The 56,722-nt window shown below is 70.3% G+C and carries 53 protein-coding genes and 2 pseudogenes (1 of these 55 cut by a window edge); 29 read left to right on the top strand and 26 right to left on the bottom strand.

Annotated features, from left to right (window positions below; translation table 11 throughout):
- The 5 genes from AB0B98_RS02930 to AB0B98_RS02910 all read left to right on the top strand — a co-directional run.
- On the top strand, nt 1-753 hold the 3' portion of the coding sequence (locus AB0B98_RS02930) for an IclR family transcriptional regulator (protein ID WP_357360406.1). The gene continues 9 nt to the left of window position 1, outside the view; only the last 753 of its 762 coding nucleotides appear in the window; its start codon lies beyond the left edge, outside the window; the stop codon is at nt 751-753.
- Between the two features lie 112 nt (nt 754-865).
- Entirely contained in the window at nt 866-1,792 is a 927-nt protein-coding gene (locus AB0B98_RS02925) for an SDR family NAD(P)-dependent oxidoreductase (RefSeq protein WP_357360404.1), read from the top strand.
- Nucleotides 1,793-1,843: 51 nt separating this feature from the next.
- Complete coding sequence (locus AB0B98_RS02920) at nt 1,844-2,725, top strand: amidohydrolase family protein (protein ID WP_357360402.1); 882 nt, start codon at nt 1,844-1,846, stop codon at nt 2,723-2,725.
- Between the two features lie 17 nt (nt 2,726-2,742).
- Nucleotides 2,743-3,195, top strand: a complete 453-nt coding sequence (locus tag AB0B98_RS02915; protein ID WP_357360400.1) for a MaoC family dehydratase — start codon at nt 2,743-2,745, stop codon at nt 3,193-3,195.
- Nucleotides 3,196-3,255: 60 nt separating this feature from the next.
- Nucleotides 3,256-4,782 carry a long-chain fatty acid--CoA ligase gene (locus AB0B98_RS02910; protein ID WP_357360398.1) on the top strand — a complete coding sequence of 509 codons (1,527 nt, stop codon included), beginning with the start codon at nt 3,256-3,258 and terminating at the stop codon, nt 4,780-4,782.
- Here AB0B98_RS02910 and AB0B98_RS02905 read toward each other — a convergent pair.
- The 7 genes from AB0B98_RS02905 to AB0B98_RS02875 form a co-directional block, all read right to left on the bottom strand.
- Nucleotides 4,706-5,593 carry a PaaX family transcriptional regulator C-terminal domain-containing protein gene (locus AB0B98_RS02905; RefSeq protein ID WP_357360395.1) on the bottom strand — a complete coding sequence of 296 codons (888 nt, stop codon included), beginning with the start codon at nt 5,591-5,593 and terminating at the stop codon, nt 4,706-4,708. The genes AB0B98_RS02910 and AB0B98_RS02905 overlap by 77 nt on opposite strands.
- A 39-nt stretch (nt 5,594-5,632) precedes the next feature.
- Entirely contained in the window at nt 5,633-6,445 is an 813-nt protein-coding gene (locus AB0B98_RS02900; protein ID WP_357360393.1) for an ABC transporter ATP-binding protein, read from the bottom strand.
- Entirely contained in the window at nt 6,438-7,262 is an 825-nt protein-coding gene (locus AB0B98_RS02895; protein ID WP_357360392.1) for an ABC transporter permease, read from the bottom strand. The genes AB0B98_RS02900 and AB0B98_RS02895 overlap by 8 nt, the downstream gene beginning before the upstream one ends.
- A complete protein-coding gene (locus tag AB0B98_RS02890) occupies nt 7,259-8,059 on the bottom strand; it encodes an ABC transporter permease (RefSeq protein ID WP_357360390.1) in 801 nt (266 codons plus the stop codon). The genes AB0B98_RS02895 and AB0B98_RS02890 overlap by 4 nt, the downstream gene beginning before the upstream one ends.
- A 72-nt stretch (nt 8,060-8,131) precedes the next feature.
- The gene (locus tag AB0B98_RS02885) at nt 8,132-9,106 is read right to left on the bottom strand and encodes an ABC transporter substrate-binding protein (RefSeq protein ID WP_357360388.1); all 975 of its coding nucleotides are present in this window, start codon (nt 9,104-9,106) and stop codon (nt 8,132-8,134) included.
- Nucleotides 9,107-9,313: 207 nt separating this feature from the next.
- Nucleotides 9,314-10,495, bottom strand: coding sequence for a 4-hydroxybenzoate 3-monooxygenase (locus AB0B98_RS02880; protein WP_357360386.1), 1,182 nt, complete (start codon nt 10,493-10,495; stop codon nt 9,314-9,316).
- 18 nt (nt 10,496-10,513) lie between these two features.
- Complete coding sequence (locus AB0B98_RS02875; protein WP_357360384.1) at nt 10,514-11,974, bottom strand: benzaldehyde dehydrogenase; 1,461 nt, start codon at nt 11,972-11,974, stop codon at nt 10,514-10,516.
- Nucleotides 11,975-12,270: 296 nt separating this feature from the next.
- Between AB0B98_RS02875 and AB0B98_RS02870 the strand changes: the two genes are divergently transcribed.
- The 8 genes from AB0B98_RS02870 to AB0B98_RS02835 are packed head-to-tail and all read left to right on the top strand — an operon-like array spanning nt 12,271 to nt 18,477.
- Nucleotides 12,271-13,089: a CoA transferase subunit A gene (locus AB0B98_RS02870; protein WP_357360382.1), complete on the top strand. Its 819-nt coding sequence runs from the start codon at nt 12,271-12,273 to the stop codon at nt 13,087-13,089.
- Between the two features lie 14 nt (nt 13,090-13,103).
- Complete coding sequence (locus AB0B98_RS02865) at nt 13,104-13,874, top strand: CoA-transferase (protein WP_357360577.1); 771 nt, start codon at nt 13,104-13,106, stop codon at nt 13,872-13,874.
- Nucleotides 13,871-14,620: a protocatechuate 3,4-dioxygenase subunit beta gene (gene pcaH, locus AB0B98_RS02860; RefSeq protein WP_238667900.1), complete on the top strand. Its 750-nt coding sequence runs from the start codon at nt 13,871-13,873 to the stop codon at nt 14,618-14,620. The genes AB0B98_RS02865 and pcaH overlap by 4 nt, the downstream gene beginning before the upstream one ends.
- Nucleotides 14,613-15,185, top strand: a complete 573-nt coding sequence (pcaG, locus tag AB0B98_RS02855) for a protocatechuate 3,4-dioxygenase subunit alpha (protein WP_357360379.1) — start codon at nt 14,613-14,615, stop codon at nt 15,183-15,185. Before pcaH ends, pcaG begins: the two co-directional genes overlap by 8 nt.
- The gene (gene pcaB / locus AB0B98_RS02850) at nt 15,160-16,500 is read left to right on the top strand and encodes a 3-carboxy-cis,cis-muconate cycloisomerase (protein WP_357360377.1); all 1,341 of its coding nucleotides are present in this window, start codon (nt 15,160-15,162) and stop codon (nt 16,498-16,500) included. Before pcaG ends, pcaB begins: the two co-directional genes overlap by 26 nt.
- On the top strand, nt 16,497-17,276 hold the full coding sequence (gene pcaD / locus AB0B98_RS02845) for a 3-oxoadipate enol-lactonase (protein WP_357360375.1): 780 nt from the start codon (nt 16,497-16,499) through the stop codon (nt 17,274-17,276). Before pcaB ends, pcaD begins: the two co-directional genes overlap by 4 nt.
- Complete coding sequence (gene pcaC / locus AB0B98_RS02840; protein WP_238667896.1) at nt 17,273-17,653, top strand: 4-carboxymuconolactone decarboxylase; 381 nt, start codon at nt 17,273-17,275, stop codon at nt 17,651-17,653. Before pcaD ends, pcaC begins: the two co-directional genes overlap by 4 nt.
- Complete coding sequence (locus AB0B98_RS02835; RefSeq protein WP_357360373.1) at nt 17,650-18,477, top strand: IclR family transcriptional regulator; 828 nt, start codon at nt 17,650-17,652, stop codon at nt 18,475-18,477. The genes pcaC and AB0B98_RS02835 overlap by 4 nt, the downstream gene beginning before the upstream one ends.
- Here the strand turns inward: AB0B98_RS02835 and AB0B98_RS02830 are convergent.
- From AB0B98_RS02830 to AB0B98_RS02820, 3 genes are all read right to left on the bottom strand, one after another.
- Nucleotides 18,464-19,108 (bottom strand): DUF2306 domain-containing protein, encoded by a 645-nt coding sequence (locus tag AB0B98_RS02830; RefSeq protein ID WP_238667894.1) that lies wholly within the window; start codon nt 19,106-19,108, stop codon nt 18,464-18,466. The two genes, AB0B98_RS02835 and AB0B98_RS02830, sit on opposite strands and share 14 nt — an antisense overlap.
- 98 nt (nt 19,109-19,206) lie before the next feature.
- The gene (locus tag AB0B98_RS02825; RefSeq protein WP_357360370.1) at nt 19,207-19,869 is read right to left on the bottom strand and encodes a response regulator transcription factor; all 663 of its coding nucleotides are present in this window, start codon (nt 19,867-19,869) and stop codon (nt 19,207-19,209) included.
- Complete coding sequence (locus tag AB0B98_RS02820; protein WP_357360368.1) at nt 19,866-21,005, bottom strand: sensor histidine kinase; 1,140 nt, start codon at nt 21,003-21,005, stop codon at nt 19,866-19,868. The genes AB0B98_RS02825 and AB0B98_RS02820 overlap by 4 nt, the downstream gene beginning before the upstream one ends.
- A 159-nt stretch (nt 21,006-21,164) precedes the next feature.
- Here AB0B98_RS02820 and AB0B98_RS02815 point away from each other — a divergent pair, with 159 nt between their 5' ends.
- Nucleotides 21,165-22,430 carry a PHB depolymerase family esterase gene (locus AB0B98_RS02815; RefSeq protein ID WP_357360366.1) on the top strand — a complete coding sequence of 422 codons (1,266 nt, stop codon included), beginning with the start codon at nt 21,165-21,167 and terminating at the stop codon, nt 22,428-22,430.
- 69 nt (nt 22,431-22,499) lie between these two features.
- On the opposite strand, the pseudogene AB0B98_RS02810 reads toward AB0B98_RS02815, so the two are convergent.
- The 6 genes and pseudogenes from AB0B98_RS02810 to AB0B98_RS02785 all read right to left on the bottom strand — a co-directional run.
- Nucleotides 22,500-22,916, bottom strand: a pseudogene (locus AB0B98_RS02810) (RICIN domain-containing protein); the annotation flags it as partial.
- A gap of 93 nt (nt 22,917-23,009) precedes the next feature.
- Nucleotides 23,010-23,246 (bottom strand): annotated as a pseudogene (locus AB0B98_RS02805) (cellulose-binding protein); the annotation flags it as partial.
- A gap of 1,174 nt (nt 23,247-24,420) precedes the next feature.
- Entirely contained in the window at nt 24,421-24,945 is a 525-nt protein-coding gene (locus AB0B98_RS02800) for a hypothetical protein (protein WP_357360364.1), read from the bottom strand.
- Between the two features lie 9 nt (nt 24,946-24,954).
- Nucleotides 24,955-25,464 carry a hypothetical protein gene (locus AB0B98_RS02795; protein WP_357360362.1) on the bottom strand — a complete coding sequence of 170 codons (510 nt, stop codon included), beginning with the start codon at nt 25,462-25,464 and terminating at the stop codon, nt 24,955-24,957.
- A gap of 55 nt (nt 25,465-25,519) precedes the next feature.
- Nucleotides 25,520-27,097: an RICIN domain-containing protein gene (locus AB0B98_RS02790; RefSeq protein WP_357360575.1), complete on the bottom strand. Its 1,578-nt coding sequence runs from the start codon at nt 27,095-27,097 to the stop codon at nt 25,520-25,522.
- 140 nt (nt 27,098-27,237) lie between these two features.
- On the bottom strand, nt 27,238-28,659 hold the full coding sequence (locus AB0B98_RS02785) for a family 43 glycosylhydrolase (protein ID WP_357360360.1): 1,422 nt from the start codon (nt 28,657-28,659) through the stop codon (nt 27,238-27,240).
- A 353-nt stretch (nt 28,660-29,012) separates the two neighbouring features.
- Here AB0B98_RS02785 and AB0B98_RS02780 point away from each other — a divergent pair, with 353 nt between their 5' ends.
- Nucleotides 29,013-29,447 (top strand): glutaredoxin domain-containing protein, encoded by a 435-nt coding sequence (locus AB0B98_RS02780; protein ID WP_357360358.1) that lies wholly within the window; start codon nt 29,013-29,015, stop codon nt 29,445-29,447.
- A gap of 13 nt (nt 29,448-29,460) precedes the next feature.
- Here AB0B98_RS02780 and AB0B98_RS02775 read toward each other — a convergent pair whose 3' ends face one another.
- Nucleotides 29,461-30,654 carry an amidohydrolase family protein gene (locus AB0B98_RS02775; protein WP_357360356.1) on the bottom strand — a complete coding sequence of 398 codons (1,194 nt, stop codon included), beginning with the start codon at nt 30,652-30,654 and terminating at the stop codon, nt 29,461-29,463.
- Nucleotides 30,655-30,925: 271 nt separating this feature from the next.
- Between AB0B98_RS02775 and AB0B98_RS02770 the strand changes: the two genes are divergently transcribed.
- The 4 genes from AB0B98_RS02770 (at nt 30,926) to AB0B98_RS02755 (ending at nt 34,976) form a co-directional block, all read left to right on the top strand.
- Nucleotides 30,926-31,345 carry a VOC family protein gene (locus AB0B98_RS02770; RefSeq protein ID WP_238667886.1) on the top strand — a complete coding sequence of 140 codons (420 nt, stop codon included), beginning with the start codon at nt 30,926-30,928 and terminating at the stop codon, nt 31,343-31,345.
- 87 nt (nt 31,346-31,432) lie between these two features.
- Nucleotides 31,433-32,320 carry a DUF1963 domain-containing protein gene (locus tag AB0B98_RS02765; protein WP_357360354.1) on the top strand — a complete coding sequence of 296 codons (888 nt, stop codon included), beginning with the start codon at nt 31,433-31,435 and terminating at the stop codon, nt 32,318-32,320.
- Between the two features lie 113 nt (nt 32,321-32,433).
- Nucleotides 32,434-33,387 carry a cyclase family protein gene (locus AB0B98_RS02760; protein WP_357360352.1) on the top strand — a complete coding sequence of 318 codons (954 nt, stop codon included), beginning with the start codon at nt 32,434-32,436 and terminating at the stop codon, nt 33,385-33,387.
- 233 nt (nt 33,388-33,620) lie between these two features.
- Nucleotides 33,621-34,976: a glycoside hydrolase family 6 protein gene (locus tag AB0B98_RS02755; protein WP_357360350.1), complete on the top strand. Its 1,356-nt coding sequence runs from the start codon at nt 33,621-33,623 to the stop codon at nt 34,974-34,976.
- A gap of 47 nt (nt 34,977-35,023) precedes the next feature.
- On the opposite strand, the gene AB0B98_RS02750 is transcribed toward AB0B98_RS02755, so the two are convergent.
- From AB0B98_RS02750 to AB0B98_RS02735, 4 genes are read right to left on the bottom strand one after another with little or no spacing between them, the layout of a single operon-like run.
- Nucleotides 35,024-35,971: a hypothetical protein gene (locus tag AB0B98_RS02750; protein WP_357360348.1), complete on the bottom strand. Its 948-nt coding sequence runs from the start codon at nt 35,969-35,971 to the stop codon at nt 35,024-35,026.
- Between the two features lie 47 nt (nt 35,972-36,018).
- The gene (locus AB0B98_RS02745) at nt 36,019-36,558 is read right to left on the bottom strand and encodes a hypothetical protein (protein ID WP_357360346.1); all 540 of its coding nucleotides are present in this window, start codon (nt 36,556-36,558) and stop codon (nt 36,019-36,021) included.
- Entirely contained in the window at nt 36,555-37,082 is a 528-nt protein-coding gene (locus AB0B98_RS02740) for a hypothetical protein (protein ID WP_357360345.1), read from the bottom strand. The genes AB0B98_RS02745 and AB0B98_RS02740 overlap by 4 nt, the downstream gene beginning before the upstream one ends.
- Nucleotides 37,069-38,088, bottom strand: coding sequence for a hypothetical protein (locus AB0B98_RS02735; protein ID WP_357360343.1), 1,020 nt, complete (start codon nt 38,086-38,088; stop codon nt 37,069-37,071). Before AB0B98_RS02735 ends, AB0B98_RS02740 begins: the two co-directional genes overlap by 14 nt.
- A gap of 233 nt (nt 38,089-38,321) precedes the next feature.
- Between AB0B98_RS02735 and AB0B98_RS02730 the strand changes: the two genes are divergently transcribed.
- Nucleotides 38,322-40,802: a M14 family metallopeptidase gene (locus AB0B98_RS02730; RefSeq protein ID WP_357360341.1), complete on the top strand. Its 2,481-nt coding sequence runs from the start codon at nt 38,322-38,324 to the stop codon at nt 40,800-40,802.
- 185 nt (nt 40,803-40,987) lie between these two features.
- Here the strand turns inward: AB0B98_RS02730 and AB0B98_RS02725 are convergent, their stop codons facing one another.
- The 4 genes from AB0B98_RS02725 to AB0B98_RS02710 all read right to left on the bottom strand — a co-directional run bounded on the left by AB0B98_RS02725 (nt 40,988) and on the right by AB0B98_RS02710 (nt 45,442).
- Complete coding sequence (locus AB0B98_RS02725; RefSeq protein ID WP_357360339.1) at nt 40,988-43,120, bottom strand: ThuA domain-containing protein; 2,133 nt, start codon at nt 43,118-43,120, stop codon at nt 40,988-40,990.
- A 223-nt stretch (nt 43,121-43,343) separates the two neighbouring features.
- A complete protein-coding gene (locus AB0B98_RS02720; protein WP_357360337.1) occupies nt 43,344-43,697 on the bottom strand; it encodes a VOC family protein in 354 nt (117 codons plus the stop codon).
- Between the two features lie 144 nt (nt 43,698-43,841).
- Nucleotides 43,842-45,056: a DUF6596 domain-containing protein gene (locus tag AB0B98_RS02715; RefSeq protein ID WP_357360335.1), complete on the bottom strand. Its 1,215-nt coding sequence runs from the start codon at nt 45,054-45,056 to the stop codon at nt 43,842-43,844.
- Complete coding sequence (locus tag AB0B98_RS02710; protein WP_357360333.1) at nt 45,056-45,442, bottom strand: YciI family protein; 387 nt, start codon at nt 45,440-45,442, stop codon at nt 45,056-45,058. Before AB0B98_RS02710 ends, AB0B98_RS02715 begins: the two co-directional genes overlap by 1 nt.
- Before the next feature lie 436 nt (nt 45,443-45,878).
- Here AB0B98_RS02710 and AB0B98_RS02705 point away from each other — a divergent pair, with 436 nt between their 5' ends.
- The 8 genes from AB0B98_RS02705 (at nt 45,879) to AB0B98_RS02670 (ending at nt 54,328) form a co-directional block, all read left to right on the top strand.
- Entirely contained in the window at nt 45,879-47,093 is a 1,215-nt protein-coding gene (locus AB0B98_RS02705; protein ID WP_357360331.1) for a cellulose-binding domain-containing protein, read from the top strand.
- A 203-nt stretch (nt 47,094-47,296) separates the two neighbouring features.
- Nucleotides 47,297-48,301, top strand: a complete 1,005-nt coding sequence (locus tag AB0B98_RS02700) for an ABC transporter substrate-binding protein (RefSeq protein WP_357360329.1) — start codon at nt 47,297-47,299, stop codon at nt 48,299-48,301.
- The gene (locus AB0B98_RS02695) at nt 48,298-49,086 is read left to right on the top strand and encodes a class I SAM-dependent methyltransferase (RefSeq protein WP_357360327.1); all 789 of its coding nucleotides are present in this window, start codon (nt 48,298-48,300) and stop codon (nt 49,084-49,086) included. The genes AB0B98_RS02700 and AB0B98_RS02695 overlap by 4 nt, the downstream gene beginning before the upstream one ends.
- Before the next feature lie 116 nt (nt 49,087-49,202).
- Nucleotides 49,203-50,186, top strand: a complete 984-nt coding sequence (locus AB0B98_RS02690; RefSeq protein WP_357360573.1) for an iron chelate uptake ABC transporter family permease subunit — start codon at nt 49,203-49,205, stop codon at nt 50,184-50,186.
- Nucleotides 50,183-51,037 (top strand): ABC transporter ATP-binding protein, encoded by an 855-nt coding sequence (locus tag AB0B98_RS02685; RefSeq protein ID WP_357360325.1) that lies wholly within the window; start codon nt 50,183-50,185, stop codon nt 51,035-51,037. The genes AB0B98_RS02690 and AB0B98_RS02685 overlap by 4 nt, the downstream gene beginning before the upstream one ends.
- Nucleotides 51,038-51,198: 161 nt before the next feature.
- The gene (locus tag AB0B98_RS02680; RefSeq protein ID WP_357360323.1) at nt 51,199-51,840 is read left to right on the top strand and encodes a GNAT family N-acetyltransferase; all 642 of its coding nucleotides are present in this window, start codon (nt 51,199-51,201) and stop codon (nt 51,838-51,840) included.
- Between the two features lie 132 nt (nt 51,841-51,972).
- The gene (locus AB0B98_RS02675) at nt 51,973-52,119 is read left to right on the top strand and encodes a hypothetical protein (protein ID WP_238667867.1); all 147 of its coding nucleotides are present in this window, start codon (nt 51,973-51,975) and stop codon (nt 52,117-52,119) included.
- A gap of 175 nt (nt 52,120-52,294) precedes the next feature.
- Nucleotides 52,295-54,328, top strand: a complete 2,034-nt coding sequence (locus tag AB0B98_RS02670) for a hypothetical protein (RefSeq protein ID WP_357360321.1) — start codon at nt 52,295-52,297, stop codon at nt 54,326-54,328.
- 43 nt (nt 54,329-54,371) lie between these two features.
- Here the strand turns inward: AB0B98_RS02670 and AB0B98_RS02665 are convergent, their stop codons facing one another.
- Complete coding sequence (locus AB0B98_RS02665; protein ID WP_357360319.1) at nt 54,372-54,953, bottom strand: TetR/AcrR family transcriptional regulator; 582 nt, start codon at nt 54,951-54,953, stop codon at nt 54,372-54,374.
- A gap of 199 nt (nt 54,954-55,152) precedes the next feature.
- On the opposite strand from AB0B98_RS02665, the gene AB0B98_RS02660 reads away from it, so the two are divergent.
- Nucleotides 55,153-56,601 (top strand): serine hydrolase domain-containing protein, encoded by a 1,449-nt coding sequence (locus tag AB0B98_RS02660; RefSeq protein ID WP_357360317.1) that lies wholly within the window; start codon nt 55,153-55,155, stop codon nt 56,599-56,601.
- Nucleotides 56,602-56,722 lie beyond the last annotated feature (121 nt).

Below are 56,722 nucleotides of genomic sequence, written 5' to 3'. Positions count from 1 at the left end.
GAGCCGGGACGGTCGGTGACGAGCAAGGTGCTGGCGTTGCTCGACGCGTTCAGCCCGGCCACCCCGGCGTTGACCCTGAGCGAGTTGGCGCGTCGCACCGGGATGCCACTGCCCACCGCGTACCGGCGGGCCGCGGAGCTGGTCGCGTGGGGGGCATTGGAGCGCGGTGACGACGGGCGGTACCGGATCGGTCTGCGGCTGTGGGAGGTGGGTTCGCTCGCCCCCAGGGGCCTGGGGCTGCGGGAGTTGGCCCTGCCGGTGATGGAGGACCTGTACGAGGTGACCCACGAGAACGTCCAGCTCGCCGTCCGACAGGATCTCGAACTCGTCTTCATCGAACGGATCGCCGGGCGACACGCGGTGCCCGTGCTCACCCGGGTGGGGGGTCGCTTCGCGCTGCACGCCACCGGCGTCGGGCTGGTCCTGCTCGCCCACGCGCCCGCCGAGGTCCAGGAGCAGGTGCTGGCCGCGCCGCTGGAGCGGTACACCGAACTGACCATCACCGACCCGAAGCGGCTGCGTCGCTGTCTCGCCGAGGTACGCCGGGTCGGGTACGCGGTCAGCGACCGTCAGGTCACGATGGACGCCCTCTCGGTGGCCGCGCCGATCCGCGTACCGGAGGGTGTGGTGGCGGCGATCTCGCTGGTGGTCGCCCACGACCGGGCGGACCCGGTGGCGTTGGCGCCGCTGGTCCAGGCCGCCGGTCGGGTGGTCTCCCGGGCGCTGAACAACCCCACCCGCCCTGCCGTCTGATGTAGACAGACTGCGAATCGTTGACGCCCGGTCAAATTCTGCATTACGTTGCCGGTGCGCGTGTTACTCCCCACCTTCGTGCGCAGATCGGCATCGACGAAAGGGAGCACCCATGTCACTGGACGGCAAAGTCGCCATCGTCACCGGCGCCGGGCGGGGTCTCGGCCTCGCCTACGCCCAGGAGTTGGCGCGGCGGGGCGCCTCGGTCGTGGTCAACGACGTCGACGCCGAGGCCACCGCCGACGCCGTGGCGACGATCGGGACGTCCGGCGGTCGGGCCGTCGCGGTGGTCGCACCGGTCGGCCCGACCGAGACCGCGAAGGAGCTCGTCAGCACGGCGGTCGAACACTTCGGCCGGCTGGACATCCTCGTCACCAACGCCGGCGTTCTGCGCGACACGGTGCTGTGGAAGATGAGCGACGACGACTTCGACACCGTCATCAACGTGCACCTGCGTGGCACGTTCACCACTGTGCGCGAGGCGGTGCAGCACATGCGGCAGGCTGGCGAGGGCGGACGGATCATCTGCGTCGGGTCACCCACTGGGCAGCGGGGCAACTTCGGCCAGACCAACTACGCGGCCGCCAAGGCGGGCATCGTCGGCATGGTCCGGACCTGGGCGCTGGAGCTGAAGCGGGCCGGCATCACCGCCAACACCGTCGTCCCGGTCGCCGCGACCGCGATGACCGCCACCGTTCCCTACTTCGCGGCGGCGGTGCGGGCCGAGGCGAACGGCGAGCCGATGCCCGCGTTCTTCCGACACGAACTGGGCTTCGGCACGGCGGACGACGTGGCCGGGCTTGTCGCGTTCCTCGGCTCCGACGCGGCGGCCTCGGTGACCGGGCAGGTGATCGGCGTCGGCGGGGACCGCCTGCAGATCTGGACCCACCCGGAGGCGGCGCTGACCGCGCACCGCGAGGGCGGCTGGACGTACGACGCGCTGGTGGAGGCATGGCCGACGATATTCGCCGGTGCGGCGCAGAGTGTCGGCGAACGCTTCCCGAAACTCCCCGAGGAGTTCGAGCCCGCGCCGTCCTGACCGGCCCGAGCGGACCTGCCCGCACCGACCCGCCCGACGAAGGTTGGCCCCATGTACCAGCCCGCGATCGACCTCGACGACGTCACGGCGATCGACATGCACGTGCACATCGAGGTCGACGACCACGGCCACACCTCACTGCCCGAACCGCTCGTGGCAGCGGCGTCGGCGTACTTCAGGACGGACGGCCCACGGCCGGCGGTCGAGGCGGTGGCGCGGTACTACCGCGAGCGGCACATGGCGGCTGTCGTCTTCACTGTCGACGCGCGTACCCAACTGGAGCACCAGCCACTGTCGAGCGTCGAGATCGCCCGCGCGGCGGCCGAGCACGCCGACGTGCTCATCCCGTTCGGGTCGGTCGATCCGCGCACCGGTGGAGCGGCAGTCGAACTCGCCGACCGGTTGATCCGGGAGGAGGGCGTTCGCGGCTTCAAGTTCCACCCCACCGTGCAGGGCTTCGACCCCAGCCACGACGAGTACGCGCCGCTGTGGGGCCTGCTGGAGCGGGCCGGCGTCCCGGCGCTCTTCCACACCGGGCAGACCGGCATCGGCGCGGGTACGCCGGGCGGCTACGGCCTGCGGCTCGGCCGGTCGAACCCGATCCTGCTCGACCCGATCGCTGCCGACTTCCCCGACCTCCAGATCATCATGGCCCACCCGTCGGTGCCCTGGCAGGACGAGGCGTTGTCGGTGGCCACGCACAAGCACAACACCTGGATCGACCTGTCCGGCTGGAGCCCGAAGTACTTCCCGGCCGAGCTGGTGCGCTACGCGAACTCGCTGCTGAAGCAACGGGTGCTCTTCGGCACCGACTACCCGATGCTCACCCCCGACCGGTGGCTTCGCGACGTGCAGACGACCGACCTCAAACCTGACGTGCTCCCGGGCATCCTGAAGGACAACGCGGCCCGACTGCTGGGCCTGGCCCGGTGACGACGAGAGGGAACGCCATGACGACGACCATCACCTACGACCGGCTCGGCGACCTCGCCGGCACCGAACTCGGCCACACCGGGTACCGCACTGTCACCCAGGACCAGGTGGACCTGTTCGCGGACGCCACGGACGACCACCAGTGGATCCACGTCGACCCGGAACGGGCGAAGACCGGCCCGTTCGGCGCACCGATCGCGCACGGCTTCCTCACCCTCTCCCTGGCGGTTCCCTTCTGGACCGAGCTGCTCGAGGTCAAGGGCGTGACCACGAAGGTGAACTACGGCCTCGACAAGGTGCGCTTCCCCGCGCCGGTGGTGGTCGGGGCGCGGGTGCGGATGCGGGCCACCGTCGTCGAGGTCGTCGAGGTGCGCGGCGGCTACCAGCTCGCTGTCGACCAGACGATCGAGATCGAGGGCGGGACCAAGCCGGCGGTCGTCGCGCGCGGGCTGTACCGCTTCTACGCCTGAGCCCGGGGGCATCCGTCGAGCCGGGCGAGCACACCACCTCCACCCCCCGGGAGAATGATGATGCACCAGCACGGAATTGGCGCCTGGCTGGCCAAGCGCCGGCTCAAGTCCCCGGACCAGATCGCGATCATCCACGGCGATCGGCCACCCATGACGTACCGCCAGTTCGCCGATGCCGCAGATCGGATCTCGGCGGTGCTGCGGGAGCGGGGCGTCGGCAAGGGCGACTCCGTCGCCTACCTGGGAGAGAACAGCCCCGAACTGCTCCAGGTGATGTTCGCTGCGGCGCAGGTCGGTGCGGTCTTCGTGCCGATCAACACCCGGCTCGCCGCACCCGAGATCGGCTACGTCCTCGCCGACTGTGCCGCGCGGGTGCTGGTCCACGACCCGGACTTCGCGGTGCCGGTGGCGTCCGCCGCGCCGGCCGCCCGGATCCCGTACGTCATCGTCAACGGCGAGGGCACCGCGGACCGACCCGGGCTGGCCCACCTGACCCGGGCCGCCGCCACCCCGTTCACCGACCACGTCGACACCGCCCACGAGGATCCGGCGGCGATCGTCTACACCTCGGGCACGACCGGCCGGGCCAAGGGCGCGGTGCTGACCCACGGCAACCTCACCTGGGTGGCGCTCAACTGTGTGGTCGACTATGACGTCGTCTCCACCGACGTCGCCCTCATGATCTCGCCGCTGTTCCACGTCGCCTCGCTCGGGATGGGCGCCCTGCCCGTCATCCTCAAGGGCGCCACGATGGTCATCGAGAGGGGCTTCGAGCCGGGACGCGCGCTCGCGCAGATCGAGCGGCACGGGGTCACCATGCTCAGCGGTGTGCCGACCACCTACCAGCTGCTGGCCGACCACCCCGCCTGGGCGTCGACCGACCTGTCGTCGTTGACGAAGCTCACCTGCGGAGGCTCGGCGGTGCCGGCCCGCATCCTCAACGCCTACGAGGCGCGGGGCCTGTCGTTCTCCCAGGGTTACGGCATGACCGAGGCCGCGCCGGGCGCCACCGCGCTGCCGCCGGCGATGACCCGGGTCAAGCAGGGCAGTGTCGGCCTGCCGCACTTCTTCACCGACGTGCGGATCACCGATGCGGCCGGTGCGGTGCTGCCCGCCGGTGCCGTCGGTGAGATCGAGGTGACCGGTCCCAACGTCTTCCCCGGCTACCACGGGTTGCCGGAGGCGACCGCCGAGGCGTTCACCACCGACGGGTGGTTCCGCTCCGGCGACCTCGGCCACCTGGACGCCGACGGCTACCTCTACATCTCCGGCCGCCTCAAGGACATGATCATTTCGGGGGGCGAGAACATCTACCCGCTCGAACTCGAGCAGCTGCTCACCGAGGTCGACGGGGTGACCTCGGCGGCGGTCATCGGCGTGCCGGACGAGCGTTGGGGGGAGGTGCCGTGGGCGATCGTGACCGTACGGGAGGGGGCGTCCGTGGACACCGCCACCGTCCGGGCCCGCCTGGATGGCAGGATCGCGCGCTACAAGCTCCCGAAGAACGTCGTCATCGTGGACGAGCTGCCGCGGACGGCGTCGGGGAAGGTGCGGAAGGCCGATCTGCGGAGCCGGTTCGGCGCCTAGGCGCGGGCCGGGCCGCGACGAGTTCGGCGAATTCCGCAGCGGACGCCTCGGCCAGCTTGCCGTGCATCCGGCGGTAGGTCCGCACCGATCTCGCAGCGGGCCATTCCGCGTCCATGAACTCGGCGGGCAGCCTCGGGTCGGCGCGCAGCAGCGCGAGCCAGTCGGCCACGAGCATGGTTCGTACGGTGAGGGCGCTCGGTGCCATCGTCAGCGCGGACGGGTCGTCCCACACCTCGATGAAGGCGAGGTGCGCGCGTCGGATCGCCTCGATGTCCCAGGCCGTGCGCACGCTCTCACCGATCGGGAAGCCGGCGAGTTCGCGGGCGTGGAAGGCGACCACGGTGTTGGGTGCGAGGTCCTGCCGCAGCCGCTCCAACGACCCGGCGAGGTCGACCTCGCCGGGCGCCAGCCACAGCCCGTCCCGGAGCGGCGCGAAGCCCTCCCAGGTGAGGGTCGAACGCAGGCGGTGCCGCAGCATCCGCTGGCCCTCCGGGATCGAGAAGGTGACAAGGGTCCATCCGCTGCCCTGTGGGTCGAACGGCCGCGGCCCGCGAACGCGGTACGTCGCCTCGCGCAGCACAGCGGCCCCGTGCTCGGTCAGTGAGAACAGCGTCTCCCGGCCGCTCCTGCTGCGGGCGAGGATGCCGCTGTGCACGAGACGGTCGAGGGTCGCGCGGGTGGCCGGCGCGGCGACGTCCGCGCCTTCGAGCACGTTGATCAGAGCGCTTGCCCGGATGGGTCCCGTGGCGGCGTCGACGACGTGTTCGCCGAAGAAGGCGAGCAACAACTGTTTCGGCTGACGACTACCCACAGCGCTTCCCTTCGGCGAACTCGTTGGCCTGGCCGCCGATCACCGCGCGGATCGCGGGGCCACAGCCTGCCCGCGCTTGGCCCGCTGGATCTGGTCGTAGACGTGCGTCCGCAATTCCGTGAAACGGGGCAGAGCGCGGGTCGTGATCTGATCGCGCTCCGGCGGCAGGTCGATCGCAAGGTCCTCCTGGACCCAGGTCGGCGACGTGGACAATACTAGAACCCGCTGACCGAGATACACCGACTCGTCGATGTCGTGGGTGACGAAGACAACCGAGATGGTGCGGCTGGCGTGCAGCTCGCGGACCAGGTCCTCCAGGTCGGCCCGGGTCTGCGCGTCGACGGCCGCGAACGGTTCGTCCATGATCAGGACGTCGGGCTGGTAGGCGATCGCCCGCGCGATCGCCACCCGCTGTTGCATCCCCCCGGAGAGCTGCCACGGGTGGCTTCGCGCGGCGTGCGCGAGGCCCACCGCCTCAAGAGCGTCGACGACCAGCTTGCCCCGGGCCGCGCGGGTGAGCTTCTTGTGCCGCAGTGGCAGCTCGACGTTCCCGCGCACCGTCAGCCAGGGGTAGAGGCTGCGACCGTACTCCTGGAACACGACGGCCATGGCCGGGCTGGGCCCGGTCACCGGTGAGCCGTCCATCTCGACCACGCCGCTGGTGGGCCGCAGCAGGCCGGCGAGGCACTTCAGCAGGGTGGTCTTGCCACACCCGGACGGCCCGACGATGCAGACGAGCTCACCGGCGTCCATGGTGAAGCTGATGTCCCCGATCGCCTCGACGGTGCCCGTCGCCGACTCGTAGACCTTCCGCAGGTGCTCCACCCGCAGCATAGTGCTCCGATCAGGCACGGTTGACCTCCCTGATTCCGTGGTACCAGCGCAGAACACGCCGTTCGACGAGACCGAAAGCTACGGCGAGGAAGATGCCGACGAGACCGAGGAGGAGGATGCCACTCCACATCTCGGCGATCAGATAGTTGCGCTGGAAGTAGGCGATCCGGTAGCCGAGGCCGGAGGAGGAGGCGAACATCTCGGAGATGACCATCAGGATCAGCGCCACCGAGAGGGCCTGCCGGACCCCGGCCATGATCCGTGGGCTGGCGGCGGGGAGCACGAGGAACCAGAGCCGCTCCCACCAGGTGACCTGAAACGATTCCGCGGTCTCCGTCATGACGCTGTCCGTTCCCCGGACACCCTCGATCGTGTTCAGCAGGATCGGCCAGATCGCGCCGGAGACGATCACGACGACCTTCATGGTGTCGGTGATCCCGAGCAGGAGCATCACCACCGGAATCAGCACCGGTGGCGGGATGGCCCGGAGGAACTCCAGCACCGGTTCGAGGAGTTCGCGCAACCAGCGGGTCAGGCCGATGACGGTGCCGGCGGCGATGCCGAGCACTATCGATCCGGCGACACCGAGGCCCAGGCGGGCGAGGCTGGGCAGCACGTCCTCGACGAACGCCGGGCCGATCCAGGTGTCCCGGAAAGCCTCGGCGATCGTCAACGGGTCGGGGAAGAACCGACTCGTCGTCCTCGTCGCCACCAAACCCCAGAGCACCAGCAGCAGCGTCGGCAACCCCAACGGGTAGAGCAGGCTCGCCGCGATCCGGGATCCGACCGTCCGGTTGCGTGCCGTGGTGGCGATCCGCCCGGTGTACGCGGTCACAACGGCTCCTCTCCTCGTACCGACTGGTGCCACGACAGCACCCGACGCTCGATGAACCGGAAGACGATGTTCACCGCGAGCCCGAGCAGGCCGGTGACCACTACCAGCGCGTACAGGCCGGGGGCGTCTCCGGCGGACCGGGACAGCTCGATCATGCGCCCGAGGCCGGGGTTACCGATCACCATCTCCGCGGTGATGGCGAGGATGAGCGCCACCGCCGCCGCGAGGCGCAGGCCCGTCATGAGGTACGGCAGGGTGGTGGGCAGGACGAGGTGCGACAACTGTTCCCGCCGGGTCAGACCGAAACTGCGGGCGGTGTCGCGAGCCACCGCGTCGACGTCGGCGACGCCGTAGATCACCTGCACGAACACCTGCCAGAACGACGCGTAGATGATGATGACGAGGGCGGCCTGCCGCTGGATGCCGAACATCAGCACGGCGAGCGGGATGAGGGCGACCGACGGGATCGGCCGCAGGAACTCGACCATCGTGTGCGTCGCGCGCCGCAGGAACGGCACCAACCCGACGACAGTGCCGAGGACGACGGCGGCAACCGTCGCCACCGTCAGGCCGATCGCCCAGGACGTCATGGTGCTGCCCAGCCGCCGCCAGAACGCGAGGTCGACGAACTGCTCGAACAGCCGCGCCAGCACGTCCGTCACGTACGGCAGATACAGCGGGTTGATCAGGCCCAGCGTCGGGATCAGCTGCCAGACGACGAGGAACCCGGTCAGGCCGACGACGCCCAGCATCGCTTTGCGTAACGCGCGCAGGCGTCGGGTGGGGAACACACGCATGTCACTCCCGTCGTCAGGCGGGCGGCGAGGCCCTTCCCGATCCCGGGGGTCGGAAGGGCCGGATCGCGCCAGCTACTGCTGCTGGATGAGACGGTCGAAGTTGGGTTGCTTGTCGAGAACCTTGTACTTCTGCGCGAGCTCGGCGAGCGTCTGCAGGCTCGACCGGTCGACCTGCCAACCGAAGGCCGGCAGCCGCACCGACTCGGCCACCGGTGGCGGCAGTTGCAGGTTGTCCTTGATGGCCTGCCGCAGTGACGTCTCGTTGGCGGGGTCCTTGGCCCACTCCAGCGTCTTCTTCATCGCCGCGGTGAAGTCCTCGACCAGCTTGGCGTCCTTCTCGGTGCGTTCCTTTGTGGTGATGGTGGTGAGCGTGGTCAGGCCGGGCACCACCGCCTGGTAGGGCGCGACGATGAAGGTGTCGCCGCGGGTCTTCAGTTGGGTGACGAACGGCTCCGGCACCCAGGCGGCGTCGATGTTGCCGGATTCGAGTTGGGCCGGGGCGTCCGGGAAGGCGACCTCGACGAACTTGATCGTCGACGGATCACCGCCGTCCTTCTCGACCGCCGCCATGATTGTCACGTCGCCGGCCGCGCCGAGGCTGTTGACCGAGACCCGTTTGCCGGCGAGATCGGCCGGTCGTTTGATGCCGGATTTCGCCGAGGCGACCACGGCGTTGATGTCGTCGCCGTCGGCGTACGAGGAGGCGTAGTTGCCGATGATGACGACGCCGAGATCCCGCAGGTCGGCCCGGAACGGGCCGAAGGGCTGGCCGATCGCGAAGTCGATGTCGCCGTTCAGGAGTGCCGGAATGGCCTGAGCGCCGCCCTGGGCGGGCAGCACCTCGACCTGGAGCCCGCGCTCGGCGAAGAGGCCCGCCTTGACGCCGGCCCAGAGCGCGGCGGTCTCGGTGATGGGCAGCGCCGCGACCCGGACCTTGCGCAGGTCGCCGGAGGGCTGGTCGGACGGTTTGGACGCGTCGGAGTCGGTACATCCGGTGAGGGCGATCGCGGTAGCGGCGATCAGCCCGAGAGCCATGACCTTCTTCATTGACGAGGCCCTTCCTGGGCGGGGTGGTGGGTGCGTCGGAAGTCGGCGGATGCCTCGGATCTGCAGGTGAACTACCGCTGCGTGGGGGCGCACGCCGCTGTGTTGGCCATGGTCAGTCACCCCGGCATCGAAAGTCAATAATTTCTGACGCCCGTCATGAATAAGTTGAACAACGCTCTGCTGTGGAGGCGTCGCACCGGTTCGCGCTCAGACCTCGGGCAGGCCCACATAGTTCTCGGACAGGCTCCTGGCGTACGCCTCCGAGGTGGCGACGTACCTCAGCGTGGCGTTCTGCAGCTTCGTCTCGTACGGGTCGTCGCGCTCCAGCCGGTGCAGCATCGAGGTCATCCACCAGGAGAAGTGCTGGGCTCGCCAGACCCGGCGCAACGCCGTAGCCGAGTAGGCATCCAGCAGATCGGTGCGACCCCCGTCGTACCACGCGGCGAACGCGTCCCCGAGCAGCGCGACGTCGGCGAGGGCAAGATTCATGCCCTTCGCGCCGGTGGGTGGGACGATGTGCACGGCGTCCCCGGCCAGGAACAACCGCTCCCACCGCATCGGCTCGACCACGAAGCTGCGCATTCCGGTAATGGATTTTTCCAGGATCGGCCCCTCGTTGAGCGACCATCCCGGCACCGTCTCCAACCGGGCCCGCAGCTCCGTCCAGATCCGCTTGTCCGGCCACGCGGCGATGTCCTCGTCCGGCGCGACCTGTAGGTACAGCCGGGAAATCTCGGGGGAGCGCATGCTGTAGAGGGCAAAGCCCCGTTCGTGGTTGGCGTAGATGAGTTCGTCCACCGCCGGCGCCGCGGCGGCGAGGACACCCAACCAGGCAAAGGGGTACGCACGCTCGTAGGTGGTCAGCACCCCCTCGGGCACCGCGCCCCGGCTCACCCCGTGGAAGCCGTCGCAGCCGGCCACGAAATCGCAGTGCAGCTCCTCGTCACGCCCGTCGCGTCGAAAGTGGACGACCGGCGAGTCCGAGTCGAGGCCGTCCAGGCGTACCGCGTCGGCCTCGAAGAGGATCGAACCGCCGGCCGCGAGTCGGGCGGCGATCAGGTCCTTGACCACCTCCTGCTGCCCGTAGACGGTGATCGCCCGCCCGGTCAGATCCGCCATCGGCACCCGGTGCGACTCCCCGGCGAAGCGCAGCTCGATGCCCTCGTGGCGCAGCCCCTCCCGTCGCAGCCGCTCACCCACACCGCTGCGGCAGAGCAGGTCGACCGAGCCCTGTTCGAGGACGCCCGCCCGCAGCCGGTGCTCGACGTGGTCGCGGCTGCGGCTCTCCAGCACCACCGACTCGATTCCGCGCAGGTGCAGCAGGTGCGACAACATGAGCCCGGCCGGCCCGGCACCGACGATGCCGACCTGGGTACGCATTCCCGGCATGCTCCTCTCCCCCCGGTGTCAGAACGGATACCGCGTGATGGCACCCTGCACGGTGAGCCACTGGGTCTCGGTGAACGCCTCGACGTTCGCGGCGGCCCCACCGAACCGGGAGCCGGTGCCGGACGCCCCCACCCCACCGAACGGCGCCACCGCCTCGTCGCTCACCGTCTGATCGTTGATGTGCACGATCCCGCTGGGGATCCGGTCGGCGAGGGCCATCGCCCTCATCACGTCGCGGCCCAGGATGCCCAGCGACAGGCCGTACTCGGTCTGCCGGGCCAACTGCACGGCCTCGTCCTGGTCGGCGAAGGTGATCACCGGCGCGACCGGGCCGAAGACCTCCTGGGCGTACGCCGGGGTCGCGGGGGTGACGTCGGTGAGCACCGTCGGCCGGTAGAACAGCCCCTCGTACGTGCCCCCGGCGGCCAGTCGGGCACCCGCGTCGACGCTCGCCGTGACGAGTGCGTGGATCTTGTCGCGCTGGCGCTCGTCGATGATCGGCCCGAGCGCCACCTGCTCCTTCGCCGGGTCGCCGACCGGCAGGTGGTTCGCCTTCTCCGCCAGCCGCTCGACGTACCGCTCGGACAGGCTCTCGTGCACCAGGTGTCGGCCGGTGGTCATGCAGATCTGACCCTGGTGCAGGAACGACCCCCAGGCGCCGGCGGAGACCGCGAGGTCCAGATCGGCGTCGTCGAGCACGATCAGCGCCGAGTTGCCACCGAGTTCGAGGTGTGCGCGTTTGAGGTGGCGTGCCGCCGCCTCGCCGACCTTGCGGCCGGCAGCGGTCGACCCGGTGAAGCTGATCACCCGTATGTTCGGGTCGGCCACCAGCGCCTCCCCGACCTCGACCCCGCCGGGAAGGACGTGCAGCAGCCCGTCGGGCAGGCCGGCCTCCTCGAAGACCCGGGCGATCGAGACACCGCCGCAGACCGCGGTGCGCGGGTCGGGCTTGAGCACGACGGCGTTGCCCAGCGCCAGGGCTGGGGCGACGGATCGGGTGGCCAGGATGAGTGGGAAGTTGAACGGCGCGATGACTCCGACGACGCCGACGGGCAGCCGGCGAGCCAGGCTGAGCCGCGGTTGCGCGCTCGGGATGATCTCGCCGAGCGGGTGCGAGGCCAGCGCCGCCGCCTCGTAGCATTCCTGCGCCGCGGTGTCGGTCTCGACGCCGGCCTTGGGTGGGATGGATCCAGCCTCCCGCACGATCCAGTCACCGATCTCGGCGGCGTGCCGCTCGAACAGCTGCCCGGCCCGGCGTAGCACCGCTGCCCGCTCGGCGTAGCCGGTGGCGGCCCAGGCGCGCTGGGCGACGGCGGCGCGAGCGCAGGCGCGCGTCACGTCCTCGGCGTTCGCCACGCCGACCTGGCCGATCTCCTCGCCGGTGGCGGGGGATCGCACTGGTGCCGTGCCGCCGGCCGGTTCCACCCAGCCGTCGCTGTGCAGGGTGCCCTGCCAGGTCGTGACGTCCAGCAGTGTCATGGCGGTCCTCCTCGGAGCGTGGGGCCGGTGGGCTGGTCCCGGGGTGACCGGGCGGACTTCCGCTCACGAAGGGCCCAGAGGTGTTCGCTTGCCGAACGGCCGTTCTCTTCCTGAACGTTGGCACGTGGTGCGGCTCGCGTCAACGCATCGCCCGGCGTGATTGTCGAGCACTGTGGACGGCGATCCGGCCTGTCGTTGACGGATGTCGTTCCCCGTCGTACGTTCGAGATGAGTACGGCAGTCCGCATAGCGAACGGCCGGCGGCAGCACGGTTCGCGCAGGAGGCGGGGAGGCCCATGGCGAAGCTCGTCTCGTTGACCGACGGCGTGGCGCACCTGGTCCGCGACGGCGACGTGGTGGCCCTGGAAGGGTTCACGCACCTCATTCCGTTCGCCGCCGGTCACGAGATCATCCGCCAGGGGCGGCAGGATCTGACCCTCGTGCGGATGACCCCCGACGTCATCTACGACCAGCTGATCGGGGCGGGCTGCGCCAGTCGCCTGGTCTTCTCCTGGGGTGGCAACCCGGGCGTCGGGTCGCTGCACCGCTTCCGGGACGCCGTGCAGCATGCCTGGCCACGTCCACTCGAACTGGAGGAGCACAGTCACGCGGGCATGGCCAACCGGTACGTCGCCGGGGCGTCCGGGCTGCCGTTCGCCGTCCTGCGCGGCTACACCGGCACCGACCTGCCTAGGCACACCACCAACATCCGGCCCATCACCTGCCCGTTCACCGGCGAGACGCTGACCGCCGTCCCCGCCCTGCGTCCGGACGTGACGGTGGTGCACGCCCAGCGCGCCGACCGGAACGGCAACGTGCAGATGTGGGGCATCACCGGTGTGCAGAAGGAGGCGGTGCTCGCCGCCCACCGGTCACTGGTCACCGTCGAGGAGATCGTGGACGAGTTGGAACCCGTACCCGGACAGGTGGTCCTGCCCGGATGGGCGGTCACCGCGGTGGCCGAGGTGCCCGGAGGCGCGCACCCCTCCTACGCCCACGGCTACTCGGTGCGGGACAACGACTTCTACCGGGACTGGGACGCCGTCAGCCGGCACCGCGACACCTTCCGCGCCTGGCTCGACGAGCACGTGCACAAGGCCGGGGCTGCGGCGTGACCGACGAGACCGCGATGACCAGCTGGACCGCTGACGAGATGATGACAGTCGCCGCCGCGCGGCAACTGCGTGACGGCACCGCCTGCTTCGTCGGGATCGGGTTGCCCAGCACCGCGGCGAATCTCGCGCGGGCGACCCACGCCCCGAACCTGGTGCTGATCTACGAATCCGGGTGCCTCGGCGCGAAGCCGGATCGGCTTCCGCTCTCCATCGGAGACGGGATTCTCGCCGACACCGCTGACGCGGTCGTCTCGGTGCCCGAGGTGTTCAACTACTGGCTCCAGCCCGGCCGGATCGACGTGGGCTTCCTCGGCGCCGCGCAGCTCGACCGCTACGGCAACATCAACACCACTGTCGTCGGCGGCGACTACGACGCCCCGACGGTCCGGCTGCCTGGCGCCGGTGGCGCCCCGGAGATCGCCGCCTCCTGCGGCGAGGTCGTGGTGATCGTCCGGCAGGATCTGCGGACGTTCACCGAACGGGTCGACTTCGTCACCTCGGTCGGCTACGGAACGGGCTCGGGCGACCGGGAGCGACTCGGCCTGCGCGGCGGAGGCCCGCGGGTCGTGATCACCGATCTCGGCGTCCTCGAACCCGACCCGCTCACCTGCGAACTCACACTGACCCACCTGCACCCCGGCGTGACCAGGGAGCAGGCGCGGGCGGCCACCGGCTGGGACCTCGCCGTCGCCGAGGGACTGGCCACCGGTGCGCCGCCGACGGCACGCGAACTCGCGGTGCTGCGGGCGCTGGAGGCGACGAAGGCCGACGGGAGACGAGAATGACCACTCAGGACAGCCAGCCCGGCAGCGGACTGGTGCTACCGCGCTACCGGCGCGACGACGTCGACGCCCACCCACCCCTGCTCAGCCCCGGTTACAAGTCCACGGTGGCGCGGGCGCCGAGACACCCACTGGTCCACCTGCCGCAGCGGCTGACCGAGGTCACCGGGCCGTTGCTGGGGGAGGGGCGGCTCGGTGCGCTCGACCACGACCTGACCCGCCAGCACGACGGTGAGCCGCAGGGACAGCGGATCATCGTGCACGGGCGGGTCCGCGACGGTGACGGCCGACCGGTGCCCCACACGCTGGTCGAGATCTGGCAGGCCAACGCCGCCGGTCGGTACCGCGACGCACGGGACACCTGGCCGGCGCCGCTCGACCCCCACTTCGAGGGGGTGGGCCGGGCGCTCACCGACGACCAGGGGCGCTACCGGTTCATCACAGTTCAGCCCGGCGCCTACCCCTGGCGTAACCACGACAACGCCTGGCGGCCGGCGCACATCCACTTCTCCCTCTTCGGTCGGGCGTTCACCCAGCGGCTGGTGACGCAGATGTACTTCCCGGGCGACCCGCTCTTCTTCCAGGACCCGATCTTCAACTCGGTCCGCGACCCGAAGGCCCGGGAACGGATGATCGCCCGGTACGACCACGCCAGCACCGCACCGGAGTGGGCGCTGGCGTACGAGTTCGACATCGTGCTGCGCGGCCGGGAGAGCACCCCTTTCGAGGACGGGGACGACGATGAGTGAGCAGTTGGGCGTCATGCCCGCGCAGACCGTCGGGCCGTACCTGCACATCGGCCTGCGCTGGCCCGACGGTCCGTACGTGGTGCCCGAGGGCACGCCGGGCGCGTTCTGGATCAGCGGTCGGATCGTCGACGGCACCGGGACACCGGTGGTCGACGCGATGGTGGAGAGCTGGCAGGCCGACCCGGACGGCCGGTTCGACCATCCGGACGACCCTCGGGGCGCTCGGCCGCCCGCGCTCGCGGGCTTTCGCGGATTCGGGCGGAGCGAGACCGACGGTCAGGGGTGGTACCGGCTGTTGACCGTCAAGCCCGGTGCGCTGCCCGAGCCGGACGGCGGCACCGAAGCCCCCCACCTGACCCTGTCGGTCTTCGGGCGCGGGCTGCTGCACCGCCTCGTCACCCGGCTCTACTTCCCCGACGAGTCGACGGCGAACGCCGCCGACCCCGTGCTGAGCAACGTCGACACCGACCGCCGTGGCACCCTGCTGGCGAGTCCCGCCGCAGACGGGTTCCGGTTCGACATCCACCTTCAGGGCGACCATGAGACCGTCTTCTTCGCCCTCTGAGGGACTGCTCGGCGGCCTCTCCGGCACCCCGGACGTCGACGCGGAACTCAGCGACCCGGCACTGCTCCAGGCGATGCTCGACGTGGAGGCCGCGCTCGCCCGGGCCGCGGCGGACGCCGGCATCGTGCCCGTACCGGCGGCCGAGGCGATCGCCGAGCAGTGCCGCGCCGAGCGGTACGACCCGGCCGCACTGGGCCGGGCCGCCGACGCCACCGGCAACCCGGTCGTCCCGCTCGTGGGAGAGCTGACCGCCGCCGTGCCGGAGCACGCCCGAGCCTGGGTGCATTCCGGAGCGACCAGCCAGGATGTGCTGGACACCGCGCTGGTCCTGGTGGCCGTGCGGGCGCTCGGGCCGCTGCTGGCTCACCTCGACGTCGCCGTGGGCGCCGCCGCCCGGCTGGCCGACGCCCACCGGGACACCGTGATGGTCGCCCGGACACTCGGGCAGCAGGCGGCACCCAGCACCTTCGGGCTCAAGGCCGCCGGCTGGTTGACCGGTCTCGTCCAAGCCCGGGACCGACTGCGTCAGGTCCGCGCCGCACAGCCCGCGCAACTGGGTGGCGCGGTCGGCACCCTGGCGGCGTTCGGCCCGACCGGCGTCGAGATCACCGAGCGGTTCGCGGCGCACCTGGGCCTCCCGCCCAGCCCGCTGCCCTGGCACACCCGCCGTCAACCCTGGCTCGATCTGGCCGCCGCCCTCGGTGGGCTCCTGGTGGCCGCCGGCAAGATCGCGCTCGACGTCGGGTTGCTCGCCCAGAACGAGGTGGGTGAGGTCGCCGAGTGCGGCGCCGGACGGGGCGGCTCGTCCGCCATGCCGCACAAGCGCAACCCGGTGGACTCGATCCTCGTCACCGCCGCGGCGCGACGCGGTCCGGGTCTCGTCGCCACACTGTTCGCCACGGCGGTGCAGGAGCACGAGCGGGCCGCAGGCGGCTGGCACGCCGAGTGGGAGCCGCTCCTCGATCTGCTGCACTTGACCGGTGGCGCCACCGCCCGGTGCTCCCGAATGCTGACCGGGCTCCAGGTCCGCCCGGAGCGGATGCGGGAGAACCTCGACGCGACCGGCGGCCTCCTGCTCGCCGAGGCGGTCGCCGCACGCCTGGCGCCCGCCGTCGGCCGCCGCGTCGCACACGATCTGGTGACCCGCGCCGCCGCCGAACCCTCGTTCCGCGCCGCGCTGCTCGCCGACCCCGAGGTCCGTGCCCACCTGTCCAACACGGAGCTGGCCGAGGCGCTCGACCCGTACCGCTGGCTCGGCTCGGCCGGCCGGTTCGTCGACAGTGCCCTCGCCGCCGTCCGGGGAGCGGGCGGATGACCACCCGGTTGCATCTCACCGTGGACGGCCCGGCCGCCGCGCCGGTGCTGCTGCTGGGCAGTTCTCTCGGCACCGCCGCCGCAATGTGGGAACCCCAGGTGTCGGCGCTCGCCCAACGGTTCCGGGTCATCCGATACGACCACCTGGGCCACGGCCGCTCGGCGGTGCCGCCCGGGCCGTACACGCTGGACCTGCTGGGCCGGGAGCTGCTGCGGACGCTGGACGACCTCGACGTGCCGTGGGTGCACTACGCGGGGTTGTCCCTCGGCGGCATGGTGGGCATGTGGCTCGCCACGTACGCGCCCGACCGGGTGCGGCGGCTGGCGCTGCTCTGCACGTCGGCGTCGCTCGGCCCACCCGAGCAGTGGCGGGCACGAGCCGCGACGGTACGGGCCGACGGTCTGTCGGCGATCGCCGACGCGGTGGTGGCCCGCTGGTTCACCACGGGATTCGCCGCCGCCCGGCCGGAGGTGGTCGCCACCCACCGCGCCATGCTGACCGAGACGCCGTCGGCCGGCTACGCCGCCTGCTGCGAGGCGATAGCCGCGATGGACCTCCGACCCGACCTCGGCCGGGTGGCCGCGCCGACGCTCGTCATCGCCGGCGCGGACGACCCGGCCACCCCGGTGGAGCACGCCCGCGAGATCGTGGGGCGTATCCCACGGGCCCGGCTGGCGGTGGTCGACGCGGCGGCGCACCTGGCCAACGTCGAGCAACCCGAGCAGGTGTGCCGACTCCTGTTGGAGCACTTCCACGAGGGACGAGGTGACGCGTGAACGACAGCGAGCGGCACGAGGCGGGCATGACGGTACGTCGACAGGTGCTGGGTGACGCGCACGTGGACCGCGCGGTCGCCGGCACTGACGAGTTCACCGCCGACTTCCAGGACTTCATCACCCGCTACGCCTGGGGGGAGGTGTGGAGCCGGCCGGGCCTCGACCGACGGACCCGTAGCTGCGTCACCCTCGCCGTGCTCGCCACCCTGCGCCACGACGAGGAGTTGGCAATGCATGTCCGGGCCGCGCTGCGCAATGGGCTCAGCCCGGAGGAGGTGGCGGAGGTCCTGCTCCAGGTCGGCGTCTACGCTGGTGTACCGGCGGCGAACCGGGCGTTCACTGTGGCCCGGGAGACCCTGCGGCAGGAGGGCGGGTGAGCGTGAGCGAGGAGGCGACGAGGTCGCCGGAGTTCGTTCAGTCGCTGGAGCGCGGCCTCGCGGTGATCCGGGCGTTCGACGGCGAACATCCGCAGCTCACGCTCAGCGAGGTGGCCAGGCGGACCGGGTTGACCCGGGCCGCGGCGCGCCGGTTCCTGCTCACCCTGGTCGAGTTGGGCTACGTGCACACCGACGGCCGGCTCTTCTCGCTGCGGGCCCGGATCCTCGAACTCGGGTACGCCTACCTGTCCAGCCTGAGCCTGCCCGAGGTCGCGCAGCGGCACATGGAGGCGCTGGTCGCGCAGGTGCACGAGTCCTGCTCGGTGTCGGTGCTCGACGGCGACGAGGTGGTCTACGTCGCCCGCGTGCCCACCAAGCGGATCATGACCGTGGGGATCAGCGTCGGCACCCGGTTCCCCGCGTACGCCACCTCCATGGGCCGGGTGCTGCTCGCCGCGCAACCGGTGGAGTGGCTGGACGACTACCTCGCCACCGCGCAACTGCGGCCGCTGACCCGGCGTACCGTCACCGACCCGGCCAAGCTGCGCGCCGTCCTGACGAAGATCGCCGCTCAGGGATACGCCATCGTGGACCAGGAGTTGGAGGAGGGGCTGCGTTCGGTGGCCGCGCCGATCCACGGCGAGAACGGGTCGGTGATCGCTGCGGTGAACGTCTCCGCGCACGCCAGCCGGGGGTCCTTCGAGATGATCCGTCGAGAGCTGCTCCCGCCGCTGCTGGCCGCCGCGAAGCGGATCGAGGAGGACATCCGGGGCGGCCTGAGCCGGTCACCGACTGCCGACGGGCTCGGGCTCAGCTCGGCTTGAGGGCCGGCGCGGTGACGACCCGCGCCGGACGGCGCAGGTACCACTCAGCCACCGCAAGGTTGATCAACCAGCCGGCGACCACCAGCCCGGCCCGGAGGTTCCCGTCGGGCTGCTCGCCGGTCGCGATGAGGTACGGCGCGTGGGTGAACGCCTGGGTGCCGGCGCCGAGGCCGATCGCGTAGCCGCGCACCATCCACCTGCGGTGCCGGGCGATGTCCCGGCGGAGCACGGCGGCGAGACCGACCAGGATCGAGCCGGCCATGGCCGAACCGAAGACGAGCCGCATACCGGCGAGCACGTCGTTGTCATGGGCCGGCAGGTCGTACGCGAAGGCCATCCACAGCCCGGTGAACGCGACAGTCAGCCCACAGGGGACGAGCACCCGGCCGGCCCGGCGGTGCCAGCCGTGCCGGCGCAGACGGGGTACGAACTGGAACGCGCCGAGGATCGTGTACACCACCGCGCCGACGATGTGCAGCACCACAGGCAGCGGATCGGCGACGAAGCGTGCGTTCGCCGCGGTGACCTCCGCTCCGCTGCCCAACTCGGTGAGCCGCCCCGCGCCGGCGAGCATCGGTATCAGGCCCAGCAGGATCAACGCGGCCGGTAGCCGCCACTCGCGCATCGTCATGCCATCGATGGTGGACGCCGCACCCGTCCCCGCTCATCGGCACATGGGCCGCGATCGGGTCGGCCCATGGTCGCACGCCGTCGTCGTACTTCCGGCGCTCACCAGTGCCGTCGGCGGCGGTTGGTCTCGTACGCCCACATCGCCACCTCGACCCGGTTACGCACCCCCAGCTTGGTCATCAGGCTGGTGACGTGCGACTTGACAGTGCTCAACGTGATGTAGAGCTCGTCGGCGATCTCCTGGTTGGTGCGTCCCCGCGCGACGGCGACCAGGACCTGTTCCTCCCGGTCGGTGAGCGCTTCGACGGGCTGCTGGCGCGGCGCGGCCGGATCGGCGTCGGCGAACGCCTTCAGCAGCCGGGTGGTGACGCTCGGCGCGATCAGCGCGTCCCCGTTGGCGGCGGCGTGCACGGCCTGGCTGAGCAGGTCGGGACCGGCCTCCTTGAGCAGGAAGCCGCGGGCGCCGGCTCGCAGCGCCGCGTACACGTACTCGTCGAGGTCGAAGGTCGTGATGACGACCACCGCGAGCGGCTCCGCGACCGTCGGCCCGGCGAGCGCCCTGGTGGCTTCGATGCCGTCCATGCCCGGCATCCGGATGTCGAACAGACAGACGTCGGGGCGGAGCCGCCGGGCGAGCTCGACCGCCTGCCGGCCGTCGCCGGCCCCACCGACGACCTCGATGCCGGGCTGTGTGTTCAGGATGATGGTGAGGCCGGTGCGGACGATCTCCTGGTCGTCCGCCACCAGCACGCGAACCGTCACGCGCCGACCCCTTCGCGCGGAAGCACGGCCGTGACGGTCCATCCGCGGTCGGGGTTGGGGCCGGCCTCGCAGGTGCCGCCGAGCAGGTCGGCGCGCTCCATCATGCCCACCAGGCCGAAACCGGGGAAGCCGGTCGGGCGGGCGGCGCCGGTTTCGCCGTCGTCGCTGACCCGCAGCCGCACGGACGTGTCGTCGGCCGCGACGCTGACCTCGATGCGGGTGGCGTGGCGAGCGTGACGACGGGCGTTGGTGACCGACTCCTGCGCCAGCCGGTAGAGCGCGGAGCCGACAGGGGGCGGCAGGTCGCCGAGGTCGCCGCGCAGATCCACGTCGACGGCCGGCCCGGTGCGGAACTGGCCGGCGAGCCGCTCGATGTCGGCGACCTGCGGGTTGGGCCCCAGGTCGGCGGGCTGGTCGCGGCGCAGTACACGCACCATCGCGCGCATCTCGGCAAGCGCCCGGGACGCCTCGGCCTCGATGGTGTGCAGCGCCTCGACGGCGGCACCCGGCTGGCTCGTCGACGCGGCGATGCCGGCCTGGGCGCGGATCGCCATCGCCGACACGTGGTGGGCCACCGTGTCGTGCAGGTCACGGGCGAGCCGTTCCCGCTCCAACAGCTTCACCTGGTCGAGTTCGCGCAGTCGGGCGGCGGCGCGGAAGCGGATCGCGACACCCAGCGTGGCGGCGGCGAACATCACCGCGAAGCCGGCGACCAGTTCGCCACCGTCGATCGAGCCGACCAGGCCGGCGGCGGTCACCTTGGCCACCACGAAGAAGGAACCGAGCACGGCGTCCCGGCCGGAACCCCAGCGGAACAGCGCGTTGGCCAGCAGGACCAGGAAGCTCGCCGTGAACAGCTGGCAGGGATCACCGGGCAGCACGTACGGGGCGACAGTCGTGCAGCCGAACGCGATCGCCACCATCGCGAGCGGTTCGGTCCGCCGCCACAGGATCGTGGGCAGCAGCGCGAGCGCGACGACGACGCAGCCCACCCGCCAGGGCAGATCGGGTCGGAAGATTCCTTCCACCACGATCGCCGGCGCGAGGACCGCGATCACCGCCCAGTCGCGCCACACCCGGGTCGGGGTGGGGGAGACCCGCGGCTCGGCAAACACCGCGCGCAGGCGAGGGTGCATGGCATCCATCGTACGAACGGTGGTGCGACTCCAGATCCTCCCAAAGTACGACCGGTGACCACTGGGTGGCCGTGACGGCACCGGTTGCCAGCGGATCTCCGCGACGTTACGTTGAAATGCCATCGATGAGCTTCTACATCGCAAGGTATCGGGGGCCGCATGTCCACGTCCGTCACTCGTCGCACCGTCCTGGCCGGTGGAGCCGGTGCCGCCATCGGCCTGGCCCTGCCCGGCGTCGCCGCCCACGCCGGTGGAAACCATCCCACCAGCGTGAGCTTCACCCTCGACGCGACAACGCTCGACGGCGGTGAGCAGGTCACCTCGGTCACCCTCGACACCCGCCGGCTCGGGTCGATCGACCCGGCCGGGCTGACCCCCGGCACGTTCACGGTGCACGCCAAGGCCACCAGCCCGATCCCGATCGCTACCGGCGACCAGATCTTCAGCGAGTACGACCTGGACCGCACGGTGACCGCGGCCCGGCTCGACCGGCACGGCAACATCGTGCTGGAGTTGAGCCACGCCGAGGGCCAACCCGGCGGTGGGACCCTCGGCTACATCCTGAGCAGGGGCCGCAACGTCCGGCTGGACCTCGTCTACACCATCACCCAGAACACCCCGATCGTTCGACGTCACGGCTCGCCGGTGACCATCAGCCGCTTCGTGCAGGCGGGGCTGTCGAACCCGGAGGTGGACGCCTTCAGCTACCACGTCTCGGGCTCGGGTATGAAGTACCGGCTGTACTCGCCCGACCACTCGCCCCGACACGGCCGGCGGCCGCTGATCGTCTGGCTGCACGGTGGCGGCGAGGGCGCCTCGCTGGCGGACGACTACTACGACAACGAGACCACGCTGCGCGCCAACCGGGGAGCGCTCGGCTTCGCCACCCCACAGGCCCAGCGGATCTTCTCCGGCGCGTACGTCGTCGCTCCGCAGAGCACCTCCTACTGGATGGAGGACGGCCCCCGGTTCGCCCCGCTGATCCGCGAGATCATCCGGGACCTCGTACGCCGCGAGCGTGTCGACCCGGACCGGATCTACGTTGTCGGTTGCAGCAACGGCGGCTACATGTCCCTGGAGATGACCTCGACCTACCCCGACCTGTTCGCCGCCTCGGTGCCGATCTGCGGTGTCGTCGAGCCGCTCAGCGGGGAGGGCCCGCCGCTGATCACCGACGCGGAGTTGGCGCAGATTCGGACCCCGACCTGGTTGGTCACCTCGCGCGACGACGACACGGTGCCACCCGAGACCAACACGATCCACGCCCACGACCTCATCCCGGGATCACTGATCAGCCTGTACGACCACGTCGTCTGGGACGGCTACCAGTTCCCCGGTCACTGGTCCTGGATCTACGTTGCCCGCAACGACCCGAGTCTCAACGGCACCCACATCTGGCAGTGGATGGCCCGCCGCCGTCGGTGATCTGCTGGTCGGCGAGGCGGAAGCACGGCTCCGGGCCGGCCGTGGAGGTCGACCCGGAGCCGGTGACTGTCAGCCGACCGGGGTCAGGCGCCAGTTGTTCCTGGTGCTGCCGTTGTCGGCGTACTGGACGGCCTGGGCTCCCCAGGTGCTGGACCCGTTGAGGATGGCGAGCACCTTGCCGCTGTTGACGTTACGGATCCGGTAGGAACCGTCGCTGTTGGCCACCAGGGTCCAGCGGTGGTCGGCGGTGCCGTTGTCGCTCCACTGCAGGACGCGGGCGTTGTCGGCGGTCGACATGATCTCGACGCCGAGGACCTTGCCGCTGTTGACGTTGCGGAACCGGAACGCGCTGCCGTCGGTGATCCGGACCCAGTTGTGGTCGGCGGTGCCGCTGTCACCCCACACCACCGCCAGGCCGCCATCGGCGGTGGACATGTTCTGCACGCCAAGCACCAGGCCGGTGTCGACGTTCACCAACTTGTAGGTGTCGCCGGGGGTGGTGGCGCTCACGCTGGTCACGAAGGTCATCACGCTTCGGGCGGGCAGCGTGACGGTGAGCGAGCCGTTCGACATGCTGAGCGCGCCCTGGGGCGCGACGGTCCTGCTCCCGTCGGTCAGCCAGTTCGAGACACTGCCGGACGCTGTGGCGTTGGACAGTGTGAACTGCTGGCTCACCGACGAGGTGTTCTTGTTGATGGCGACGATGACGACTGTGTCGCCACCTCGGTACGCCGAGACGTAGACGTTCGACGCGGGGTTCGCCGTCGCGTCGATCCGTACGTACCCTGGGCGGACGAACCTGGCGAAGTGCGCCATCATGGCACCGCGCTTGCTGATCTGGCCGTCCTCGCGCATGGGGCCGTAACTGCGCCGGAGATACCACCAGACGTACGCCTGGAACTCCGCGTCCACCATGGCGCGGTGGACGTGTTCCCCCACGTCGAGCGCCTCGGGCCAGGCGTCACCCGAATTGGTGTTGCTGTTGGGGTAGTAGACCTCCGTCATCCAGAGTTCCTTGCCCGCGCCCTTCTGCTTGAAGAGTGGGTAGGGGAAGTTCGCGTACGACGTGCCGTAGAGGTGGGCACCGATGATGTCCACGTTGGCGAGTGCCGCGGAGTCGTTGAGGATCGGGTCCGACACTGACTTCACGTACTGGAAGGACTCCGGTGCGATGACCCTGGTGCTGATCGAGCCGGCGTTCTCCCGCAGGAACCGGAGCATTTCCGTGGACGTCCACCACGTCCACTCGGCCGCGTAGTCCGGCTCGTTCTGCACCGATATGCCGTACAGATTCACCCCGTTGTTGCGCATGTGGGTGGTGAAGTCGTTCAGGTGCGTGGCGTAGGCGCCGTACGAGCTGTATCGGAGCCGCCTCGCGTTGGTCTGGTTGCCGCGGGTGAAGGTCTCGATCATGCTGGCCGGCGGGTTCCACGGCGATGCGAAGACGGTGGCGCCGAGGGCGACAGCGCGCTGCGCGGTCGCCAGATCGCGGCTCCAGTCCGCCTGGTTCTCGTTGACGGGGATCCGCAGCAGGGAGAACCCGAGTCGACCCTCGCCGGTGCCGAACGCCGTGTCCCGTTGGGCAGCGGTCAGGTCGCCGATCCAGGCTGCGTGGGCCATGGCGCCGAAGCCTCGGATCGTCTGCCGCGTTGCCGACGGGTTGATGCTCGCCGGTGCGGCAACGGCTTCGGTGGCCCCCACGACCGTCGCTACCGCTGCGACCGGTACGGCCCCTATGGTCGTCAAAACGGTTCGCCGGGTCAGCGTTTTCCGTTCGCCGGTCACCTGCTCATTCTGATCTTGCGTCATTGTCGTGTCCTCCTGGGTGGTGGTGGTGCGCGCCTTCTCGGCGCCGTTGGCCCGGTCGGCACCGGTCTGCTGCGCTGGCACGGGGTTGACCGTGATCCCGACGACCACTCCGGCCCCGATTGATCGTCATAACTGTTAACGCTAACAGAATTGTTACGCCTCTGGCATCGGCGGGTGTGGATCACTGCTTGCGGCGTAGTTCTCGCAACACGCCGTGCCGGCGCACCGCCCACGCGAGACGCCGGACGCGCGGGTGCCACACGAACAGCACCGCCGCCCGGCGGATCAGGCCGAGCCGGTTGTCGCTCAGCTGGTTCTCGATCGCCTGCCAGATCAGCTCACGCACCTTGGCGCTGGCCAGCACCGCCCGCACCTCACGCCGCACCACAGGATCCTCCGCCGCGGACGCGATGGCGGCAGCCTGACCCGGTCGGTCCGCCAGCGGCTCCACCGCCGCCGCGACGAGCGGCCTGCGCACCTCGTCCTGCTCCAGCAGCAGCAAGACCGCTTCCCGAATTTCGACAGTGTCCAGGGCGGACCGCAGCAGGCTCAGCAGGCTGCGCTCCACCTCGTGGTCATGGTCCGGGACGGACAGTGTGGCCAGCAGCCCCGCGATCTCCTCGAGATCGACGACGTGTCGCACCCCGGAGCGGAACTCCGGCAACTCCCACGCGACCTGCAGAGCCTTGACGAGATTGCGGTTCATGCGCCATCGCTACCCGCAAGCGCCAGCCGACGAAACCCCGACCTGGCGCCGGACGACCTGGATACCGGCGGTCGTGGTGGTCACCAGCGCCGCAGCTGCGGCGACCAGTAGAAGAACGGTCTCGGCCAGGACACTGTGCATGTATTCGCCTCCGTTCGCGGTGGCCGACAGGTACTGCACGGCTGCGATCAGGTTGAGGGGTGCGGCGATGAGCGCGCTGACCCACCACCTCGTCCTTGGCGCTGTGGGTGCGCCCGCTGGTCGCGCGCGCCGGGCCTGGATGACCCAGTTGGCGACGCTGGCCCAGGCGGTGAGCAGCGTAAGGAGCAGCAGACAGAATGTCGCTGTGGACAACTCACGGAGCGGCACGACGCTGTCGAAGATCTCCACTATGGCGGATCCGTCGTGGGTCACCACGCCGACGCGGCGCTCGTATGCCCCAAGAGCGACGAGGGTGTGGGTGACGTCAACGACCGTGAGTGCGACCAGGGCGGCCACGACGGTGCGGGAGTTCGGCATCTGGCGACGATAGCCCTCGGGCGTGGCTTTCTTGAATCGCTCTGCCGATCGCCTCTCAGCACCACGTCAGGGTCGAGTTGACCCTCGTGACGTTGCTGATCGTGTTGTTCGCCCCACCGCAGGGGCTCTGGGTGATGTTGGTGCCGCTGACCGTCAGATTCTGGAACCGGATGCCAGAGGAGATCGGGAACTCGCTCCGGGCCGCGATCCGCACCTCACCGCCGCCGGTCACCGTCCCGGAGACCCCGGCGATGACGACGTTGTAGCAGTTCTCCACCAGGATCGAGTTGTTGCCCGTGTTCGAGATCGTCACCCGGTCGATGACCGCGCCACCGGACTCGGACACGCAGAAGATCCCCCGGCCACCGCCGGACGCGAGCACGGTGCCGACCCGGATGTTGGTCGGGTACGAGTTGCCCACCCGACCGTTGCGGTTGGCCATCCGGAACGCCGCGTACCCGGTGCCGGCCCCGGCGCCCTGCGCGTCGACGGTGCCGATCGTGGCGTTGATCGTGTCGTTGAGCAGCAGGCCGGAGTCCCGGGTGTTCCGGGCCGTGACAGTGCCGATCGTCAGACCGTCCACTCCGTACGTCTCCACCCCGTGGGTACCGGTCCCCGACACGTAGACGTTGTCGATACGGATGTTGCGTACCTTGACCGCCCGATCTCCACCGTGGTTGTCGATGCGCACGCCCAGGCCCGCGGAAAGCCGCATGTCGATCTGCCCGAGAGTCAGGTTGTTCACGTTGCGCATGAAGATCCCGTACAGCGGCGATCCGGTCAGCGTGAGGTTCTGCACCTCGACGTCGGTGGTTCCCCGCGAGTACACCGGCGCCTGGTCACCCGAGCCCGACCCGGTCACGTTGATCGTGCCGCACACGGCAAGTGTCGTGTACGACGGCAGCGACAACCGCGAGCCCGCGCTCATCGAGCCGGAGCCTCGAACGACCACCCGCTGCTTCGACGTACGACCCGCCGAGAGCGAGTTGACCGCCGCCTGCATCGCCGACAGCATGTCCGCGCCCGAGTAGACCGTCGACGAGCCGTTGCGGGCCGTCCAGGTGCCTCCGCTCAGTACGGCCTCGGCGTTGCTCGACCCGCTGCCACAGCCGGTGGTCGGTGGCGTGCCGCCGCCAACCGCCACCAGCTGCCACTGCTGGTTCGGGCCGTTGAGATCGGCGTACTGACTGATCCGGCCCCCGTCCGCGGTGGACCGCTCCCAGACCTCAAGCGCCTTGGCCGAGTGGCGGTTGATCAGCCGGACGTAACCGCTGTCGGAGTCGAGGACCTGGAACTGCTGGTTGGCGCCGTTGGCGTCGGAGAACTGGCGGTACTCGGCGCCGTCGGCGGTGTTCCACTCCCAGAGGTCGACGACCTTGCCGCTGTGCCGGGCCTTGAGGCGGTAGTAGCCGCTGCCGGAGGAGACGAACTGGAACTGTTGCCACGCGCCGTCGTTACGGGACCACTGCTGGATCACCGCGCCGTCTGCCGTCGAGGTGTCCCGGACGTCGAGGACCTTGCCGCTGTTCCGGTTGACCAGGACGTAGTAGGCGTTGGTGTCGATGGTCGCCGCCGCTGCCGGCGGCGCGCCGACCAGGGCGGCACCGGCCGCGCCGACCAGCATGGTGATCATGGCGAGCACCAGGCCCGTACGCCGGCCGCGACGCGTCGACCCACTGCCGGACGGTCTTCTCGTGCTGGTGAAGGGCATCGCTCCTCCTGGCTGGAATGGGCTGCGGGCGTACCTGGACGGGTGTCGACGACAGCGGGCGCCTACTCCAGGTGGAAGGTGGCCGAGGCGCGTTCGGCGCTCGAACTGACCGCCTCGATGTAGAGCAGTCCGTCGCGGTGGCGCACGTGGCGACCCGGGAAGTTCTGCGACTCCAGGGAGATCCCGGCGCTGTCGGCGAGGCCGGCTTGACGACGGAAGCTCGCGTCGCCGCCGAACAGCGCCGAACCGTCGTTCTTCTCCACGTACAGGGCGTAGCCCCGGTGGCGTAGGTAGTAACCGGGGAAGTTGGTCGACTCCAGCGACACCGATCCACCGCCGGCGAGGCCGGTGACGATGCGGAACTGGGAGTCGGCCAGGTTGGCCACGTTCGGCTCGATCCGGGCCCGGTAGTCGTAGTGCCGGATGTAGCTGTTGGCCTGGTCATGTGACCGCAGCCGCACCGGTGTGGCCCCGTCGGGCACCGGAATGCCGAAGTTCGGGGTGCCGTCGGCGTTCCAGTACACCTTCTGTAGCCGGGTGCGTCGGTTCGGGTCGTTGAGCGGGTCGCCGGAGATGTCGCGGTAGTTCCGGTCGTGGTAGACGAGGATGTCGCTCTGCCCGTCCTCGGAGACGGTGAACGAGTTGTGGCCGGGGCCGTACTGGCTGGTGGCCGCGTTGCTGGCGAACACCGGGCTGGGGCTCTTGCTCCAGGAGGCCGCGTCGAGCAGGTTCGCGCTGGCCGAGGCGCTCAGCATCCCGAGGCAGTAGTTGGCGTCCGTCGCGCTGGCCGAGTAGGTCAGGAAGATCCGGCCGTTTCGTTGGATCACGGCCGGTCCCTCGGCGACCCGGTAGCCGCGGGTCTCCCAGTCGTACGTCGGCACGACGAGCCGGGTCACGGTGCCGGTGATCTGCCACGGGTTGGCACCCATCCGGGCGAGGTAGACGTTGGAGTTGTTTCCGATCGCCGGCTCCTGCTGTGCCCAGGTCAGATAGCGCACCCCGTTGGCGACGAAGGTCGAGGCGTCCAGGCTGAAGGTGTCCCAGGGTGTCGTGATCCGGCCGCGTTCCGTCCACGAGCCGGTCAGCGGATTCGCGTTGGCGTTCTCCAACACGTACATCCGGATCCGCCACACGTCGTCGGTGCGGCCCGCGGCGAAGTAGACGTACCACCGGTTGTTGATGAAGTGGATCTCCGGGGCCCAGATGTGGGCGCCCATCTCTCCGCTGGTGTGGCGGCTCCAGATCGTCGTCTCCGCGGCAGTCGCCAGCCCCTGCAGGGTGGTCGCCCGGCGCAGCACGATCCGGTCGTACTGCGGCACCGTCGCGGTCATGTAGTAGTAGCCGTCGGTGTGCCGGAAGATGTGCGGATCGGCCCGCTGGTTCACCAACGGGTTGGTGTAGTTGACGGCCGGCGCGGCGTGCGCCGGTGCGGCCATGGGCAGGCCGGCCGACACGGCCAGCAGCACCAACACCGCGGCCAGCATCGACCGCAGGCGCCGAGGGACGCCGTGGCCGGCAGGCCCCCGGTGGACGGCCCGACGGGTGTTCGGGTCGGTTCGAGGGGATGGCAGCGGCATCTGTCCTCCGCGAGCTTGGGAACGGCCATTGACCAGCACCCATAGCACCGCGGCGATGCCGTAGCCGATCCGGTCGACGCCGAGCGGCGACGTCGGGCCGGACCGGGGGGAGAGGCGCGAAGGGCTGGGAATGTGACTGTGGCGTTGCCACCAGGTGGCGGGGTTCATGTTGGCGTTAACATCGATACCTGTCAAGGTGCGACGGTTCCTCGCCTTGCCGGAACAGCGGCCGTCGCGTACGTGGAGGTAGTGTCCTCGGCGTGCTGCGACGGTGGATGCTGGCGATCCTGATGGTGGTGTGCGGCGTGCTGGTGGCGGTGACCCAACTGACCGCCGGTCTGCCCATCGTCGGCGTCGTCGAGTTGCTGGTCTTCCTGGTGTTGGCGCTGCTGCTGTCACCGTGGGCCTTTCCCCGCCCGGTGAACGCCGCCGAAGCGCAGCGGGCCAGCGCGGTGGACGGCCGGCCGATCGTCTACTGGCGTCCCGGCTGTCACTACTGCCTGCGGCTGCGGTTCTCCCTCGGCCGGCTCGCCCGGCGGGCGCACTGGGTGGACATCTGGCGCGACCCGGCCGCTGCCGCAGCCGTCCGGGCGGTGGCCGGCGGCAACGAGACGGTGCCCACCGTCGTGCTCGGCGATCGGGCCGTCGTGAACCCCGACCGGGCCTGGTTCCGCGAGCAGCTCCGCTCATCCTGAACAGGCGATCCCCTCACCTGACGAGGTCACCGGCGAGGTACACGGCCAGCGGACGGCGCAGCACCGTGATGTCGCTCGTCGGATCGCCGTCCACGATCAGCAGGTCGGCGTCGAACCCGGGGCGGACCCGGCCCTTGCGTCGCCCCAGACCACACACCTCGGCGCCGACCGAGGTGGCCGAGGCGAGGGCGACGGTGGCGGCAATGTCGCAGCCCACGTACTCGACGAGCGTCTCCGGCAGGATCCCGTGCGGCTTCGCGGGGCCGAGGCCCGCATCCGAACCGGCCACCAGGCGGACCCCGGCCCGGTGCAGTGTGGCAACGCCGTCGCGCAGCGCGGCTTCACTGAGCCCGGCCCGCGCCGCCATCGCCACCACCTCGGGCGGCGTGACCACGGCCGGGTCGGTGCCGAGCGTGGCGCAGACCGCCACCCCGGACGCAGCCAGTCGGTCCGCGAGCTCAGCGGGGACACGGGCGCCGGCCGCCGTGACGCAGGTGCAGTGTTCGATGCCGTCCACGCCGACGCGCAGCGCCTGCTCGACAGCGCTGAGCGCGTGCGCGTGCGCGGTCACCGGCAGGCCCAGATCGTGGGCCTGCGTCAGTGCGGCGGTCAGTTCCTCGTCGGTGAACTGCGGTCTCGTGGTGTCGGTGCCCGGGGTGAACACCCCGCCGCTGGCCATCACCTTCACCAGATCGGCACCGGCCGCCGCCCGCAGACGCACGGCCTCACGAAGCCCGTCGACACCGCTCGCCTCACCCCCCAACGACCAGCAGTGCCCGCCGACGCTGGTGAGCGGTGCGCCCGACCCCACCACCGTCGGAAGGTCGTCCCGCACCCGCCGGTCCCGCCAACGCAGCACCGCGTCACGCCGGTCGCCCAGGTCCCGGACCGTCGTGACGCCGGCCGCCAGGTGCGTACGTAGCGACGCCTCGACGACCGCGTCGAGGTCCGACTCGCGACGATCGGCGAGCCGGCCGAGCGCGTCGGGCCCGGCGTCGGCGGACAGGTGCACGTGCGCGTCGACCAGACCGGGCAGCAGAGTGCCGCTCGGCTCCTCACGTACCGACCAGCCCTCCGGCGCCTCGGCGCTACCCCGGTGCACCCCGGCGATGCGTCCCTCGTCGAGCAGGACCAGGACTCCGCCGTCGACGAGCCGTTCGCCGTCGAACATCCGGGTCACCCGGACAGCATGCTTCGTCATCGTCATCGTCATCGTCACCTCACCTCATCCCGCCTGGCCACAGCCGCCACCACCGACGCCCCCGTCCCTCGGCGGCCACCGCTCATGGCCTGACGATCGCATCGCCGTAGGCGGCCCGGCCTCCCTCGCCAGAGCGATACGCCATCCCCCAGCCGGGTCGGCACCTGGTGGGTGGGTCGGCACATCACCCGCCGCAGTGGCGTTTTCACCACCCTCTGCGGGGGATACGACGCCGCCCGACTTCCCGTGCTGAACGGGCGACGACAGGAGGACGGTCATGGCACTGGCCAACCCGGCACCCGACTACTTCGAGCCCGAGGACGGCATGTTCCTCGCCACCCTGCTGATCGTTCGCGATCTGGCGCGGTCCCGGGAGTACTACGAGCGGGTGTTCGGGGCGACCTGCGTCCACGAGAGCAGCCCGCTGATCATGAAGTTCTTCAACAGTTACATCATCATCAACGTCGAGGGCGGTCCGACGGACGACAAGCCGACGGTGCAGGCCAAGGCGCCGTCCGACTCCAACACCCTGAGCTGCGCGATGAACCTCCGGGTCCGGGACATTCGGAAACTCTACGAGGAGTGGAAATCCCGGGGCGCGGACTTTCTCACCGAGCCGAAGGACCACGGAACGGAGATCCGCTGCTACCTGCGCGACCCGGACGGCTACCTGGTCGAGGTGGGGCAGGGCCTCTGACCGTCGGGCGGCGGCGGGGCGCCGACAGGGCGAGCCACAGGCTCACCTGGCGTCCTCTCGTCGTACCCGCCTGGCATCATGCTGATCATGGATCATCAAGGGGAGCTCCGCCGTGCCGCGACCGACGTGGGCATTCCGGATGACGAGATCGGGAAGTTCACCGAACACCTGCGTCTGGCGATCCGGTTGAGCGGGGGTTCCGGCGATGCCCCGGTCGGGCAGTTCGGTGGGTTGCCCCGACTGCCGGTGGGCACCGACTGGCCGACCGCCGGAGCCAATCCGTTGCCCTTCATCTTCTCCGTCGACTGTGCGGCGCTGCCGAGAGTCGACGGCTTCGGCCTGCCGTCAGCTGGCTCGCTGCTCTTCTTCCTGGCCCACCAGGAGGACCACCTGGCCGGCGCCAGCGGCGACCGGAGGTACGCGCGGGTCGTGTATGTACCGGCCGACACCGATACCGAGGTAGCGGAAGAACCCCACATCCCCACCTTCGTCGGCGAGCAGTACGACGTCTTCGCCACGTTGGTCGCGCGACTGCCCCCTTGGATGGCGACGCAGGACGACGACGACGAGGAGGACGAGGACGACCTGTCGCCGTTTCAGCAGCAGTTGACCCGCGACCTGGAGCGCGATCTGCCGCATCTGGAGGAGCTTCGTGCGCTGGCCGACGACCTGTGGCCGCCGGATGAAGGGCTTGCCAGCGCCGATATCGGCGGGTATCTCGACGACGAGGTGATCAGGAGTATCGCGGAGCAGACCCTGGCCGGTCGGGAGAAGGCCGGCGAGATCGCCGTCCCGGTGGCGCAGTGGTACACCCAACTGGAGAAGGAGCAGCATCGGCTGACGAGCGAGTGGGTGTCGCTCGCCCGTTTTTCCCTCGCCGAGGAGTTCTACTACGGCAGCTTCGTCATCCGCCACGACGACCTCGCCGCCGGTCGGCTGGGCGAGGCGCTCTCCGTGACCGAGTTCAGTGAGTAGAACGGCCGCGGCGGTGCACCCGCGTTGCCTGAGGTCATCGTCCGTCGATCAAGCGGCGGGCTACCCTGACCTGCGGTGCCTCGATACCGCGTGACCAGAGGAGTCGATCTGACATGACGGCAGGACGACCGTTGCCGACCCAGGACGAGGTGCTCGGGTACTTCGACACGCTGTCGAACTGGGGACGGTGGGGCGACGACGACGAACTCGGCACGCTGAACCACATCACCGACGACGTCCGGCTGGCGGCGGCGCGGGCCGTACGGCACGGCAGGAGTGTGTCCTGCGCGTGGGAGGTCTCCGCACCGGGAGACATGGAGCGGTCGACGACGACGTGCCCGTGCACCGCCGACATGCCGGGTGCCGAGAACATGCCGCCCGCCTTCCACGCCGACCGGCGCTGGGGTTTCTCGTCCGAGCGGCTCGGCATCTCGTTCCACGGCAACACCCTCACCCACCTCGACTCGCCGTGCCACATCTTCTGGGACGGCGCCATGTACAACGGACGGTCGCACTCGTTTGTCGACGCCGAGACGGGCTCGGCGTGGGCGGCCGTCACAGCGGCCGCGAACGGGATCGTCACGCGTGGTGTCCTGCTGGACGTCGCGGCGGCCCGCGATGTGCAGTGGCTGGAGCCGGGGGAGGGCGTCCATCCCGCCGATCTTGTGGAGGCCGAGCGTCGCCAGGGGGTGCAGGTGCGACCCGGCGACGCGGTACTCCTGCGGACCGGTTACGGGCGCTTCCGGCACGAGAACGGCGCGGCCAGCGGGTTCACGCAGGCCGGCTGGCACGCGTCCTGCCTGCCGTGGCTGCATGAGCGGGGGGTGGCGCTGATCGGCGCCGACACCCCGCAGGACGTTCAGCCGTCGGGGTACGACGACGTGTTGATGCCGGTCCACGCCGTGAGCCTCGTCGCGATGGGCCTGTGGATGCTCGACAACTGCGACCTGGAGGCGTGCGCGACGACGGCTACCGAGCTCGGCCAGTGGGATTTTCAGCTGGCGGTCGCACCGGTCCGCTTCGCCGGCACGTCCGGCAGCCCGGTCAACCCGATCGCCACGTTCTGACCACGCGCGCGGCGTCTGCCGCCGCATCTGTGGCCGGCCACAGAACAGCAATGGGCGCCATCGCGCACCGCGTAGTGCCCCCGGTCCGGAGCCCGTACTGCATAATGCTGTTACGCATAGAAGAATGTGGATATTTGGCAGGGCTGTGGCCGCGCTGTGACGCGGTCGGAGCGACCGGGCTGGGCCGGTAGCCGCGGGGCGGTGCCGGATCAGGTTTTGAGAGGGCTACCACCATGACCGTGCCACGCCGGGAACACGTACCCGTCTGGGTTCGGCCGGTCCTCGCCGCCGCCGTTTCCGTCCTCGTCGTGGGGGTGCTCGCCGCAGCCGGTCCGGCCAATGCCGCCGATCCGCCGCACCGCGCGGCCAACCCCTATGTCGGAGCCCAGGTCTACGTCAATCCCGAGTGGGTCGACCACGCCACCGCGGAGCCCGGCGGCGACGCTGTCGCCGGACAGCCGACAGCGGTCTGGCTGGACCGCATCGCCAGGATCGAGGGAGACGACGGGAGGATGGGCCTGCGCGAGCACCTGGACGCCGCCGTGGCACAGCACGCCGACCTCGTCCAGCTGACCCTGTACAACCTGCCGGGACGCGACTGCGGCCGGCAGGCCCCGCAGGGTGAGCTGTCAATCGGCGACCTCGCCCGGTACCGGGCGGAGTTCGTCGACCCGATCGTCGAGATCCTCGCGACGCCCGAGTACGTCGACCTGCGGATCGTCGTCTTCGTCGAGCCGAACTCGCCGCCGGACCTTGTCGTCAACACCGGCAACCGGTACGCGGCCACAGCGGCCTGTGAGGAGGCGCTGGCGCGCGGCACCTACCAGCACGGGATCGGTTACGCAGTGGCCCGGCTCGGCACCGTACCCAATGTCTACTCGTATCTCGACATCAGTCACCACGCCGAAGTCGGCTGGCCGGAGGACTCCGGTCCGCTGACGGCGCTGCTGTCGCAGGCCGCGACCACCGCCGGCAGCACGCTGGCAGACGTTCATGGTTTCGTCGCCAACACCGCCAACTACTCCGTTCTGCACGAGGAGTACTTCCGCTCCGACGATGTCATCAACGGCCAACCGGTGTACCTGTCCAGGTGGGTCGACTGGAACCCGTTCATCGACGAGGTGCCCTACGTGCGACACCTGCGGGGTCTGTTGACGGAGGCGGGCTTCAACCCGAACGCGGGCGTGGTCGTCGACACCTCACGCAACGGTTGGGGCGGCCCGAGCCGACCCACCGGCCCGGCGCCCTCGGGCGACGTGGACCGTTACGTCGACGGCAGCCGGATCGACCGGCGGGCAGCGATCGGGAACTGGTGCAACCAGAGGGGCGCCGGCCTCGGCCAGCGCCCAGTCGCCGAGCCGGAACCAGGCATCGACGCCTACGTCTGGGTCAAGCCGCCCGGCGAGTCCGATGGCGCCAGCGGCAGCCCGACCGTCGGCCAACCGTACGAGCCGTTGTGCGACCCGAACTACCTGCCGCCTCGCGGATCCGCGTACGACACCGGGGCGATGCCCGGCGCCCCGCCGCTCGGAGAGTGGTTCCCGGCGCATTTCCGTCAACTGCTGGCCAACGCCTGGCCGGCCCTGTGATCGTCGTTTCACACCGACAAGGCGACGCCGACCCGGCTACGCGCTGCTCAGCTCAGCTCCAGGACGGGCCGGGTCAGGATCTCTTCGGCGTACCCGTCGTCGGAGGCGAGCCACTGCCCGAAATCCTTGTCCCGGTAAGCGGTCGCGAGGGCGAGCCACCCCAGGAAGAAGCCGCTGCCGCCGCATGTGGTGCTGCCGCCGTCGCCTCCGCACACGACGGTGCGTTCGGTGCTCGCCTCGTGCTTGTACGGATCCTGGCCGATCGCCAACCCCCACAGGTTGGTCTCACTGTGCATTCCGGTCGTGTAGTCGAACGGGTAGCCGTCGTTGGGGCAGTCGTCACCCCAGCGGAACAGAGTCGCCGCCCCCGCTCCACACGCCCACTCCCACTCATCCGCGGTCGTCGTCCGTAGGCCGGCGCTCGCGAGCTGGGCCATCGCCTCGTCGTAGGACACGTCAGTGCTCGCTCGGGCCCTCGTCACCCGCCCGGTCTGGTCGAACTCGACGCTCAGTCCGCCGGCAGACCGGAACGTGCTCACCCCGTCGAGCTGATCTCCCGCCGACGCGATGAGTTTGAGCACCCGGGGGTCGTCCGGCGCCAGCGGAGTGTCGCAGGGGTCGAACGCCTCCACAGCGACCAGCATCGCTGGCAACTCGACGCTGCGCACCGACGAGGTCATGGCGTCGACGTACTTGGCCATCGGTGGAAGGCCGTACTCCGCAGCGCTGTCGGCGTAGCTGGCCAGCTGGTCCGATGTGGGCCGGAAACGGGCCGCGTCGTAGCCGAGCGTCGGTCGGCCACCGGGTACCAGAGCGAACCGCATCCCGTCCCGCTCGAACAGCGCCGTCCGGTGCGACAGCCCCGCGTACACGGTGTTCTGGAGGCCGACCGGCACTGTCAGGCAGTGCCGGTCGGCGATCTCCTCGGCGAGGCGCTGGGCAGCACCATCGGAGAGGTCATTCCACTGGGCATACGTGAGATCGGCGTACGACACCACGCAAGAATAGGATCTGACGTTCTGCTCCCGCAGGCACGGAAACGTCACGAGCCAAACGCGTAGCCGCCGGGTCGGACCGGGTAGCGGGACAGGTTGTACGGAGCGGTGTCGATGCAGTACCGCTTGGCGGGTCTGGTCGGGTCGCCGCCGGCCTGGAGCGTCTCGATCTGGTCGGCTCGACCCGGACCGCCCTCAATGATCTTGATAACGAAGACGTGGTTGACCATCGGACTGCCGCCCTCCGGGACGACAGCGGTCACCAGTGCGGTGTCGCCCACCACGCTGACACACGTCACCTCGGCCCGTCCCTCGCTCGCCACGCTCCCGTCGATCCGCGCGTGCCGGAAGCGGAACACGCCATGGCCGGTCCCGTGCTGGTCTACCCAACCCACGACGCCGAACCGGATCTGATGACCGAAGGTCCCCGGCTCGTTGTAGACGAAGCCACCGACGCCGGCGATCCACGCGCCCGGCGTGGCGGGCACCTCCGGTGGGTCCTGGTCGTCGGCCTGAGCGGCCGCCGGGGCACTGACGGCCGTCACTGCCGCGGCGAGCGCGGCGACAAGCAACCTGCGAATCGTCATGACTTCTCCAATCTTGAAACAATCGCTGCGCGTCGGCCGTAGTCGGTGGTCACGGCGATGACGAGCGGGCCCCACCCGAGCATTGGCGCGTAGTAGCGGAGCACCTCCCAGTCGGGAGCCCGGAGCGCCGGTTCGTCGTCGCCGATGCCCACCCAGCCGCTCTGCACAAAGTGGAACCTGTGGTTCAGGAGGAAGTAGACGCAGATAGCGACGAGCGACCAGCCGCCGATCAGCGCGACGCGCACGACCGGACGCGCGGGTATGCGGCGGCCCCCGATGCGGGGCACCCAGTGCGGAAATCGCTGCCCCCACCCGTGCACCAGCCCGAGTGTCAACAGGGCCAGGCCCATCGACAGCGCGGACAGGAAGATCATGTACCACTGGGTGACGGCATCGTCGGTGAACACCAACGACAGTCGCCAGGCCGCGGACGGCAGGACGCAGAGCGGGACGGCGTAGGCGGCCCACACGGTCCAGGGCGGCGGGGCGGCGGTCGAGACGCGGGCAGAGTCAGCGTGGTTCATGGACGCTCCGATCCTGGGAGGCGGTGTCGGTCGAGGTGGCGAGGGCGTAGCCGGTGGTGGTGACGGCCAACGACATTCCCCAGCCGAGGAAGACCAGCAGCGTGGCGGTGACGGCCCATCCGTCCCACACGTCGGACCAGCGCGCGTCACCGGTGAACAGTTGGCCGACGAGCACCGCGATGCTCAGCACGCCGTAGGCGACCAGCGTGAGCGCCACCACGCCGGCTGGGATCACCGCCAGCCGTCGGGGGACCTGTCGACCGTGTAGTCCCGGCACCCAGCGCGGAAACTGCTGCCCCCACCGCTGTACCAGCCCGAGAACGAGCAGGCCGGCGAGCGGCGGGACGAGCGTGATCGCCACCCCGGTCGGCGTGGAGAGGTTACGCCCGATGTCGTCCAGTTCCCGCTCGGAGATGCCGATCGGAACGCCGAGCACCCACAGCCCGTGCGGCACGGCCCAGCCGAACACGGGCAGCGCGACGGCGACATACGCCCAGCGGCGCGTCCACCGGGGCACCGGTCGGTAGCCGACGGCGGCCGGTCCGCGGCGGGGCCTGGATGCGCTCGCGAGCCCGGCGAACAGGACGCCACCGGCCACCAGCACGAGCCGGGCCCCGAGGTCACGCCAGTCCGAGGGCCGCCCCGCGAGCGCCGCCGGGATCTCGAAGACCAGGTGCAGCGGGAACGCGACCACAAGGAGCAGCGCGGCCGCCGCCCAGCTACCGGCGGTCGCCCGGGTGCCGGGAAACCGGACAGTGCACCCGAGCACCACCGCGAGGGCGACGCCGACTCCCACAGCGCCCCACCCCGACCAGAACGGCAACGCCACGACCTGGTCCGCGCCGCACCCGCCCGCCGGATCAACCAGATCGGTGCGGTCGCAGGCGGTGTACCCCCACCGGCCACCCGCGATCCAGTAGAGCCGCTGAGCCACCGCAGTGACGACGAAGATGGCACAGGCCAGCGCCCACTGTCTTGCGCGGGTCGGTATCTCCATGACAGCCATGGACCTACGATCGCCGGCTGCGGATCGGTTCTCCTCCCCGACAAAAGGGGAGGCGCTCCCTCCGCCGGGGGACAGGCTGACCGGGGGTACGGACGCGGGCGGTGCGGGGCTGGCGCCTGTCGCCTCAAGGAATGCTCAAATTCGATCGACGTGAACCACTGAGGCTGCGAACGCACATACGCTCACCGGACCGGTCCGCCGGCAATCACCCGTCGCAGGCAGAAGGAGGGGGAATGCGGCGATCACAACGGCGCATCGCGCTACTCGCGCTGTCCACCCTGGTGGGTAGCATCCTCGTGACGACCGGCCCTGCGGGCGCGGATCCCACGGGACCGTCAGCCGCCACCAGCCGATCCCAGCCTGAGGATCGTGAGTCGGTACGCCTCGTACACATCAGGCTGACCGGTGCCGACATGCTGGACAAGGTGGCCGCTGCCGGCTTCGACCTCGAACACGGTCTCCGGCGCGTGCCGAACGGCATCGAGGGCGAAGCGGTGGTGACCGCCGAGCAGGTCACCGAACTCACGGCGATGGGCGTCGAGCTGCTCGGCGACGACGCGGGCTTCGCCTGGAGCAACGAGGCCGACGGTGGCCTTGGCATCGACGCCGCCAGCGCGCGGGCGGCCCAGCCGGCGAACCACGACGCGACGGTACGCGTCGTCCGCGCCGACTGGTTCACCACAAAGGGTCAGGGTTTCCTCTACGTCGAGGCGCGGACCACCGAGGGGCAGCAGGCGGACCCGATCGTCGGGATGCAGCTGGAGAACGACTCGGGGAAGGGCACGCCGTTCGGCTTCGCCCGGACGATGAGCCGGTTCGTCGACTCGGGGCAGTACATGTTCCACCGGAACCTCTTCAAACTCGACGTACGCCCCAACAAGATCAAGCTGACGAGTTCCACCGGTGGCGTCGCGACCGGTGTCGTCTCCAACTGGTTGGAGGACGCCTCGCCGCCGCTGACGGCGAACCCGTCCTACAAGTCGGACTTCGTGGACGGCTACCGGCACCCGCAGCAGCTCTACAGCCGTGCCAAGGAGATCGCCCGTCAGTACCCGGACATCGCCGAGATCGTCTACCTGCCGAACCAGACGAACGGGTACCAACGCAAGGCGCAGGCCCAGATCGGCGGTACGGGGCAGGCGGCTGTCGTCGTCACCTCAGCGGCGTGGGGTCACCAGGGCGGCAACGACATCACTGTGGACTTCGTGGACCGGCCCGACGCGAACCTTCCGCTGTCGGTGGAGGTCACCGGCAAGGCGGTCCGTGTCCTGCTCGCCACGGACGCCTCGGGTGCGCCGACGAGCACGGCCGCCGAGGTGGCTGAGGCGCTGCGGACCCGCTCTGCGGGGCTCATCGACCGGGCGCACCCGTACCGCACCAACGAGGGCACCGGCATCGTCACTCCGACGTCCGGCCCGGTCGCGCTGACCGACTTCCTCGACCAGAAGCGCGTCGGAGCGCCGGAGGGCGAGGTGCCGCGCGGCCCCGCGACGATCCCGGTCCTGCGGATCGGCAAGCACCGTGACGGTAAGAAGCCCGGTGTCCTCATCCAGGCGCAGGACCACGCCCGCGAGTGGGTGCCGGCGACGACCAGCCTGGAGTCGGCCGAGCGTCTGGTGCACAACTACCGGTCCGATCGGGAGACGAAGAAGATCGTCGAGAACACCGACGTCTTCTTCATCCTGTCCAACAACCCCGACGGGGCGAACTACAGCTTCTACAACTTCGCCTCGCAGCGTAAGAACATGACGAACCACTGCCCGGACGTGAGCGCCGATCCGGCGCAGCGGAACTCCTGGGGCGTCGACCTGAACCGGAACTACCGGGTCGGGTCGGGTCACGACGGCTACGCGGGAGGGTCGACAAACTGCGTCAGTGGCACCTACCAGGGGCCGGAGGAGCTGTCCGAGCCCGAGTCGAAGAACATCATCTGGCTGGTCGAGAAGTACAAGAACATCAAGTTCATGATGTCGGTGCACTCCAACGGCGGCCAGCTCTTCTGGCAGCCCGGCGCCTACATCGCGGACGGCCGGATCACCACGCCGCGCCCGCCGCTGGGTGACGAGGCGTTCTACTGGCAGTCCGCCGCCAGGATCCTGTCGCAGGTCAAGGCGCACCGGGACACCGTCGTCACGCCGGAGAACGTCGGCGGCTCGTCCGACGTCCTCTACTCCTCGGCGGGCAACGTACGCGAGGACCTGTACCACACCTACGGGATCTACGCGTTCGGCTGGGAGGTCGGCGGCTCCGTCTACAACCCGGCCACCGGCGACTGGCAGGGCGGTTCGTTCCAACCGGAGTGGGACGGCAACCCCGAGCTCGTCAGCGGCCACGCCGAGACGATGGAGTACGCCAACGGGATCATGGAGATGTTCCGGGTCGCGGCGGACTGGGGCAGGGACAAGAAGAACCCGACGTCCCAGTTGGTTCCGGGCGCTGGGCGCTACTCCGGGCCTGTCGACGTGCACTTCGAGACCAGCGAGCCGGCCACCATCTACTACACGACTGACGGCAGCCGGCCGACGCTCGAGTCGCCCCGCTACGCGGCGACCGAGTTCCGTGAGCCGGGGCAGGTGTTCCACGTGACCGAGACGACGACGTTCCGTTGGTTCTCTGTCGACAGCGCCGGCAACATCGAGAAGAACTACGACCCGACGAAGAACGACAAGCGCAACAACTACCGCAGCGCGACGATCAGGATCGCCACGCGGTAACGCCCCGCGACGACAGTTGCCCCGTCGGTGCGGATCACCCGCGCCGACGGGGCAACTTCTGCGTGAACAGGTCGCGGCGGTCAGCCGCGTCGACCTGCCTGACGTTCGGGCCGACGTCGAGTGAGGGCATCCCGAGGCACCAGCCAACACCCGCGCCAGGATCGTGGAACTGCGCTAGTGCGTGGTCAGCGGCCGTGCACCTCCAGCTCCCACAGCGAGTAGCCGTACGCGGGCAGGGCCCGCTGGGTGCCTTGGACGCGTAGGTAGCGGCCGGTGGCCGAGAGGGCGATGTCGTCCACGCCGCCGTCGCCAGTGGTCGTGGTGTGCACCGGCGTCCAGGTGACGTTGTCCGCAGAGACCTGGATCTGGTACGCCCGCGCGTACGCCGCCTCCCAGGTCAGCTGGACCCGGTCGAGGGTGCGGGACGTGCCGAGGTCCACCGAGATCCACTGCGGGTCGGCGTACGCGCTGCCCCAGCGGGTGGTGGCGTTGCCGTCAACGGCGTTGGCCGCCGCGTGCGCGCTGCCCGGCTCCACGCTGGACGCGGTGACCGGCTTGCCCCGGGAGAGCACCGTGCCACCGGCGGCGGTGCCGTGGACGTTGAGGTCCCACAGCGAGTAGCCCCACTGGGTGGCGCGTTGGGTGCCGTACACCCGTAGGTAACGGCCGGTGCCGGTGACAGTGATGTCGTCGACGCCGCCGTCGCCTGTGGTAGTGGTGTGCACCGTCGACCAGGTGACGTTGTCCGGCGACACCTGGACCTGGTACGCCCGCGCGTACGCCGCCTCCCAGGCCAGCCGAACCCGGTTGATCGCGTACGTGGCACCCAGGTCGACGGTGATCCACTGCGGGTCGGCGTACGCGCTGCCCCAGCGGGTGGTCGTGTTGCCGTCCACGGCGTTGCCCGCCGCGTGCGTGCTGCCCGACTCGACGCTGGACGCCGTCACCGGCCGGCCCCGGGCCAGGTCGGTGGCAGGCGGCTCACTCGGGCCGTCGGCCTTGATCCGCACGTTGCGGTAGTTGATGTCCATTCCGGCGCCGTCGTTCTGCAACCCGATGTAGCCGTTGGCGATGGCCCGGCTGCTGGCGTAGTCGTTGATTTTGAAGCCGTTGAGCCAGATCTCGACCCGCTGTCCGTGCACCCCGATCTCGTAGGTGTTCCAGGAGCCGGGTGGGTTGAGCGCCGCCGCGCGGGCGGCCTGGTTGGGTGCCTGGAAGCTGTAGACGCTGCCGGTGGTTCGCGTCGGGTCGCCGTCGGTGGCGTCGATCTGGATCTCGTGACCGGCGGCGACCGGGCCCCACGGGTCGCCCTGCGGATCGGGGAACCCGATGAAGACCCCACCGTTGTCGTCGCCCGGCATCATCCAGTCGACCTTCAGCGAGTAGTTGGCGAAGGTACGCACCGGGTACCAGAGCAACCCCATGCCACCGTTCGACGTGAGGGTGCCGTCGGTCAGGGTGAAGCCACCCGGCCCCGCCTGTCGCCACTGCCCGAGGCTGGCCTCGGTGCCGTCGAACAGCGGGCTGTAGCCGGGCTCCGGCCGGCAGTCGGCCGCCACCGCCCCGGCCGCCACCTGGATGCCGCCCAGCAGCATGCGGGTGAAGTTCGGGTCGGCGTAGCTCTGCTCGGTGTGGCCGAGGCCGGTGTACCAGGAACGTCCACCGCCATAGCTGTGGCACCAGGTGATCGGGTGGTCACCACCCATCGACCCGCCGGTGTACGACGACTCGTCGAGGCTGGCCAGCACCTTGACCGCCGAGCGGGGGTTGGTCCGGTAGTTGTACCACTCGTCGGTGCGGGTCCAGGTCGATGGCAGGTGCGCGGTCGAGGCGTTGGCCCGGTCCTCGACCCGCACCGTCGCCTGCTGGGTGGCCGGGTGCGAGGCGAAGTACCCGCCGACCAGCCCGCCGTACCACTGCCAGTCGTATTCCGTGTCGGCGGCGGCGTGCACTCCGACGAAGCCGCCACCGGAGGCCACGTACGCCTCGAAGGCGCCCTGCTGGCCGGCGTCGAGCACGTCGCCGGTGGTGCTGAGGAATACCACCGCCTGGTACTGGGCGAGGTTGGCAGCGGTGAAGGTCGCCGCGTCCTCGGTGGCGGTGACGGTGAAGCCGTTCGTCGCGCCGAGCTGCTGGATGGCGGCGATGCCGTTGGGGATGGAGGAGTGCCGGAAGCCGGCGGTCTTGGAGAAGACCAGGACCTTGCTCAGCTCTGCGGCCTCAGGGGCCGCGGTCGCTGGCCCGGCCGGTCCGACGGCGGCGACACCAACGGCGAGCAGGACAGCGAGCGCGATTCGTAGCGGCGGCGTCATCTTCATCGACACGATCTCCTCTGGATCGTCGTGCGGATGCGGGTCTCGCACCCCGGGAACTGCCCCGGTGTGCCCACGTCCGCCGAAACGAGGGCGATGTCGAGACGACGCGGAGCGGTGCCACAGTGCCGGGTTGTCGGCATCCGGATGACATCGATCCACATCGCTGATGTGCAGTTAACCTCGGGCGTCTGTGCGGGTCAATCCCTCGCACATGGGCCGGGTCACCTCAGGCGCGGTGCGCCGCCACGTTGATGACGTTGCCGTCCGGAGCGCGGACGAAGAACCTGCGCACGCCCCACGGCTCGGTGGTCAGCGGGTGCACGATCTCGTAGCCGAGCCGCTGTGCCTCGGCATAGGCGCCGTCCACGTCGTCCACCTGCACGCTGATGACCGAGTCCTCGGGCGCGGTCGCGTCGCCGGAGACGAGCTGAACGGCCACGTCGGGGTCGGACGAGGTGTACCGGGCCACCCAACCCAGGCTGAACGCCTCGGTGCTCAAGCCGAGAAAGTCGGTGTAGAAGCCCCTCGCGGCGCTGACGTCAGCCACCGGAAGGTTGGGCAGAATGCGGATGACGCGCATGGGGACCTCCAGCTCAGGCGATCGATGCCCCCTGATTATGCCGACCGTCAGGCCCTGATCCGGTCGGCAGGCGTTCCCGGTCGGCGAGGTCGCGACCATGGGCGGGCGTTCGGGGTTCTGGTTCGGCCGGGGGTGCTGGAGCAGTCAGCTCAGCGCCGCCGCCTTGGCGAGCAGCACCGAGCGTTCGCGCTGATTGGCACAGAGCCGGGCGGCCAGCTCCAGCTCGGCGCGTGCCTCCGGAAGCCGGCCGAGGCGGGTCAGCAGCTCACCGCGTACGGTCGGGACGAGGTGTGACCCGGGGAGGCGGTTCGAGGCGATCAGCTCGTCCACGATGGTCAGGGCGTGTGCCGGGCCCGAGGCCATGGCGACGGCGACGGCCCGGTTGAGGTCGACCACCGGCGAGGGCGCGACCCGGCTCAGCGTCTCGTAGAGCCGGACGATCCGTGCCCAGTCGGTCTCCTCGACCGAGGGCGCCGACGCGTGCGTGGCCGCGATCGCGGCCTGTAGACCGTAGGGGCCGAGGCCGCGCTGCGATGCCCTGGCCAGCGCGGCCAGCCCACGGCGGATCGCCGGGAAGTCCCACAACCGGCGGTCCTGGTCCTCAAGGAGGATCGGGGTGCCGTCCGGGTCGGTCCGGGCCGGAAAGCGCGCCGCCGTCAGCTCGCACAGGGCGAGCAGGCCGTGCACCTCCGGCTCATCCGGCTGGAGCGCGGCAAGTGTGCGGGTCAGCCGGATCGCCTCGTACGCCACGTCGGTGCGCAGCAGCCGGTCGCCCGACGTGGCCGTCGACCCCTCAGTGAAGATCACGTAGAGGACGCTGAGCACCCCGCCCAGCCGCTCCCGGCGCTCACCGACCGGCGGCAGTTCGAACGGCACCCCGGCGGCCGCGATCGCCTTCTTGCCCCGGGTGATGCGGGCCTGCACGGTTGGCACCGGCACCAGGAACGCACGGGCGATCTCCTCGGTGGACAGGCCGCCGACCACCCGCAGGGTGAGCGCCACCCGTGCCTCGCGGGAGAGCACCGGGTGGCAGCTGACGAACATCAGCGCCAGCACATCGTCGTCGATCGCGTCGGTGTCGATCTCCTGATCGAGGGCGGGACCGGCCGCCAACAGGGCGTATCGCTCCTGGAGGGCGACCCGGCGGCGGATCGCGTCGATCGCCCGCCGCCGGGCCGTGGCCATCAGCCACCCGGCCGGATTGGCCGGAAAGGCACGTGGCCAGCACACCAGCGCCTCGGCCACCGCCTCCTGGGCGGCGTCCTCGGCCAGCCCGAAATCACCTGTGAACCGGGTCAGCGCGGCGACGATCCGCGCCGACTCGATCCGCCAGACGGCCTCGACGTCGGCCGTACCCATCAGACCTGGCCGTTGCTCTCGCCACCCTGCGGGACCTCGTCGGCCTCGGCCACCCGCCGGACCTCGATCTTGGACCCGCGGATCGCCGGGACCCGCTTGGCCCACTCGACCGCCTCCTGTTTCGTGGCGACATCGAGCATGAAGTAGCCCCCGAACAACTCCCTGGTCTCGCCGTACGGACCGTCGGTGACCACCGGTGCCTCGCCGCTGAAGTCGACGACGACGCCCTGACGCGGATCGTCCAGCCCTTCGGCCGCGACGAGGACGTCGGCCTTCATCATGTCCTCGATGAATTGGCGGGTGGTGGCCATCATCTCGTCGAGATTGGCCATCATGGCCGCGTTCGTCTCATCGGTGCCCCGCATGATCAACAGGTACTTCGACATCGCGTTCTCCTCATCCGACGGGGCCGTCTCCCGGCCCCAGCATCCCCACGTCGAACGGGCGGCCCACGGATCGACACGGACCCGGACCATTCTTTCCCTGTCCCTGCTCCGCGATCTTGCACTTGCTGTCCCGACATACGGGGCACCTCACCCATGTCGACAACTGAAACTGCATGATCGACGTGGCGGGGAGCGCCACCGCCGCTTGATTCGATCGGTAATCGTCAATAGATTGAGGGCGGGCGCCGCCGGGGTCCGGGCGACCGGGCCGTCGGCGGCTGACAGGTCCACCCCCGAGCCGGGCATTTCGGTCGTACGCGCGACCGGTCGCTGTGGCGCACCGCCGCGTCACATCCAGGGCACGATGTCGCGCCGTGTCCGTCCAGGACACGCCGCCGTGCCGCCTCCGCTCAGCTCGATGGCAGAAGGACCCTTCATGACGATTTTCCGTGCCCGCCCCGCCGCGACCCTGGTGGTCGTAGCCGCGCTGGCCGCCGCCGCGACCACAACCGGAGCGGCGGTGCTCAGCGGCCCGGCCACAGCCGCCCAGGGTTGCCGGGTCGACTACACGCCCAATCAGTGGCCCGGCGGATTCACCGCCGCCGTCAAGGTCTCCCCGGGGGACGCGGCCGTCTCCAGTTGGACAGTCACCTGGACGTACGCCGGGGACGAGCGGGTCACCAGCGGCTGGAACGCCACGGTCAGCCAGTCCGGATCGACGGTGACCGCCCGCAACGCGTCGTACAACGGCAGCATCCCGGCCGGTGGCTCCACCGAGTTCGGGTTGCAGGGCACGTACGGCTCCAGTGGTGGTGCGCCGACCGGGTTCAGCCTGAACGGCGTAGCGTGCAACGGCGCCACGCCGCCGCCAACCACGCCGCCGCCAACCACGCCGCCGCCAACGACGCCTCCGCCGACGACGCCTCCGCCGACCACTCCGCCGCCCACCACCGAGCCGCCGACCGGGTGCGCCGGCGCGGTGCTCTGCGACGGCTTCGAGGGCCAGACCGGGTCGACGCCGTCCGGTGACTGGGCCGTGGTGAGCCCGGACTGTTCCGGCGCGGGTAGCGCCACCATCGACACGGCGACCACGCACAGCGGCAGCCGGTCGGTCCGGATCAACGGCGCCGCCGGGTACTGCAACCACGTCTTCATCAGATCCACGAAGAACCTCGGCAGCGTGGGCAACGTGCGGTACGGCCGGATCTGGGTCCGGCACACCACCGCCCAGCCCACCGAACACACCACGATGATGGCGATGGCCGACGCCGCCGACGGCAACAAGGACCTGCGGTTGGGTGGCCAGAACGGCGCCCTGCAGTGGAACCGCGCCTCCGACGACGCGACACTGCCCGAGCAGAGCCCGGCCGGGGTGGCGCAGAGCCTGCCGCTACCCACCAACCGGTGGACCTGCGTCGAGTTCATGGTGGACGGCGCGGCCGGTCAGCTGCGTACCTGGGTGGACGGCACCGCCATCCCCGGGCTGACCGCGGACGGCGCACCGACGCACGACATCGACGGCCAGTGGTACAACCGCACCTGGCGGCCGCAGCTCACCGACCTGAAGCTGGGCTGGGAGAGCTACGGCGGCGGAGCCGACACCCTCTGGTACGACGACGTCGCGCTGGGTTCCAGCCGGATCGGCTGCTGACCCTTCGGGGTCGTGGACGGGCCCGTCAGCGGCGCCCGCAATGGTGATGAATGTGTCGAGGGTGTGACCCGGAACCTGGGTCACACCCTCGACTGCGTCGGCGTGAGTGGGCGGCCGGAACGTGGGCTGGCGTCCGCCGCCGGCTGGCGTACCGCACCCCCCGCCTGCCAGGCCGCGGAGGTGCTGTTGATATGTTCGCGGCTATGAAAACCGTTTTCATTAAGGCGGGCCTGTGCCTGGTGCTGGCCGCGGCCGGCTGCTCCGACGGTGGAGCCGCCGCACCGGTCGCGCAGGGCCACTCGGCCACCCCGGTCCACCTCACCAACTGCGGACTGCCGGTCGCCGTCGCCGCGCCACCCCAGCGAGCGATCGCACTGGAACAGAACGCCACCGAGATCATGCTCAGCCTCGGTCTCGCCGACCGGATGGTCGGCACCAGCTACCAGACCGACCCGGTGCTGCCCGACCTGCGCCCCGCCTACGAGAAGGTGCCGGTGCTGGCCAAGCTCTACCCCTCACGAGAGGCGGTCCGGGCGGCGAACCCGGACTTCGTCTACTCGACCTACACCTCGGCGTACGCGCCGGACGCCGCGGGTTCGCGCGCTGACCTGGCCACCCTCGGCGTACCGGCGTACCTCTCCGGGTTCGCCTGCGAGAAGCCGGCGGACGCGACCCCGACGGTCACCTTCGACGGGATCTTCGATGAGATCCGCGACATCGCCGGCGTCTTCGGCGTGCCGGAGCGGGCCGACAAGCTGATCCACGAGCAGCAGAGTCGGTTGGATGCCGCCCGAGGTGCGATGCCAACGGCCGCGCCGAACGCCGGCCCGTCACTCCTCTGGTACTACTCCGGAACGAGCACCCCGTACGTTGCCGGACACGGCGGGGTTCCGGACGCGATCAGCTCGCTGCTGGGTGCCCGCAACACGTTCACCGATGCCAGCCAGAAGTGGCCGGCCGGCAACTGGGAGGAGATCGCCAAACGCAACCCGGCGGTGATCGTGCTGGCCGATCTGACCAGGGGTGGAGACGGCGACAGTGCCCAATCGAAGATCGACTTCCTGCGCCGCAACCCGGTGACGTCGAAGCTGGACGCGGTGGTCGCCGGACGGTTCGTCACAGTGCCCGGCTCGTCGATGGATCCGTCGATCCGCAGCGTTCAGGCGGCGGAACTTGTCGGTGCCCACCTGCACGGGACCGTCCGATGACGCCGCCGGCCGGCACCGATGTCGCCGCGCTCGACCAGTCGGCCGCCCGCCGCCTGCTCGAACTCTGGAACGACCAGCAGTCCGCCTACGTGGCCCACCGCGACCTGCGGTTCGACGCGATGGCCGACGTGCTGCGGCTGCACTGCCCGGACGATCTCGCGATCCTCGATCTGGCCTGCGGTCCCGGTGCGATCAGCGACCGGATCCTGGCCCAGTTCCCTCGTGCCACCGCCGTCGCGGTCGACTACGACCCGATCCTGCTGAAGGTCGCGCGGTGTGCCCTGGACCGGTACATGCCGCGGGTCGAGGTCCACGACGTCGACCTGGTGGCCGACGGCTGGGAGCAGGCGCTGACCGGACGGCGGATCGACGCCGTGCTCACCTCGACGGCACTGCACTGGCTCGCGCCGGAGCAACTGCTGCGGGTCTACACCACCGCGGCGCGGTTGCTGCCCGCCGGTGGTGTGCTGCTCAACGCCGACCACCTCCGCTACGACGAGTCGGCGCCCACCCTGCGCGACATCGCCAGTCGGCACGACGCGCAGGTGCAGCAGGAGACATTCGCTGCCGGAGCGCTCACCTACTCCGCCTGGTACGCCGAGGCGGCCCGACACCCGGAACTGGCCGGGCTGGCAGCCCAGCGGGAACGGCGGTTCGCCGACCGACCGCCGCAGGCCCCGGCCGCACTGGGGTTCCACCTGGCTGCCCTTCGCGCGGCCGGGTTCGCCGAGGTCGGCACCGTCTGGCAGTACCTTGACGACTACGTGGTGTTCGCCCGCCGATGAACCCGCGAGTCGTACGATCCCTCGTCTCGGTGAGCGGCCCGCGCGGGTCGACGCGACGAGACCCGCCACCCCGCACCGGCATCTCGAGAAACGGCCGGTACGTCCTTCCGTTGGCAGTGCTCCTGCTGCTGGTCACCATCGCCGCGGCGGTCAGCGTGGGCTCGGCCGATCTGCCGATCGGCAGCGTTCTGCGCGCGGTGGCCAGCCATGTGGGCCTCCCGGTCCAGCCGCTACCGCCGTTGCCGGACAGCATCGTGTGGGATCTCCGGTTACCCCGGGTGCTGTTGGCCGCGTTGGTCGGTGCCGGTCTGGCGGTGTGTGGGGCGGTGCTACAGGCGCTCACGCGCAACCCGCTGGCCGACCCGTTCCTGCTCGGTGTCTCGTCCGGCGCCTCCACCGGAGCGGTGGCGGTGCTGGTACTCGGCATTCGGATCGGCGCCGGCCCGGTCGACCTGACCACCGGCGCGTTCGTCGGCAGCATGGCCGCGTTCGGCGCGGTGCTGCTGCTGGCCGGCCGGCGGCGCGGCGAGCCGACCCGGATCGTTCTCGCCGGGGTGGCCGTCTCGCAGCTCTTCAGCGCGGTGACAAGCCTGATCGTGATCTCCGACGCGCACACTCAGGACACCCGTAGCGTGACGTTCTGGCTGCTCGGCTCGCTGACGGCGGCCTCCTGGGCATCGGTGGCGCTGAGCGCCGTGGTTGTCGGCGTCGGCCTGCTGGTCTGCTGGGCCAGCGCGACGGCGCTGGACGCGTTCGCGTTCGGCACCGATACCGCCCGCTCGCTCGGCTTCTCTCCCGGACGCACCCGGCTGCTGCTGTTCACAGTCACCGCCCTGATGGCTGCCGCGTTGGTCGCGGCGAGCGGTGCGATCGGTTTCGTCGGGCTGACAGTGCCGCACGCCGTACGGTTCCTGTTCGGCTCCGGGCATCGGACGTTGCTGCCCGCCTGCGCGGTGATCGGCGCGATCTTCCTGATCTGGGCGGACACCGTGGCGCGGACCGTCTTCTCACCACAGGAGCTGCCGGTGGGCGTGCTCACCGCGCTGCTCGGGGTGCCGGTGTTCGCGCTGGTCATGCGACGCCGGACGGGTACGCCGTGATCGCGGCGGGCGCTGCCGGTCGGGGAGTGGGCGACAGTGGTCGGGCGACCGGCGGTGACCAGTACCCGGCGGGAGCGTTGCCGGCGCGGCTGGACGCGGACGGGATCGGATGGGGCGTGGCCGGCGTGCGGATCCTTGCCGGGGTGGCGCTCACCGCCGAACCGGGCGCCACGGTCGGGCTGCTCGGGCCGAACGGCTCCGGCAAGTCGAGCCTGCTGCGACTACTTGCCGGTCTGACCCGGCCGGAGTCGGGGCGGGTGCTGCTCGACGACGTCGCGGTGGACGCGGTACCCCGGCGTGCGCTGGCTCGGCGGATCGCGGTGGTCACCCAACAGGTGGCCACCGACGTGGAGATGTCCGCACTGGAGGTGGTCCTGCTGGGCCGGACCCCGTACCGGCCACGCCTCGCCGGGGTCGGGGCCGCGGATGTGGACCTGGCGCGGCGCGCGCTCGCCGAGGCGGGCCTGGCCGGGTTCGAGCAGCGGCGCTGGTCCAGCCTCTCCGGTGGTGAGCGGCAGCGGGTGGACCTGGCCCGCGCTCTGGTGCAGGAACCGGATCTGCTGCTGCTCGACGAGCCGACAAACCACCTGGACATCCGGCATCAGCTGGAGTTGCTGCGATTCCTCGCGGAGTCGGCCAGCACCGTCGTGGTGACCCTGCATGATCTCAATCTGGCCGCGCAGTACTGCGATCGGCTGGTGCTGCTGCACGGTGGACGAGTGGTCGCGGCGGGTACGCCCGTCGAGGTTCTCACCACCGGCCGGATCGAGCAGGTGTATCAGGTGCGGACGGACGTTGCCATCACCGCTGACGGCCGGCCCCGGATCTGGTACCGCAGCCAGGCGACGTAGGCGCCGACGGAGCGCGGGCCGAGCCGCCGCGGCACACAGATCCGTACTTCACACGCGAGGATGTCCGAACACTGTTTGGTCCGCACTGTGGCAAGGGTGGGGAGCGCGTTGCCGTGTCCGCCCTCGGCAGCCGTGCGGTCGGGGACCGAGGAGAGACGACAATGGACAGTACGTTGAGCGACATCCTGGACGCGGCGGCGCGCGGCCACTTCCCACCGCCTGACGGCGGGACGACAGTGGTGTCGCAGCCGAGCCGCCGCGACGCCGGAGTCATCGCCTTCACCGGACACTCGGTGGTGTTCACCGACGAAGATCCCCAGTGGGTACGTCGTACGCTGGCCACTCTTGACTGTGACTCCCTGGCGGCCACGATGAATCCGCGCTTTCTGGGTGCGCTGCTCGACCGCACCCGGCGGTCCATGGACACGATCGACCTGCTGACCGTCGCGAGTTGCCTAACCGGGCCGCCCCCGCTGCGGCTGACCGAGCTCGCGGACGGCGATCATCCCCGCGAGGTCAGGGCCCGTCGGCGCCGTGACGACGTCCGCGTCTGGGCCGCCCAGGGCGGGGTGGTCGTGCTCGGCCGGGGGGTGGCCGGCCGGTGGGAGACGGCGATAGAGGTCGACGACGAGCGTCGCCACCGGGGCCTGGGGCGGGCGCTGGCGACGGCCGCCCGACATCTGGTGCCCGACGGTCAGCCGGTCTGGGCCCAGCAGGCCGCCGGCAACGCGCGCAGCGTGCGCGCCTTCCAGGCGGCAGGGTTCCGGCCGGTGGGCGCTGAGGCGCTCCTTCTCCGGACGTAGGCGCTGTGCCGGACGAGCCGGTCGTACCACTGTGGGCCGAACCGTGATCGGCGGGACGTTTCCGCGATCACGCCCGGGGGCATCTCGGCGGGTGAAGGGCAGCCGCCCGCCCCCCTGATCGAGGAGAACAACATGTCGGCCCAGGCAGTTCTGTACGTCATCGCCGTCATCCTGATCGTGCTCGCCGCCCTGCCGCTGCCCACGAGGGGTGTCTCGCTCGCGCTTCTGGGTGCCGCCTGCGCCCTGCTCGCCTACGCCTGGCCGGTGATCACCGCGTGACCTTTCCGTGAGTCATCGTTGGTGCGGTCGGTGGCCGGCAGCCTGAGCACGATCGGGCTGCCGGCCACTGACCGTGAGTCTGTCGCTCGCACGGAGCCTGCTTGCTGAGTTTGTTTCACAAGCGTAGGAAGAACACCACCCGTCGATCTGCCGTCCAGCGTCGAAGGAGATGCGTGTGACCACCTCCAGAGGGCTCCGTCTCGCCGTGTCCGTGCTGGTGACAGCGGGCGCTGTCCTGCTCGGCACGGCAGCCCCCGCCGCACCGCCACGGGCCCCCGCTCCGGTCGGGCAGCCGTCCTGCGACCCGATCGACCCGACCGCCTGTCTGCTGCCGTTCCCGAACGACCATTTCACGGTGCCGGACCGGAGCAGCCCCACCGGCAAGCGGGTGCGGTTCGCCGCCGCCGCGATGCCCGCCAACGTGCAGGGAACCCCGATCGACCCGACGGAGTGGAACCGGCAGGACGGGTTCAGTCCCGGCTCGCCGATCCTGGTGCGGGTACCCGGCCTCGACGCCGCGGCGACCGGGATCGCCCCGGTCACCGACATCGGCCGCTCGCTGGCGCCGGACGCGCCGATCGTGCTGCTCAACACCCGGACCGGTGAGCGCACACCGTACTGGGCCGAGCTGGACGCGCACGCCACCGGTCAGCCCGACCGGCAGCTGCTGATCATCCGGCCGGCGGTGGCGCTGACCGAGGGCACCCGCTACGTCGTGGGGCTGCGCGGCCTACGGGACGGCAACCGGGCGTTGATCCCGGCACCGAAGGCGTTCACCGCGTACCTGACCGGTGCCGGCCGCAAGCAGCGGGACGCTCGGGGGCCGCAGGTGAGGCGCATCGTCACCGACCTGGTTCGGACCGGCGTCGAACGGCACAGCCTCTACCTGGCCTGGGACTTCACGGTGGCCAGCCGGCACGGGCTGACCGGCCGGATGCTGGCGGTCCGGGACGACGCGTTCGCCGACCTCGGCCGGGCCGCGCCGTCGGTCACCGTCACCCAGGTGACCGACTATGCGCCGGAGCAGGATCCGCTGATCGCTCGGCAGGTGACCGGCACCATCGGCGTTCCGTCCTATCTGACCGGCGACGGCGGGCCCGGCTCCCGGCTGCACTACGGCCCGGCCGGCGGCGCCGGGACGCCGCCCACGCCGAACGCCCTGCCCACGCCGTCCGGGGCGACCGTGGCGGCGGACTTCGTCTGCAACATCCCGCGCAGTGCCTCGGCCGCGCGGCCGGCGCACCTCTCGCTCTACGGCCACGGGCTGCTCGGCCGACCGACCGAGATCAACGCCGGCAACGTCAAGACGATGTCGAACACCCACAACTTCACCTTCTGCGCCACCAGTTGGATCGGCATGGCCGCCGCCGACGTCCCCTTCGTGGCCGGCGCCTTCACCGACCTCAGCGTCTTCCCCGCGGTGGCGGACCGGTTGCAGCAGAGCTTCCTGAACTTCCTCTTCCTGGGCCGCGCGATGATCCACCCGGACGGGTTCGCCGCCCACCCGGCGTTCCGGGACGCCACCGCACGGCCGCTGATCAACCGCGCCGGTGGGCTGCACTACGACGGCAACAGCCAGGGCGGCATCAACGGAGGCGCGCTCACCGCCATCGCCCAGGACTGGACCCGATCGGTGCTCGGCGTACCGGCGATGAACTACTCCACGCTGCTGCAACGCAGCGTCGACTTCGCGCCGTTCCAGAGCGTGCTCGACGGCTACTACCCGGACACTGTCGACCAACAACTGATCCTCGCGCTGCTGCAGATGTTGTGGGACCGGTCCGAGGCCAACGGGTACGCCCAGCACATGACCGACCGGCCACTACCGCGCACCCCGGCGCACCAGGTGCTGATGCACGTGGCCTTCGGCGACCACCAGGTCTCGCCCGCCGCCGCCGAGGTGCAGGCACGCACCATCGGCGCGCGCCTGCACACCCCCGCGCTCGCCGACGGCTGGTCACTGGACGTGCGCCCGTACTGGGGCATCACACCGATCCGCCGCTACCCGTACGCCGGCTCGGCGATCGTGATCTGGAACAGCGGCGCGGCCCACGCGCCACCGCCGACCAACCTCGCGCCGGTCGGACCGGAGTTCGGCGACGATCCGCACGAGTTCCCCCGCGCACAGGCCGGAGCCCAGAAGCAGAAGGCGGTCTTCCTGCTCACCGGCAAGGTCGTCGACGTCTGCGCGCGGACACCCTGCCCGTGACGCCGGGCCCGCCGGGACGACCATCCCGGCGGGCCGGCGCGCGCTACGACAGTGGCGTCATCCCCATGAGCAGAGCCTTGAGTACGCGATCGACGTACTCGTGAGTCAACGGCTCCTGGGTGATGAGGAACCGGAAGTAGAGCGGGCCGGACAGGATCGCCATGGCCACGTCCAGGTCGAAGTCGGGTGAGATCTGCCCCTGCTGCTGGGCGCTGCGCAGCCGGGCCACGGTCCGGTCCGCCTGCGGGCGGATGAAGCGTTCGTTGAGCGCCGCGGCGACCATCGGATCGTGCTGGGCCTCGCCGACCAGGGCCCGGTAGAGGGGGCCCAGTGGCGGCTGGCCCAGGAGGTCGACCGCCGCGTGGATCTGTTGGCGCAGGTCGGCCACGATGTCGCCGGTGTCGGGATAGTCGAGCGCGGGTTCGCCGGAGGTGAGCACCGCGTCCAGGAACAGCGAGCCCTTGGAAGGCCAGCGCCGGTAGATCGTGTGCTTGCCGACGCCGGAGCGGGCCGCGACCCCCTCGATGCTGAGTTTGGCGTAACCGACCTCCTGCGCCAGCTCCAGCGTCGTACGCATGATCGCCTTGGTCCGGTCGGCGGCAGTGGTGCGGCGGTCGTCGCTCATGCCGTCACTGTAACGGCACGGCACGTGCCGTTGACAATGTGCGGATGCGTGAACAGACTGAGCGCGATCCACCTAACGGCACGGCACGTGCCGTTCCACTGTTTGACGCCGGGGTCATCGCGCACGCCTTGACACGCGGCCGCCGCCTCCCCGGCTCCACGCGAGCCGCGGACACCTGACCGACCGAAGGGGAAGAACCGTGACCGAGACGCTGAGCCGGAACGCCGACAGCGACCTGCGCCCCCCGTCTGGGCAGAGGTCGCCCAGCCGGCGGTTCGACGTCGACCGCTGGCAGCGGCGATTCGACGAACTGCGCCACACCCACCACGTCCCCGGCGCGAGTCTGGCCGTGCTGCTCGACGGGGAGGTCCACGAGCTGGCAAGTGGCGTGCTGCACCGCGGCACCGGAGTGGCGGTCACCCCGGACTCGGTATTCCTGTCCGGCTCGATCGCGAAGGTCTACACCGCAACGCTCATCATGCGACTCGCCGACGAGGGGAAGCTGGACCTGCACGCGCCGGTGGTGGACGTGCTGCCGGAGTTCGCCACCCCGGATCCCGAGGCGACCAGGACGATCACCATCCGCCAGTTGTTGTCCCACACCGGCGGCGTGACCAACGACTTCAACTTCGACGGCGGTCGGGGTGACGACTGCCTCGCCCGATACGTCAGCGCCGCCCGACGGGTGGCGCTGGACTGCCCGCCCGGCACGGCCATCTCGTACGGCGGGCTCGGTTACATCGTCCTGGGCCGCGTCATTGAGAAGCTCACCGGCCTCACCTGGGACCAGGCGCTCAAGAGCATCCTGTTCGAGCCGCTCGGCCTGGAACGCTCGATGACGCTGCCGGAGGAGGCCCTGCGCTTCCGCGCCGCCATGAGCCACCTGGGCGAGGCGGGCAGTTATCCCGACCCGGCTCCGTCCTGGGATCTGATGCCCCGCTCCATGGGTCCGGCGGGCCGGGTCATCGTCTCCGCCGGCGACATGGCCCGCTTCGCCCGGATGCACCTCGACGGCGGCCTCGCGCCCGACGGCACCCGGGTGCTGTCCAGCGATGCTGCCGCCGCCATGCGAGACCGAGCGGTCGACGTACCCGACAAGTGGACGGTGAGCGCCGACGGGTGGGGTCTGGGTTGGACGCTCTACGACTGGGACGGCGTCCCCGGCTACGGCCACGACGGCGCGGCCATCGGTCAGTACGCCTACCTGCGTGTCGTCCCGCACGCGAACCTCGCCCTGGTCCTGATGACCAACGGCGGCGCCGCCCGACTGCTCTACGCCGACCTGTTCCGCGACCTGCTCGCCGAACTCGCCGACGTCACAATGCCCGCGCCGTTCGCCCCGGCCCCCGTGCCACAGGCGATCGACCTCGAACCGCTGCTCGGCACGTACCGGCGCGAGGGCGTCGTCCTCACCGTCTCGCGCGGCGACGACGGCTCGCCGCACCTGCGGTACGAATTCGTCGACGACATGGCGGACATGTCACCGCCCCTGGAGATGGACCTGGAACCGGTCACCGCAACGGTCTTCGCCGCCTCCGGCGCGGGACCGTCCTTCAGCGAGGACTACATGCCTGTGGTCTTCGCGACCCTCACCAACGGCACTCAGGTCTGTTACGTGGGCATGCGCGCCACGCCCAAGGTCGCCTGAACGCCCGGCGGGGGGGGGGGGGGGGGCGCGCCCCCCCCGCGGGGACCGAGAAAAGCCCACGAGTAAGACAACCCCCGCAGGAACCAAAAGTAAAGGAAAAAGACAACACAAAAAAACAAAA

It is taken from the genome of Micromonospora sp. NPDC048947, from assembly GCF_040649495.1.
In the GTDB taxonomy this organism is placed as follows: Bacteria; Actinomycetota; Actinomycetes; order Mycobacteriales; family Micromonosporaceae; genus Micromonospora; species Micromonospora alfalfae.
Note: the sequence above shows the minus strand (reverse complement) of the source record. Positions and strands in the feature narration are given on the sequence as shown.

Coding starts and splice junctions, on each gene's coding strand:
- AB0B98_RS02925 (WP_357360404.1), top strand. CDS start 866: ATGTCACTGGACGGCAAAGTCGCCATCGTCACCGGCGCCGGGCGGGGT.
- AB0B98_RS02920 (WP_357360402.1), top strand. CDS start 1,844: ATGTACCAGCCCGCGATCGACCTCGACGACGTCACGGCGATCGACATG.
- AB0B98_RS02915 (WP_357360400.1), top strand. CDS start 2,743: ATGACGACGACCATCACCTACGACCGGCTCGGCGACCTCGCCGGCACC.
- AB0B98_RS02910 (WP_357360398.1), top strand. CDS start 3,256: ATGCACCAGCACGGAATTGGCGCCTGGCTGGCCAAGCGCCGGCTCAAG.
- AB0B98_RS02890 (WP_357360390.1), bottom strand. CDS start 8,059: ATGCGTGTGTTCCCCACCCGACGCCTGCGCGCGTTACGCAAAGCGATG.
- AB0B98_RS02885 (WP_357360388.1), bottom strand. CDS start 9,106: ATGAAGAAGGTCATGGCTCTCGGGCTGATCGCCGCTACCGCGATCGCC.
- AB0B98_RS02880 (WP_357360386.1), bottom strand. CDS start 10,495: ATGCCGGGAATGCGTACCCAGGTCGGCATCGTCGGTGCCGGGCCGGCC.
- AB0B98_RS02875 (WP_357360384.1), bottom strand. CDS start 11,974: ATGACACTGCTGGACGTCACGACCTGGCAGGGCACCCTGCACAGCGAC.
- AB0B98_RS02870 (WP_357360382.1), top strand. CDS start 12,271: ATGGCGAAGCTCGTCTCGTTGACCGACGGCGTGGCGCACCTGGTCCGC.
- AB0B98_RS02865 (WP_357360577.1), top strand. CDS start 13,104: ATGACCAGCTGGACCGCTGACGAGATGATGACAGTCGCCGCCGCGCGG.
- pcaH (WP_238667900.1), top strand. CDS start 13,871: ATGACCACTCAGGACAGCCAGCCCGGCAGCGGACTGGTGCTACCGCGC.
- pcaG (WP_357360379.1), top strand. CDS start 14,613: ATGAGTGAGCAGTTGGGCGTCATGCCCGCGCAGACCGTCGGGCCGTAC.
- pcaB (WP_357360377.1), top strand. CDS start 15,160: ATGAGACCGTCTTCTTCGCCCTCTGAGGGACTGCTCGGCGGCCTCTCC.
- pcaD (WP_357360375.1), top strand. CDS start 16,497: ATGACCACCCGGTTGCATCTCACCGTGGACGGCCCGGCCGCCGCGCCG.
- AB0B98_RS02830 (WP_238667894.1), bottom strand. CDS start 19,108: ATGACGATGCGCGAGTGGCGGCTACCGGCCGCGTTGATCCTGCTGGGC.
- AB0B98_RS02820 (WP_357360368.1), bottom strand. CDS start 21,005: ATGCACCCTCGCCTGCGCGCGGTGTTTGCCGAGCCGCGGGTCTCCCCC.
- AB0B98_RS02815 (WP_357360366.1), top strand. CDS start 21,165: ATGTCCACGTCCGTCACTCGTCGCACCGTCCTGGCCGGTGGAGCCGGT.
- AB0B98_RS02800 (WP_357360364.1), bottom strand. CDS start 24,945: ATGAACCGCAATCTCGTCAAGGCTCTGCAGGTCGCGTGGGAGTTGCCG.
- AB0B98_RS02795 (WP_357360362.1), bottom strand. CDS start 25,464: ATGCCGAACTCCCGCACCGTCGTGGCCGCCCTGGTCGCACTCACGGTC.
- AB0B98_RS02790 (WP_357360575.1), bottom strand. CDS start 27,097: ATGATCACCATGCTGGTCGGCGCGGCCGGTGCCGCCCTGGTCGGCGCG.
- AB0B98_RS02785 (WP_357360360.1), bottom strand. CDS start 28,659: ATGCTGGCCGCGGTGTTGGTGCTGCTGGCCGTGTCGGCCGGCCTGCCC.
- AB0B98_RS02775 (WP_357360356.1), bottom strand. CDS start 30,654: ATGACGATGACGAAGCATGCTGTCCGGGTGACCCGGATGTTCGACGGC.
- AB0B98_RS02770 (WP_238667886.1), top strand. CDS start 30,926: ATGGCACTGGCCAACCCGGCACCCGACTACTTCGAGCCCGAGGACGGC.
- AB0B98_RS02765 (WP_357360354.1), top strand. CDS start 31,433: ATGGATCATCAAGGGGAGCTCCGCCGTGCCGCGACCGACGTGGGCATT.
- AB0B98_RS02760 (WP_357360352.1), top strand. CDS start 32,434: ATGACGGCAGGACGACCGTTGCCGACCCAGGACGAGGTGCTCGGGTAC.
- AB0B98_RS02755 (WP_357360350.1), top strand. CDS start 33,621: ATGACCGTGCCACGCCGGGAACACGTACCCGTCTGGGTTCGGCCGGTC.
- AB0B98_RS02745 (WP_357360346.1), bottom strand. CDS start 36,558: ATGACGATTCGCAGGTTGCTTGTCGCCGCGCTCGCCGCGGCAGTGACG.
- AB0B98_RS02740 (WP_357360345.1), bottom strand. CDS start 37,082: ATGAACCACGCTGACTCTGCCCGCGTCTCGACCGCCGCCCCGCCGCCC.
- AB0B98_RS02735 (WP_357360343.1), bottom strand. CDS start 38,088: ATGGCTGTCATGGAGATACCGACCCGCGCAAGACAGTGGGCGCTGGCC.
- AB0B98_RS02730 (WP_357360341.1), top strand. CDS start 38,322: ATGCGGCGATCACAACGGCGCATCGCGCTACTCGCGCTGTCCACCCTG.
- AB0B98_RS02725 (WP_357360339.1), bottom strand. CDS start 43,120: ATGAAGATGACGCCGCCGCTACGAATCGCGCTCGCTGTCCTGCTCGCC.
- AB0B98_RS02720 (WP_357360337.1), bottom strand. CDS start 43,697: ATGCGCGTCATCCGCATTCTGCCCAACCTTCCGGTGGCTGACGTCAGC.
- AB0B98_RS02715 (WP_357360335.1), bottom strand. CDS start 45,056: ATGGGTACGGCCGACGTCGAGGCCGTCTGGCGGATCGAGTCGGCGCGG.
- AB0B98_RS02710 (WP_357360333.1), bottom strand. CDS start 45,442: ATGTCGAAGTACCTGTTGATCATGCGGGGCACCGATGAGACGAACGCG.
- AB0B98_RS02705 (WP_357360331.1), top strand. CDS start 45,879: ATGACGATTTTCCGTGCCCGCCCCGCCGCGACCCTGGTGGTCGTAGCC.
- AB0B98_RS02700 (WP_357360329.1), top strand. CDS start 47,297: ATGAAAACCGTTTTCATTAAGGCGGGCCTGTGCCTGGTGCTGGCCGCG.
- AB0B98_RS02695 (WP_357360327.1), top strand. CDS start 48,298: ATGACGCCGCCGGCCGGCACCGATGTCGCCGCGCTCGACCAGTCGGCC.
- AB0B98_RS02680 (WP_357360323.1), top strand. CDS start 51,199: ATGGACAGTACGTTGAGCGACATCCTGGACGCGGCGGCGCGCGGCCAC.
- AB0B98_RS02675 (WP_238667867.1), top strand. CDS start 51,973: ATGTCGGCCCAGGCAGTTCTGTACGTCATCGCCGTCATCCTGATCGTG.
- AB0B98_RS02665 (WP_357360319.1), bottom strand. CDS start 54,953: ATGAGCGACGACCGCCGCACCACTGCCGCCGACCGGACCAAGGCGATC.